53 protein-coding genes (1 of these 53 only partly in view) are annotated in these 57,671 nt (G+C 60.6%); 17 read left to right on the forward strand and 36 right to left on the reverse strand.

Translation table 11 applies throughout. The features are described 5' to 3' along the window. The 22 genes from Q7W83_RS02925 to cbiE form a co-directional block, all read right to left on the reverse strand. On the reverse strand, positions 1–257 hold a 257-nt coding region (locus Q7W83_RS02925), incomplete at its 3' end, for an urease subunit beta (protein ID WP_473655648.1). Further along, complete coding sequence (locus Q7W83_RS02930) at positions 257–790, reverse strand: GNAT family N-acetyltransferase (RefSeq protein WP_150639633.1); 534 nt, start codon at positions 788–790, stop codon at positions 257–259. The genes Q7W83_RS02930 and Q7W83_RS02925, both read right to left, overlap by 1 nt. Before the next feature lie 6 nt (positions 791–796). Beyond that, on the reverse strand, positions 797–1,330 hold the full coding sequence (locus Q7W83_RS02935; RefSeq protein WP_150639632.1) for a GNAT family N-acetyltransferase: 534 nt from the start codon (positions 1,328–1,330) through the stop codon (positions 797–799). Positions 1,331–1,339: 9 nt separating this feature from the next. Beyond that, a complete protein-coding gene (gene ureA / locus Q7W83_RS02940; RefSeq protein ID WP_007907366.1) occupies positions 1,340–1,642 on the reverse strand; it encodes an urease subunit gamma in 303 nt (100 codons plus the stop codon). A gap of 161 nt (positions 1,643–1,803) precedes the next feature. Beyond that, entirely contained in the window at positions 1,804–2,643 is an 840-nt protein-coding gene (locus Q7W83_RS02945) for an urease accessory protein UreD (RefSeq protein WP_150633391.1), read from the reverse strand. A gap of 30 nt (positions 2,644–2,673) precedes the next feature. Next, complete coding sequence (gene urtE, locus Q7W83_RS02950) at positions 2,674–3,372, reverse strand: urea ABC transporter ATP-binding subunit UrtE (RefSeq protein ID WP_008031204.1); 699 nt, start codon at positions 3,370–3,372, stop codon at positions 2,674–2,676. 139 nt (positions 3,373–3,511) lie between these two features. Further along, entirely contained in the window at positions 3,512–4,381 is an 870-nt protein-coding gene (urtD, locus tag Q7W83_RS02955) for an urea ABC transporter ATP-binding protein UrtD (RefSeq protein ID WP_150654549.1), read from the reverse strand. Continuing rightward, complete coding sequence (gene urtC, locus Q7W83_RS02960; protein ID WP_150633389.1) at positions 4,378–5,457, reverse strand: urea ABC transporter permease subunit UrtC; 1,080 nt, start codon at positions 5,455–5,457, stop codon at positions 4,378–4,380. Before urtC ends, urtD begins: the two co-directional genes overlap by 4 nt. Beyond that, positions 5,457–6,959, reverse strand: coding sequence for an urea ABC transporter permease subunit UrtB (gene urtB / locus Q7W83_RS02965; protein ID WP_150633388.1), 1,503 nt, complete (start codon positions 6,957–6,959; stop codon positions 5,457–5,459). The genes urtC and urtB overlap by 1 nt, the downstream gene beginning before the upstream one ends. A 159-nt stretch (positions 6,960–7,118) precedes the next feature. Beyond that, positions 7,119–8,384: an urea ABC transporter substrate-binding protein gene (urtA, locus tag Q7W83_RS02970; RefSeq protein ID WP_150633387.1), complete on the reverse strand. Its 1,266-nt coding sequence runs from the start codon at positions 8,382–8,384 to the stop codon at positions 7,119–7,121. Positions 8,385–8,709: 325 nt separating this feature from the next. Beyond that, positions 8,710–9,720: a FecCD family ABC transporter permease gene (locus tag Q7W83_RS02975; RefSeq protein WP_150633386.1), complete on the reverse strand. Its 1,011-nt coding sequence runs from the start codon at positions 9,718–9,720 to the stop codon at positions 8,710–8,712. Continuing rightward, complete coding sequence (locus tag Q7W83_RS02980; RefSeq protein ID WP_150633385.1) at positions 9,717–10,664, reverse strand: ABC transporter substrate-binding protein; 948 nt, start codon at positions 10,662–10,664, stop codon at positions 9,717–9,719. Before Q7W83_RS02980 ends, Q7W83_RS02975 begins: the two co-directional genes overlap by 4 nt. Then, on the reverse strand, positions 10,661–11,449 hold the full coding sequence (locus Q7W83_RS02985; RefSeq protein WP_150654551.1) for an ABC transporter ATP-binding protein: 789 nt from the start codon (positions 11,447–11,449) through the stop codon (positions 10,661–10,663). The genes Q7W83_RS02980 and Q7W83_RS02985 overlap by 4 nt, the downstream gene beginning before the upstream one ends. A gap of 121 nt (positions 11,450–11,570) precedes the next feature. After that, on the reverse strand, positions 11,571–13,691 hold the full coding sequence (locus Q7W83_RS02990) for a TonB-dependent receptor (protein ID WP_473655649.1): 2,121 nt from the start codon (positions 13,689–13,691) through the stop codon (positions 11,571–11,573). Between the two features lie 147 nt (positions 13,692–13,838). Further along, the gene (locus Q7W83_RS02995) at positions 13,839–15,218 is read right to left on the reverse strand and encodes a PepSY-associated TM helix domain-containing protein (RefSeq protein ID WP_150633382.1); all 1,380 of its coding nucleotides are present in this window, start codon (positions 15,216–15,218) and stop codon (positions 13,839–13,841) included. A gap of 127 nt (positions 15,219–15,345) precedes the next feature. Then, positions 15,346–17,463, reverse strand: a complete 2,118-nt coding sequence (locus tag Q7W83_RS03000; protein ID WP_473655650.1) for a TonB-dependent copper receptor — start codon at positions 17,461–17,463, stop codon at positions 15,346–15,348. Positions 17,464–17,650: 187 nt separating this feature from the next. Continuing rightward, positions 17,651–18,100, reverse strand: coding sequence for a DUF2946 domain-containing protein (locus Q7W83_RS03005; RefSeq protein ID WP_150633380.1), 450 nt, complete (start codon positions 18,098–18,100; stop codon positions 17,651–17,653). Positions 18,101–18,121: 21 nt separating this feature from the next. Next, entirely contained in the window at positions 18,122–18,601 is a 480-nt protein-coding gene (locus tag Q7W83_RS03010; RefSeq protein ID WP_150633379.1) for a copper chaperone PCu(A)C, read from the reverse strand. A gap of 48 nt (positions 18,602–18,649) precedes the next feature. Next, a complete protein-coding gene (locus tag Q7W83_RS03015; RefSeq protein WP_150633378.1) occupies positions 18,650–19,048 on the reverse strand; it encodes a DUF2946 domain-containing protein in 399 nt (132 codons plus the stop codon). Between the two features lie 161 nt (positions 19,049–19,209). Next, complete coding sequence (locus tag Q7W83_RS03020) at positions 19,210–19,929, reverse strand: cobalt-precorrin-6A reductase (RefSeq protein WP_150654554.1); 720 nt, start codon at positions 19,927–19,929, stop codon at positions 19,210–19,212. Beyond that, the gene (locus Q7W83_RS03025) at positions 19,926–21,023 is read right to left on the reverse strand and encodes a cobalt-precorrin-5B (C(1))-methyltransferase (protein WP_150633376.1); all 1,098 of its coding nucleotides are present in this window, start codon (positions 21,021–21,023) and stop codon (positions 19,926–19,928) included. Before Q7W83_RS03025 ends, Q7W83_RS03020 begins: the two co-directional genes overlap by 4 nt. Further along, positions 21,016–22,227 (reverse strand): precorrin-6y C5,15-methyltransferase (decarboxylating) subunit CbiE, encoded by a 1,212-nt coding sequence (gene cbiE / locus Q7W83_RS03030; protein ID WP_473655651.1) that lies wholly within the window; start codon positions 22,225–22,227, stop codon positions 21,016–21,018. Before cbiE ends, Q7W83_RS03025 begins: the two co-directional genes overlap by 8 nt. Positions 22,228–22,395: 168 nt before the next feature. Here cbiE and Q7W83_RS03035 point away from each other — a divergent pair, with 168 nt between their 5' ends. From Q7W83_RS03035 to Q7W83_RS03060, 6 genes are all read left to right on the forward strand, one after another. Continuing rightward, entirely contained in the window at positions 22,396–23,148 is a 753-nt protein-coding gene (locus Q7W83_RS03035; RefSeq protein ID WP_150639623.1) for a hypothetical protein, read from the forward strand. A 144-nt stretch (positions 23,149–23,292) separates the two neighbouring features. Next, positions 23,293–24,600, forward strand: coding sequence for a precorrin-3B synthase (gene cobG / locus Q7W83_RS03040; RefSeq protein ID WP_150639622.1), 1,308 nt, complete (start codon positions 23,293–23,295; stop codon positions 24,598–24,600). Further along, positions 24,593–25,219, forward strand: a complete 627-nt coding sequence (locus Q7W83_RS03045) for a precorrin-8X methylmutase (protein WP_017336331.1) — start codon at positions 24,593–24,595, stop codon at positions 25,217–25,219. The genes cobG and Q7W83_RS03045 overlap by 8 nt, the downstream gene beginning before the upstream one ends. Then, positions 25,219–25,950, forward strand: a complete 732-nt coding sequence (locus tag Q7W83_RS03050; protein WP_017336332.1) for a precorrin-2 C(20)-methyltransferase — start codon at positions 25,219–25,221, stop codon at positions 25,948–25,950. Before Q7W83_RS03045 ends, Q7W83_RS03050 begins: the two co-directional genes overlap by 1 nt. Next, positions 25,950–27,653 (forward strand): precorrin-3B C(17)-methyltransferase, encoded by a 1,704-nt coding sequence (cobJ, locus tag Q7W83_RS03055; RefSeq protein WP_473655652.1) that lies wholly within the window; start codon positions 25,950–25,952, stop codon positions 27,651–27,653. The genes Q7W83_RS03050 and cobJ overlap by 1 nt, the downstream gene beginning before the upstream one ends. 416 nt (positions 27,654–28,069) lie before the next feature. Then, complete coding sequence (locus tag Q7W83_RS03060; protein ID WP_150639620.1) at positions 28,070–28,864, forward strand: hypothetical protein; 795 nt, start codon at positions 28,070–28,072, stop codon at positions 28,862–28,864. A 51-nt stretch (positions 28,865–28,915) separates the two neighbouring features. Here Q7W83_RS03060 and Q7W83_RS03065 read toward each other — a convergent pair whose 3' ends face one another. From Q7W83_RS03065 to gcbA, 14 genes are all read right to left on the reverse strand, one after another. Then, complete coding sequence (locus Q7W83_RS03065; protein ID WP_007937197.1) at positions 28,916–29,512, reverse strand: MarC family protein; 597 nt, start codon at positions 29,510–29,512, stop codon at positions 28,916–28,918. 64 nt (positions 29,513–29,576) lie between these two features. Then, the gene (locus Q7W83_RS03070; RefSeq protein ID WP_150633370.1) at positions 29,577–32,354 is read right to left on the reverse strand and encodes a hybrid sensor histidine kinase/response regulator; all 2,778 of its coding nucleotides are present in this window, start codon (positions 32,352–32,354) and stop codon (positions 29,577–29,579) included. 99 nt (positions 32,355–32,453) lie between these two features. After that, positions 32,454–33,749, reverse strand: a complete 1,296-nt coding sequence (purD, locus tag Q7W83_RS03075) for a phosphoribosylamine--glycine ligase (RefSeq protein ID WP_150633369.1) — start codon at positions 33,747–33,749, stop codon at positions 32,454–32,456. Between the two features lie 154 nt (positions 33,750–33,903). Further along, positions 33,904–35,511 carry a bifunctional phosphoribosylaminoimidazolecarboxamide formyltransferase/IMP cyclohydrolase gene (purH, locus tag Q7W83_RS03080; RefSeq protein ID WP_150633368.1) on the reverse strand — a complete coding sequence of 536 codons (1,608 nt, stop codon included), beginning with the start codon at positions 35,509–35,511 and terminating at the stop codon, positions 33,904–33,906. An 81-nt stretch (positions 35,512–35,592) separates the two neighbouring features. Then, positions 35,593–35,913 (reverse strand): DNA-binding transcriptional regulator Fis, encoded by a 321-nt coding sequence (gene fis, locus Q7W83_RS03085; protein ID WP_007907419.1) that lies wholly within the window; start codon positions 35,911–35,913, stop codon positions 35,593–35,595. Continuing rightward, positions 35,910–36,920 carry a tRNA dihydrouridine synthase DusB gene (gene dusB, locus Q7W83_RS03090; protein WP_150633367.1) on the reverse strand — a complete coding sequence of 337 codons (1,011 nt, stop codon included), beginning with the start codon at positions 36,918–36,920 and terminating at the stop codon, positions 35,910–35,912. Before dusB ends, fis begins: the two co-directional genes overlap by 4 nt. A 185-nt stretch (positions 36,921–37,105) precedes the next feature. Continuing rightward, on the reverse strand, positions 37,106–38,365 hold the full coding sequence (locus tag Q7W83_RS03095) for a DUF3426 domain-containing protein (protein ID WP_150654560.1): 1,260 nt from the start codon (positions 38,363–38,365) through the stop codon (positions 37,106–37,108). 30 nt (positions 38,366–38,395) lie between these two features. Next, positions 38,396–39,274, reverse strand: coding sequence for a 50S ribosomal protein L11 methyltransferase (gene prmA / locus Q7W83_RS03100; RefSeq protein ID WP_473655653.1), 879 nt, complete (start codon positions 39,272–39,274; stop codon positions 38,396–38,398). A gap of 271 nt (positions 39,275–39,545) precedes the next feature. Further along, positions 39,546–40,904: an acetyl-CoA carboxylase biotin carboxylase subunit gene (accC, locus tag Q7W83_RS03105; protein WP_008153754.1), complete on the reverse strand. Its 1,359-nt coding sequence runs from the start codon at positions 40,902–40,904 to the stop codon at positions 39,546–39,548. A gap of 17 nt (positions 40,905–40,921) precedes the next feature. Next, positions 40,922–41,383: an acetyl-CoA carboxylase biotin carboxyl carrier protein gene (accB, locus tag Q7W83_RS03110; RefSeq protein WP_121733746.1), complete on the reverse strand. Its 462-nt coding sequence runs from the start codon at positions 41,381–41,383 to the stop codon at positions 40,922–40,924. Between the two features lie 24 nt (positions 41,384–41,407). Further along, on the reverse strand, positions 41,408–41,863 hold the full coding sequence (aroQ, locus tag Q7W83_RS03115) for a type II 3-dehydroquinate dehydratase (RefSeq protein WP_007947649.1): 456 nt from the start codon (positions 41,861–41,863) through the stop codon (positions 41,408–41,410). Positions 41,864–41,994: 131 nt separating this feature from the next. Then, the gene (locus Q7W83_RS03120) at positions 41,995–43,734 is read right to left on the reverse strand and encodes a protein-disulfide reductase DsbD (RefSeq protein ID WP_458377964.1); all 1,740 of its coding nucleotides are present in this window, start codon (positions 43,732–43,734) and stop codon (positions 41,995–41,997) included. A gap of 169 nt (positions 43,735–43,903) precedes the next feature. Further along, complete coding sequence (locus Q7W83_RS03125) at positions 43,904–45,850, reverse strand: methyl-accepting chemotaxis protein (protein ID WP_473655654.1); 1,947 nt, start codon at positions 45,848–45,850, stop codon at positions 43,904–43,906. Between the two features lie 52 nt (positions 45,851–45,902). Continuing rightward, positions 45,903–47,573 carry a diguanylate cyclase GcbA gene (gcbA, locus tag Q7W83_RS03130; protein WP_150633362.1) on the reverse strand — a complete coding sequence of 557 codons (1,671 nt, stop codon included), beginning with the start codon at positions 47,571–47,573 and terminating at the stop codon, positions 45,903–45,905. A 326-nt stretch (positions 47,574–47,899) separates the two neighbouring features. Here gcbA and Q7W83_RS03135 point away from each other — a divergent pair, with 326 nt between their 5' ends. The 11 genes from Q7W83_RS03135 to Q7W83_RS03185 form a co-directional block, all read left to right on the forward strand. Further along, a complete protein-coding gene (locus tag Q7W83_RS03135; protein WP_473655655.1) occupies positions 47,900–49,051 on the forward strand; it encodes a DUF2515 family protein in 1,152 nt (383 codons plus the stop codon). Beyond that, positions 49,048–49,731, forward strand: coding sequence for a hypothetical protein (locus Q7W83_RS03140; protein ID WP_473655656.1), 684 nt, complete (start codon positions 49,048–49,050; stop codon positions 49,729–49,731). The genes Q7W83_RS03135 and Q7W83_RS03140 overlap by 4 nt, the downstream gene beginning before the upstream one ends. Before the next feature lie 136 nt (positions 49,732–49,867). After that, positions 49,868–50,545: a hypothetical protein gene (locus Q7W83_RS03145; protein WP_412071779.1), complete on the forward strand. Its 678-nt coding sequence runs from the start codon at positions 49,868–49,870 to the stop codon at positions 50,543–50,545. 15 nt (positions 50,546–50,560) lie between these two features. After that, on the forward strand, positions 50,561–51,067 hold the full coding sequence (locus Q7W83_RS03150; RefSeq protein ID WP_150639614.1) for an Hcp family type VI secretion system effector: 507 nt from the start codon (positions 50,561–50,563) through the stop codon (positions 51,065–51,067). Further along, positions 51,064–51,540: a hypothetical protein gene (locus Q7W83_RS03155; protein WP_150639613.1), complete on the forward strand. Its 477-nt coding sequence runs from the start codon at positions 51,064–51,066 to the stop codon at positions 51,538–51,540. Before Q7W83_RS03150 ends, Q7W83_RS03155 begins: the two co-directional genes overlap by 4 nt. Before the next feature lie 151 nt (positions 51,541–51,691). Then, positions 51,692–52,759, forward strand: coding sequence for a DUF2333 family protein (locus Q7W83_RS03160; protein WP_150634524.1), 1,068 nt, complete (start codon positions 51,692–51,694; stop codon positions 52,757–52,759). A 3-nt stretch (positions 52,760–52,762) separates the two neighbouring features. Further along, entirely contained in the window at positions 52,763–53,320 is a 558-nt protein-coding gene (locus Q7W83_RS03165) for an NUDIX hydrolase (RefSeq protein ID WP_150634525.1), read from the forward strand. Between the two features lie 154 nt (positions 53,321–53,474). Beyond that, positions 53,475–53,870: a translation initiation factor Sui1 gene (locus tag Q7W83_RS03170; RefSeq protein ID WP_473655657.1), complete on the forward strand. Its 396-nt coding sequence runs from the start codon at positions 53,475–53,477 to the stop codon at positions 53,868–53,870. 218 nt (positions 53,871–54,088) lie between these two features. Then, the gene (speA, locus tag Q7W83_RS03175) at positions 54,089–56,002 is read left to right on the forward strand and encodes an arginine decarboxylase (RefSeq protein ID WP_473655658.1); all 1,914 of its coding nucleotides are present in this window, start codon (positions 54,089–54,091) and stop codon (positions 56,000–56,002) included. 233 nt (positions 56,003–56,235) lie between these two features. Continuing rightward, a complete protein-coding gene (locus Q7W83_RS03180; protein ID WP_150639612.1) occupies positions 56,236–57,552 on the forward strand; it encodes a contractile injection system protein, VgrG/Pvc8 family in 1,317 nt (438 codons plus the stop codon). After that, positions 57,549–57,671, forward strand: partial view of a DUF4123 domain-containing protein gene (locus Q7W83_RS03185; RefSeq protein WP_150654565.1) — the 5' end (the start) only. 660 nt of this gene lie beyond the right edge of the window; 123 of the gene's 783 nt are visible here — the first part of the coding sequence; it begins with the start codon at positions 57,549–57,551; its stop codon lies off the right edge, out of view. The genes Q7W83_RS03180 and Q7W83_RS03185 overlap by 4 nt, the downstream gene beginning before the upstream one ends.

Below are 57,671 nucleotides of genomic sequence, written 5' to 3' on the forward strand. Positions count from 1 at the left end.
CCGGCCAGGTCGACCAGCTCGACCTCGCGGCTCTGCCCCGGTTCGAAGCGTACGGCGGTGCCGGCGGGGATGTTCAGGCGCATGCCGCGGCTGGCGGCGCGGTCGAAGGTCAGGGCGTCGTTGGTTTCGAAAAAATGGTAGTGCGAGCCGACCTGGATTGGCCGGTCGCCGCTGTTGGCCACTTTCAGGCTGACGGTGCGGCGGCCGACGTTGAGTTCGATGTCGCCGGGCTGGATCTGGTACTCACCGGGAATCATCAATGGGCTCCTTGGAGAATCTTGTAGTAGAGGGCGGTCGGCTTGTACTGGCCGCTCGGGTCGCAGGCGTAGTCGGGAATTTGTCCCGCACGGGTGTAGCCCAAAGCCTTGTAGAAGTCTTCGGCGGGGGAACCGGCTTCGGTGTCGAGGTAGAGCATGCCGCGCTTGTGCTGGAGCGCGGCCTGTTCCAAAGCGCTCATCAACTGTTGGCCCAACCCACGGCGGCGCGCGTGTTCACGCACCAGCAGTTTCTGTACTTCAGCGCGGTTCAGGCCGTTGGCTTTCTGACACAGGGTCAGTTGCACGCTGGCCTGCACCTGTTCGTCCTTGACCACCACCCACAGCAGCACGTTGCCTTTGTTCAGGTCGTCTTGAACGCCATCGAAATAGGCGCGTGCCTGAGTGGCATCCAGATCGGCCATGAAGCCGACACTGGCGCCATAGCCCACGGCGTCAAGCAGCAGATCAATCAAACCCTGGCGATAGTGCGCAAAGCTTTCAACATTGACGCGTCGCAGCTGGGCGGCGTTCATCGGACATTACTCCTTGCTGGCGGGTGGCGGTTCGGCGCCAGGATTGAGGGTCAGTTGCATGAAGGTCAGGTCCAGCCAGCGGCCGAACTTGGTGCCCACCTGAGGCATTTGCCCGGTGGTCACGAAACCGGCGCGTTCATGCAGGCGGATGGAAGCGGCATTGCCGCTTTCGATGGCAGCGACCATCACATGCTTGTCGCAGCCTTTGGCGCGTTCGATCAGTACGTCCATCAATTGCGGGCCGAGACCATTGCCGCGCTGGTCGCTGCGCACATAGACCGAGTGCTCGACGGTGTGGCGGAAACCATCGAACGGTCGCCAGTCACCAAATGAAGCGTAGCCGAGTACGCTGTTATCGCCGTCAACGATCACCAGAATCGGATAGCCCTGGGCTTGCCGGGCGCTGAACCAGGCCTGACGGTTGCCCAGGTCCACGGCCTGTTCGTTCCAGATCGCCGTGGTGTTGAGCACGGCGTCGTTGTAGATGTCGCGGATCGCCGGCAGATCGGCGTGCACTGCATCGCGGATGTGATAGGTCATGGCGCGGCCTCAGGCGATGGGTTGGTGGACGGTGACCAGTTTGGTGCCGTCGGGGAAGGTGGCTTCGACCTGGATCTCCGGGATCATCTCCGGGATGCCTTCCATCACTTGTTCGCGGCTGAGCAGGGTGGTGCCGAAGTGCATCAGCTCGGCCACGGTCTGACCGTCACGCGCGCCTTCGAGCAGCGCTGCGGAGATGTAGGCCATGGCTTCCGGGTAGTTGAGTTTCACGCCGCGCGCCAAACGCCGCTCGGCGACGAGGCCGGCGGTGAAGATCAGCAGCTTGTCTTTTTCGCGTGGGGTCAGGTCCATCGTTTGGAATCCATCTGGGCAGATAAAAATTATTGGATCTGTGAATACATGACCTGTGGGAGCGAGCCTGCTCGCGATAGCGGCCAATCAGGCGACGTCAATGTTGTGTGTGCCGACGCCATCGCCGGCAAGCCGGTCTCGCTCCCACACAGGATCGCGTTTCAGGTGCTCCATATTCGGGGTGGGACGGCTTCTCGGCCTAACAGCGCCGGCCTGAGCAATCGCCACAAATCAATCAACCAGCCTCGCGCCAACAGCGCCTCACTGGCCAGGCACCGGGCAACGATCAGCCCCGGCAACTGCGTCAAATCTCCACGCACGTCATTGTTCAACGAACGGCATTTCTCCAGCAGTTCACTGTCCACCTCGCCCGTCACCAACAACGTCGCAAATACCGGTTGCCCGTCCAGGCCAATCGGCGAATCGAGCAAACCGTCATTCCCGACAATGCGCTGGCGTTCGTGCCAGAGCAACTGGCCGTCGCGACGGATATCCAGCTGCGCCTGAAAATGCCCGAGGTCAAAACGCTCGCCGCTGGCCGGGCGACCCAGTGCCACGACGTCCCAGTAGAACAGCCGCGCATCACCTTCCAGATCAATGGCGGTGCGCAGTTCAGCTTGCGCGGCGCTGAAGATAATTGTCTCTTGCGGCAACCATTCCAGGGTCGCGCCTGCGGCCACTTTCAGCTCCAGTGTCTGATAAGCCGGACCTGCGGCGCGATACCACTTGGCCGCGCCGGGGCTGGTAATTTGCGCCCACGCATCGCGGCCGACGCTGGCGCTGATGTCGAGCCGATCACCGCCGGCAATCCCGCCGGGCGGGTGGACGATGATGTGCTGGCACACCTCGGGGCCTTCGGCATACAGGTGCTTTTGCACCCGCAACGGTCCCTTGTGCCGGCGCTGAACCGGGCGCGTGGTGTCGCCGAATCGGGCATAGCCCAACTCCAGCTCGGCGTGCCAGCTCGGGGTAAACAGGACAGTGGCAAGAGGTAGGTTCATGGTTTCTAGTTATCGTTAGGACGCTACAGATTAGATCGTTACCAGACCGCGTACACCCTCGGCTTCCATATTTTCGCCGCGGCCCTGCTGCACGATCTCACCGCGGGACATCACCAGGTATTGATCGGCCAGTTCGGCAGCGAAATCGTAGAACTGCTCAACCAGCAGAATCGCCATGTCGCCGCGTGCTGCGAGTTTTTTGATCACCGCGCCGATCTCCTTGATCACTGAAGGCTGGATGCCTTCGGTCGGCTCATCGAGGATCAGCAGCCGAGGACGGCTGGCCAGCGCTCGGCCGATAGCCAACTGCTGCTGTTGGCCACCGGACAGATCACCGCCGCGCCGTTGCTTCATTTGCAGCAGCACCGGGAACAGCTCGTAGATGAACGCCGGGACTTCTTTCGCTTCGCTGCCCGGAAAACGCGACAGGCCCATCAGCAGGTTTTCCTCCACCGTCAGCCGACCGAAAATCTCCCGGCCCTGAGGCACGTAAGCGATCCCGGCGTGCACCCGCTGGTGCGGTTTGAACGTGGTGATCGGTTTGCCTTCCCAGTTCACCGCGCCTTCTTTGGCCGGCAGCAATCCCATCAGGCATTTGAGTAGCGTGGTTTTGCCCACACCGTTGCGCCCGAGCAGGCAGGTGACTTCACCGACCTTCACGTCAAACGTCAGGCCGCGCAGGATGTGGCTACCGCCGTAGTACTGGTGCAGCTTGTCGACTTGTAGCATGTTCAAATTCCTTGTGGTTCACACCGAACCCTGTGGGAGCTGGCTTGCCAGCGATGAGGCCGGCACATCCGAAAATGATGTTGACTGACCCACCGCTATCGCTGGCAGGCCAGCTCCCACAGTGACCGTGTTGGCAGGTTCAGCGACCGAGGTACACCTCGATCACCCGCTCGTTTTCCTGCACCTGCTCCAGCGACCCTTCGGCCAGCACGCTGCCCTGGTGCAACACGGTGACGTGGTCGGCAATCGAGCCGACAAACCCCATGTCGTGTTCCACCACCATCAGCGAATGCTTGCCCGCCAGGCTTTTAAACAGCTCGGCGGTGAATTCGGTTTCAGCATCGGTCATGCCCGCCACGGGTTCGTCGAGCAGCAGCAATTGCGGGTCTTGCATCAACAACATGCCGATTTCCAGAAACTGCTTCTGACCGTGGGACAACAAGCCTGCCGTGCGATTGACCGAGGTGGTCAGGCGAATGGTTTCCAGCACTTCGCTGATGCGATCTTTCTGTTCGCCACTCAGGCGAGCCCGCAGGCTGGCCCACACCGACTTGTCGGTTTTCTGCGCCAGTTCGAGGTTTTCAAACACGCTCAGCGCTTCAAACACGGTCGGCTTCTGGAACTTGCGACCGATGCCGGCCTGGGCAATCTGCACTTCACTCATCTGCGTCAGATCGAGGGTTTCACCGAACCAGGCTTTGCCGTGACTGGGGCGAGTCTTGCCGGTGATCACGTCCATCAGCGTGGTCTTTCCCGCGCCGTTGGGGCCGATGATGCAGCGCAGTTCGCCGACGCCGATGTACAGGTTCAAATCGTTCAGTGCCTTGAAGCCATCGAAGCTGACGCTGATGTCTTCCAGGGTCAGGATGGTGCCGTGGCGAGTATCCAGGCCGGGGCCGACGCGTTGGCCGAGACCGATGGCGTCGCGGCTGCTGCCGGCGTCCTTGTTCGGCTGCGGTGGATAGAAGGCCGGCTCGAGCATGAATTCAGCCGTCGCAGTCACTCTCATTGGTCACCCCTTTTCTTCAGCAGGCCGATCACGCCTTTGGGCAGGTACAAGGTCACGACTATGAACAACGCGCCGAGGAAGAACAGCCAGTATTCCGGGAAGGCCACGGTGAACCAGCTCTTCATGCCGTTGACCACGCCGGCGCCAAGCAGCGGGCCGATCAGCGTGCCGCGACCGCCGAGCGCCACCCAGACGGCGGCTTCGATGGAGTTGGTCGGCGACATTTCACTCGGGTTGATGATGCCGACTTGCGGTACGTACAGCGCACCCGCCAGACCGCACAACACCGCACTCAAGACCCAGACAAACAGCTTGAAACCCCGTGGATCGTAGCCGCAGAACATCAAACGGTTTTCCGCATCGCGCAGGGCAGTCAACACCCGGCCAAACTTGCTCTGCGCCAGGCGCCAGCCGATGAACAGGCTCGCCACCAGCAACAGCACCGTGGCGAAAAACAGCACTGCACGCGTCCCCGGCTCGGTGATGCCAAAGCCAAGAATGGTGCGGAAATTGGTGAAGCCGTTGTTGCCGCCGAACCCGGTTTCGTTGCGGAAGAACAGCAGCATCCCGGCGAAGGTCAGGGCCTGGGTCATGATCGAGAAATACACGCCTTTGATCCGCGAGCGGAAGGCAAAGAACCCGAACACCAGCGCCAGCAGCCCCGGCGCCAATACCACCAGGCACATCGACCAGAGGAAGCTGCTGGTGCCGGTCCAGTACCAGGGCAGTTCGGTCCACGACAGGAAGGTCATGAACGCCGGCAAGGCATCGCCCGAAGCCTGGCGCATCAGGTACATGCCCATCGCATAACCGCCGAGGGCGAAGAACAGACCGTGGCCGAGGGACAACAGGCCGGCGTATCCCCAGACCAGATCGAGGGCGAGGGCGACGATGGCGTAGCAAAGAATCTTGCCCACCAATGTCAGCGTATAAGCCGAGACATGAAACGCGCTGTCCGGCGACAACAGCGACAGCAGCGGCAACGCCAGCAGCAGAACGAGGATCACCGCGCCGACAGCAATCGTGACTTTGGGGCCGGCCTTTTGCGTGGCCGTGAGCATCAGGGGCTGGTTCATCAGTCGATCACCCGTCCTTTCAGTGCGAAGAGCCCTTGCGGACGTTTCTGGATGAACAGAATGATCAGCGCGAGGATCAGGATCTTGCCGAGTACGGCGCCGATCTGCGGTTCGAGAATCTTGTTGGCGATACCCAGGCCGAAGGCGGCGAGCACGCTACCGGCCAGTTGACCAACCCCGCCGAGCACCACCACCAGGAACGAGTCGATGATGTAGCTCTGGCCGAGGTCCGGGCCGACGTTGCCGATCTGGCTCAGCGCCACACCGCCGAGACCGGCGATGCCGGAGCCGAGGCCGAAAGCGAGCATGTCCACGCGCCCGGTCGGCACGCCGCAGCAGGCCGCCATGTTGCGATTCTGAGTGACGGCGCGCACGTTCAAACCGAGGCGCGTCTTGTTCAGCAACAGCCAGGTCAGCACCACCACAAACAAGGCGAAGGCAATGATGACGATGCGGTTGTACGGCAGCACCAGATTCGGCAGCACCTGAATTCCGCCGGACAACCACGCTGGGTTGGCCACTTCAACGTTCTGCGCGCCGAACACCAATCGCACCAGCTGAATCAGCATCAGGCTGATGCCCCACGTCGCGAGCAGGGTTTCCAGCGGGCGGCCGTAGAGGTGACGAATCACCGTGCGCTCCAGCGCCATGCCGATCGCGGCCGTGACGAAAAACGCCACCGGCAACGCGATCAGCGGATAGAACTCGATGGCTTGCGGCGCGAAGCGCTGGAACATCAGTTGCACCACGTACGTCGAGTAGGCGCCGAGCATCAGCATCTCGCCGTGGGCCATGTTGATCACGCCGAGCAGGCCGAAAGTGATCGCCAGACCGAGCGCCGCGAGCAGCAGGATCGAGCCCAGCGACATGCCGCTGAAGGCCTGGCCGAGCATTTCGCCAATCAGCAGTTTGCGTTTGACTTGGGCCAGGCTGGTTTCGGCAGCCGTGCGCACATGGGTGTCGGCTTCGACACCCGGTTCCAGCAGACTCTCCAGACGAGTGCGGGCCAGTGGATCGCCGGTTTCGCCGAGCAGACGCACGGCAGCGAGGCGCACGGCCGGATCGCCGTCCACCAGTTGCAGGTTGGCCAGCGCCAGGCTGAGCGCGGCGTGAACGCTTTCGTCTTGTTCGCCGGCCAGTTGCTGGTCGAGGAATTTCAGCTGCGCAGGCTTGGCGCTTTTCTGCAATTGCTGCGCGGCGCCCAGACGGATTTTGGCGTCGGCGGCGAGCAGTTGATGACTGGCCAGTGCAGTGTCGATCAGACCCCGCAGGCGATTGTTCAGGCGCAAGGTTTTCGGTTGACCGTCGACCGTCAACTCGCCTTGTTGCAGGGCGTTGATCAGCTCGACACGGGCCGGATCGGGCTGCGCGGCCCAGGCTTCCAGAAGCTTGGCTTGCTGCACGGGATTGGCGGCGACGAAGTCTTCGGCGTCGCCTGCGAAAGTGCTCATCGGCAGTAATAGCGCGATGGCAAAGATGAATCGGTAAAAGGCAGTGGGCATATAAAGTCGCCTTGCTCGGACATTGTGGGAGCTGGCTTGCCAGCGATGCAGGCGACTCGGAGTCTCTGATGTACCGAGGCGATGCCATCGCTGGCAAGCCAGCTCCCACAGAATTTGTGTCGGGCACGAACGATGTATTCGGCCCGACATCCAGGTGGCTTAGTTGCTCTTCACCGCATAATCCGGCTTCTTGTCGTTACCCGAGATGAACGGGCTCCACGGCTGGGCGCGGATCGGCCCTTCGGTCTGCCATACCACGTTGAACTGACCGTCCGCCTGGATCTCGCCGATCATCACCGGCTTGTGCAGGTGGTGGTTGGTCTTGTCCATGGTCAGGGTGTACCCGGACGGCGCGGCAAAGGTCTGGCCGGCGAGGGCTTCGCGGACTTTGTCGACGTCGGTGGACTTGGCTTTCTCCGCCGCTTGCGCCCACATGTGAATACCGACGTAGGTGGCTTCCATCGGGTCGTTGGTCACCGCTTTGTCGGCGCCCGGCAGGTTGTGTTTCTTCGCGTAGGCCTTCCAGTCGGCGACGAATTTCTTGTTCGCCGGGTTCTCCACCGACTCAAAGTAGTTCCACGCCGCGAGGTTGCCCACCAGCGGTTTGGTGTCGATGCCGCGCAGTTCTTCTTCTCCGACGGAGAAGGCCACGACGGGCACGTCGGTGGCTTTCAGACCCTGGTTGGCCAGCTCTTTATAGAACGGCACGTTGGAGTCGCCGTTGACGGTGGAAATGACTGCAGTCTTGCCACCGGCCGAGAATTTTTTGATGTTGGCCACGATGGTTTGATAGTCGCTGTGGCCGAACGGGGTGTAGACCTCTTCGATGTCCTTGTCGGCCACGCCTTTGGAGTGCAGGAACGAACGCAGGATTTTGTTGGTGGTGCGCGGGTAAACGTAGTCGGTGCCGAGCAGGAAGTAACGCTTGGCGCTGCCGCCTTCTTCGCTCATCAGGTATTCCACCGCCGGGATCGCCTGCTGGTTCGGCGCCGCACCGGTGTAGAACACGTTCGGCGACATCTCTTCGCCTTCGTATTGCACCGGGTAGAACAGCAGGCCATTGAGCTCTTCGAACACTGGCAGCACCGATTTACGCGACACCGACGTCCAGCAACCGAACACCACGGCGACCTTGTCCTGGGTCAGCAGCTGACGGCCCTTTTCCGCGAACAGCGGCCAGTTCGAGGCCGGGTCGACCACTACCGGTTCGAGCATCTTGCCGTTCACGCCGCCCTTGGCGTTGATCTCGTCGATGGTCATCAACGCCATGTCCTTGAGGGACGTTTCGGAGATCGCCATGGTGCCGGACAACGAATGCAGAATACCGACCTTGATGGTCTCGGCGGCCTGGACGGTCCAGGTCAAGCCCATCGCGGCAATGCTTGCCGTGAGTGTAAAAGCCTTGATCAAACTGCGACGCTTCATTGTGCGATCTCCATGAACTTATGAATTTTCTTGGTTGGCAGATGCGGACTACTGAAGGCTGTTTTGCAAGGGCTGTGCCCAGTCGGAAAAAGGCAGGGAAATGTCGTATTAGAGCGGTCGCGCGGTTGGGGTGGCGCACCATGAAGGATCGCGTCCGGCGCGTTGGTGCGAAGGGGTGCGCCACATTGGGGCGCAGGTCTTGCGGGCAACACAGATCAACGGTGGGAGCGGGCTTGCTCGCGAAGAGGGCGTGTCAGTCGCCATTTATGCTGTCTGACACACCCTCTTCGCGAGCAAGCCCGCTCCCACAGTTTTGATCTGTGTGTCAGCGGCGGCGCATGAGGCCGATGAAGAACAAGCCACCGATGGCAGCGGTGGCGACGCCGATGGGCAGGTCTTCGGGGGCGATGAGCGTGCGAGCGGCAACATCGACCCAAACGAGAAAAATGCTGCCGAGCAATACGCATACCGGCAACAATCGCCGGTGCTCGGCGCCGACCAATCGACGGGCAATGTGCGGCACCATCAGCCCGACAAACCCGATGGACCCGCTGATCGACACCAGCACCCCCGTCATCAGCGACGCAATCAAAAACACTCGCAGGCGTACGCTACGGGCGTTGAGCCCCAGCGTGACGGCCGTCTGTTCGCCGGCCATCAACGCATTCAACGGTCGCGCCATGCCCAGCAACAAAACCAGCCCCAGCAACACGCTCGCCCCCGGTACCGCGAGCAATTCCCAGCGCGCCAGGCCGAGCCCGCCAAGCATCCAGAACATCACCGCAGAGCTGGCGCGGTGATCGCCGAGAAACAGCAGAAGATTGGCGATTGCCATCATCACGAACGACACCGCCACGCCGCACAGCAGCAGCCGGTCACTGTCCAGCCGACCGTTGCGGTTGGCGATCACCAGCACGATCAGCATGCTCAGCAACGCGCCGATAAAGGCAGCGATGGGTAAGGTCAGCAGGCCGACGATTTCACCGACATGCAGCACCACGATCACTGCGCCAAGCGTCGCGCCGGAGGTCACCCCGAGCAAATGCGGATCGGCCAGTGGATTGCGCGTCACCGCTTGCAGCACCGCGCCGATCAACGCCAAGCCAGCGCCCACCAGCGCGCCGAGCAACATGCGCGGCACGCGGATCAACCACACGATGTGTTCCTGCCCGGCCGTCCAGCTCACCTCGCCAAAACCGAACACCTTGTGCAGCAAAATTTGCCAGACCACGTCCACCGGCACCCGCGCCGGGCCGAAGCCCAGCGACACTACGCACGACACCAGCAGCAATGCGCCGAGAGCGATCAGCAACAGAGCGTAGCGACGATTGATCATTCGCCGTGGAGACCTTTGGCCAGAGTTTCAACCGCCAGCACGTTGTCGATGCCTGGCGTGGCCTGCACATAGGGAATGACGATGAAGCGCTGGTTCTTGATTGCGTCAACCGATTGCAGCGCCTTGTTATCGAGCAGAAATTGCACCTTCTGCTCGGCGGTGACTTCACCGTAATCGACGATCACGATCACCTGCGGATTGCGCTCGACCACGTTTTCCCAATTCACCCGGGTCCAGCTCGCCTCGACGTCATCCAGGATGTTGCGCCCACCCGCCGCGTCGATCAGCGCTTGCGGCATGCCCAGGCGACCCGAGGTCATGGCGCGGTCTTCGCCACTGTCATAGAGGAACACTCGTGGTTTGTTGGCCGGCAGATCCTTGCGTACCTCGGCAACCTGCGCCTGCATGTCGGCGATCAGGGCATTGGCGCGATCCTGCACGTCGAAGATTTTGCCGAGGTTACGCAGGTCGTTATAGGTGTCTTCCAGGCTGGCCGGCGGACGCTGCATGACGAAGGCGCAGGACTCGGTCAGCTCGTAGACGTTGATGCCCAGCGGCTGCAACGTTTGCGGGGTGAGATCACCGCCGACGCGCATCCCGTAATCCCAGCCGGCAAAGAAGAAATCGACGTTGGCGTTGAGCAGGGTTTCCACTGAGGGGTATTTGGCCGCCAACTCGGGCAGGCCGTCGAGGAGGCTCTGCATCCGGGGCGTGACCGACTTCCAGCCGCTGACACCGCTGTAGCCGGCCATGCTCGGTTTGAGGCCGAGGGCGAGCATCATCTGCGTCATGTTGATGTCGTGGCTGACCGCGTGTTTGGGCGCCTGCGCGAAGGTCACTTCGCGGTTGCAGCTCTGGATCGTCAGCGGGTACTTCGTCGCTTCGGCAAACGCCTGGGCGCTGCCCAGCATCAGAGCAACGCACAGCAGGGAACGCAAAGTCATGGTTGGGTTATCCAGGTGATTCGTGGGTAGCCGTGCATGGGGTGTTCATCGATCAGCGCTTCGACGCCGAACACATCACGCAGCAGCGGGGCGGTGAGGACTTGTTTCGGTGTGCCGCTGGCGACGATGCGGCCGTGATTGAGCACATACAGCCGGTCACAGAAAGCGGCGGCGAGATTGAGGTCATGGATGCTCGCCAGGGTGCCGATCTGCAGGTGTTTGACCAGCTGCAACAGCTCCAGCTGATAGCGCGGGTCGAGGTGATTGGTCGGCTCGTCGAGGATCAGCAATTGCGGTTGCTGGGCGAGGGCGCGGGCGAGGATCACGCGTTGTTTTTCGCCGCCGGAGAGGGTGGCGAAAGCGTGGTCTTCGAAACCGTTGAGGCCGACGGATTCCAATGCTTGCGTCGCGAGGTTTCGGTCTTCGAGGGTGTCGCTATCAAACAAACCTTTGTGCGGGGTGCGGCCCATGGCGACCACTTCGTCGACGGTCAGGCCGAAGGCGTCGGGGAATTCCTGCAACACTACGGCGATACGTTGCGCGCACCAGCGTGAGGATTGTTTCCAGACATTGTGGTGGTCGAGCCGGACCTCACCGTTTTCCGGTTTGCTGAAGCGGTAGGCACAGCGCAGCAGGCTGGTCTTGCCGCTGCCGTTGGGACCGATCAACCCGACAAACTCACCAGAGGCCACGTGCAACGAGGCATCACGCAGCTTGAACTGGTGATGACAGTGGCCGTGGCCCAAGGGTGTCCAGGCGAGGTTGGTGAGGTTCAGCGAGGTCATGCGTTAACTCTGAAATATTGGGTGATGCTGATGGCCTCATCGCGAGCAGGCTCGCTCCCACATTGGAATGCGATCAAATGTGGGAGCGAGACCAGCTTGCCGGCGATAGGGGCGACACGGTTTAAAACTGGTAATCAGCGGTGACGAAAAACGATCGCGGCTCCCCGAGAATCCACTGCTGGCCCTCATTGTATTGGCTTTGCGCATACTGGCGGTCAAACAGATTGTTTAGTTGCAACCCCAGCGTTGTATTACGCAACGCTTTCCATGACAACGTGGCATCGACCACGGTGTAACCCGGTAGCTCGTTCCGGTTGGCCATGTCGGCATAACGCGCATCGACATAACGCACGCCAGCGCCTGCCTTCAGGTCGTCGCCGAGTGCTTTGCTCAGCCACAGATTCGCCGTGCGCCGAGGCACGTCCACCGGGCGATTGCCGTTGCGCGACACGGGTATGCCACCGACCACTTCTTCGAAATCGTCGTACTTCGCTTTGACGATGGCCGCGTTGGCCTGCAGTTGCCAGGCGTGTGGCAGTTGCAGATCAAGGCTGGCTTCGAGGCCATTGGACGATTGTTGGCCGACCTGTTGTTTGAGCGTCGGGTTGCCCGGATCGTCGGTCAGCAGTTTCTTTTTGACGATGCGATAAGCCGCCAGCGTCCACTCGCCACGCTGATCCCAGAACATCTGCTTCACGCCGATTTCAGTTTGCTTCGCGGTGGCCAGGTCGTATTGCTGCTGGCCCGGGTTCAGGGAAATGAGGCCGCCAACACCGTCGGTGCTGGTGGCGTACTGGCCGTAGAACGAGGTGTCCGGCGTCACGGCAAACACCAGCCCGGCCTTCCAGTTGTTGCCGGTCAGGGTCTTGTCGCTCTGGCTGCCATCGACCTGATTGTCGTAATCAACGTGCACGTAATCGCGGCGCACACCGGTCACCAACGACCAGCGCTCACTCAGCTGCGTGCGGTTTTCAGCGAACGCCGACATTTGTCTGGTGGTGCTCTGGAACTGGTCACGATACGGATCGGCGCTTTCGAATCGACTCGATTGCGGGTGATGCAGGTCGACCGACTGACCGCCCGGCAGCACGTCATTGAACGGCGAGTTGCTGGCGAGCTGGAAGCGGATGCGGTTGTAATCGACACCGGTCACGGTCTGGCTGTCGAGGCCGAACAGCGAGTGTTGGAAGGTGAACGTCTGACGATCGCCGACCTGTTCCTGCTGGTGGCCGATGCCGAAATAGCCGCTGCGGCTGAGCTGCTGTGCGCCACGGTCGAAGTTGTAGTTCTCGGCGTTCTGCCAGCGGCGTTGGGCCTTGAGGTAATACAGCTCGTTGCTCGAACTGACGTTCTCGGAGATCCGCCAGTCGCTGGTCAGGCGCGTCCATTGATCGTTGTAGTGCTGCTTGTCGTTGCTGATGTTGTAGTTCTTGTCGCGCAGACCTTCGTGGAAGCGGCCATTGATCAGCGGCGTGCCAAAGTCGTTCATCGGCTTCTGATCGCCGTAATCGTGGGCGAGAGTGAATGCCAGATCGTCCGTGGCCTGCCAGCGCAGGGCGGCGCTGATGAAGTCGCTGGAGGAATCGCCGCGGTCGACCCAACCGTTGCTGCGCAGGCGATTGAGGTTAAAGCGGTAACTCAGGGTGTCGCTCAGAGAGCCGCCGCTGTCCAGGGCCTGTTGCTGAGTGTCGTAGGAGCCGTAACCGAGACGCACGTGGTTTTCGATCTCGCCTTCGAACGGCTTCTTCGGAATCACATTGACCACCGCGCCCGTCGCGCCTTCGCCGTACAACACCGAGGCCGGGCCGCGCAGCACATCGACACGCTCCACCGACCAGGTATCGACTGGAAAGGTCACAGTGCCCATGCCGGTGTACATCCGGTTGCCGTCATACAACTGCATCACCGAGTTCTGTCCGGTAAAGCCTCGTGCGGTCAACGAGGTTCCGCCATCGCCCGGCGTGCCAGTGCGGCTGATCCCGGTGCTGCGAGACGCCGCGTCCTGCACGCTGCGGTCACCGCGCGCGCGGATCTGTTCGCCGGTCAGGCTTTCCACACTGGCGGGTGTTTGCAGGGCCGTGAGGTTCAGGCGCGAACCGGCGGTGGTTGGGGTGTTGAGGTTGACGGTTTTGTCGTCAACGGCCGGTGCGGTGATGGTGCCGGCGGGCAGCGTCAACGATTGCGCCTGGGCGCTGTTGTTCAGGGCGAGCAGGCAGAGGCCGGACAAGAGGTACTTGTTCATCGGGATGGTGACACTTCTTCAAAAGAAAACCCGCAGCCATGGCTGCGGGTTGGGCGGTGCATTTGCGTTATACAGTAACACTAAAAATGACCGTGCGATAAGCGCCCGAAGTCTACAGATCCCTCTAAAACGCGCATCTCGCCTGCTTCATGATGAAGATGAGACCGATTCAGTTTGTCGGGTGAATCGCGACAACAGCACGCGATCCAACAGCCAGACCACCACCAACGAAGCCCCCACCAGCGGAAACACCACTGCCAGCACCAGCATGATTGCCACGCCGGTTTTCCATTTCGGCAGGTCATGGCGCAGCGGAGGGACACCGAACTTGCCTTGTGGCCGACGTTTCCACCAGATCACCACGCCGCTGACGGCACTGAGCAGAATCATCAGGCAGATCAGCAGCACGATGATCTGGTTGAACACACCGAACATCTTGCCTTCGTGCAACATCACACCGGTTTCCGTGGCGCGGGCCACTGCGCCGTAATGTTCCCAACGCACATCGGCGAGGACGTTGCCGGTGTACTGATCGACATGCAGCGTGGCGTCATTGCGCGGGTCGTCGGCGAACACGGCGATGGTAAACACGCCGGTGGCCGTGGTCGGGAAAGTAATGCTGTAACCCGGTTCAACCTTGCGTTGCACGGCGATGTTCTGCACGTCTTGCAGGCTGATGGTCGGTGCGGCGGGACCGGCTTGCGCGCTGCCGTGGGCCATGTGTTCGGCGTGGTCGCCGGACATCGGCATCGGCGTGTTTTCCATCGCCCACGGCACGGTCTGGCGCGTGGCGGTGTTGAGGCTGCGGGCCTCGACGTCAGACTTGGGCATGTCATTCCACATGGCATCCGGGAACACGTTCCAGACCCCGGCGTATTGCTTGCCCCAGAACCCGGTCCAGGTCATGCCGCTAAGCAGCATCACCAGCAGAAACGCGGCGCCCCAGAACCCGGTGACGGCATGCAGGTCGCGCCACAGCACGCGACCGCGACTGCTCAAACGCGGCCACAAGATGCCGGCGGCCTGGCCTCGCGGCCACCACAGGAACACCCCGGAAACCACCAGCACAATGCCCCAGCCAGCGGCGAGTTCGACCAGTCGATCACCGACCGTGCCGATCATCAATTCACCGTGGATCGCACGGGCAACGGCTTGCAGATTCTTCTTCGCATCTTGCTCGCCGAGGATGTCACCGTGATACGGATCGACAAAAACATTCAACTCATTGCCGCCATTGAGTACGACAAACTGCGCGCTGCGTTCGGCGTTGATCGGTGGCAGGTACTGCTTGATCGTTGCTTGTGGATACGCGTCTTTCACCCGCTTGAGCAGGTCGTCGGCCGGGACGCTGTGATGACCGGCCGGGACGTTCATCAGGCTGCCGTACATCAACGGATCGAGTTGCGGCTTGAACAGGTAAATGACGCCGGTCACCGCCAGCATCACCATGAATGGCGCGACGAACAGACCGGCATAGAAATGCCAGCGCCAGGCCAGGTTGTAGAAATTCGGTTTGGGCTGTTTCATCGGTTGCGCTCCGCTTGGCTTGGTTCTTTTGTTGTTGTCTGGTGACTGCTGCGCAGTCATTCGCGAGCAGGCTCGCTCCCACAGGTTCAACACTTTCCATGTGGGAGCGGGCTTGCCCGCAATGCTCTTAGAAACTCATGTCCACCTTGGTCCAGAGCGTGCGCCCCGGTTCTTTGATGGCCTGCGGGTCATTGGCCGGGTAACCAAAACCGGCGTTGCCGGCCAGGTTCAAATGCTCGGCGTAAGCCTTGCCGAACAGGTTGTCGACGCCGCTGCTGACCTTCCAGTTCTGGTTGATCCGATAGGCACCGTTGAGCGAGAACACACCGAATCCCGAGGACTTGTCGAAGTCCTTGCCGACCACGTTGCCCTTGTTCTGATCAATGCGGTTTTGCGCGGCGACCACCCGCCACAAGGCACCGGCGCTCCAGTTGTCTTCGCTGTAGGTCAGGCCAAATCGCGCGTCCAGCGGCGGCATTTGCGGCAATGCCTTGCCGTCGCTGCTGTTCTTGCCCCAGGCGTAGGCCAGGGTTGCGTCGGCCTTCCAGTTCGACGTCAGCTTGTAAGCCGCCCCGAGTTCACCGCCCATGATCCGCGCGTCGATGTTCTCGGCTTGCGAGGTCGTGCCCATCATTCCCGGCGTGTAGTTGAACAGGATGTAATCACGCACCTGTCCGACGTAACCCGAGGCCCAGGCTTCGAGGTCTTCGGTCTTGTATTGCAGGCCGAAGTCGAGCTGGGTGGTTTTTTCGGGCTTGATCGAATCGAAGGCGTTCACCGAGCCGGCGGGGCCGGAGTTAGGCGAAAACAGCTCCCAGTAATCCGGGAAACGCTGGGTGTGACCGAGACCGGCGTACAGCGTGGTCGGGCTGTCGGCGAGGTCGTGTTCGTAGCGGACGAAGCCGCTGGGCAAGGTGTCGGCGCGGGTGTCGTCGGCGGTCGGGTTGCGCCGGGTCATCATCCCCGAGCCAGTGGTCTGGCGAAAATCCTTGGCCGAAGCGCGGTCCAGTCGCGCGCCGGTGATCAAGCGATCACGGTCGGCGGCGTACCAGGTCAGTTCGCTGAACACGCCGTAGTTGTGGAAATCAGCGTCCTTGTCGCGCGGCAGATCCTTGTAGGTGTCGATGCCCATGGCGCTGCGCTTGCGGTGTTCGTTGGTCTGCGCGTCGATGCCGCTGATCAATTGCACATCGGCCCAGCGCCAGGTGGCTTTGATCCGTGCGCCGAGGGTTCGGCGATCGACACTGGAGGCCATCGGGCCGGCCATCATCCCGGTGCCGGACGGCGTGCGCAGGGTGTAGTTGTCCATCACGTGGTCGGCGTAGTTGTAGTAGATCTGTGCTTCGACCTTGTCCAGTACGTCGCCAATGTTGGACTTCTCGAAGCGCAGGCCGAGGCTTTCGCGCTTGAATTGCGAGCCGTCCATGCCGCGTCCGGCGTAACGGGCTTCGCCATCGCCCTTGCCGGCGGTCAGCTCCAGCAGGGTATCGGCGTCCGGGGTCCAGCCGACGGCTACGTCGCCGTTCCACTTGTCATAGCGTGATGCCACGGTGTCGTTGTTACCGTCGCGGTAGTCGTCGGAATGCGCGGTGTTGCCGATCACTCGAACGTAACCCAACGGGCCGCCGGCTGCAGCGTCCACCACTTTGTCGAAGCGGCCGTTGGAACCGGCCAATATGCTGGCATTCACTCGGGTACCGAGTTCGCCGAAGCTTTCCGGTTCACGGTCGAACAGGATGGTCCCGGCCGAAGCGCCCGGCCCCCACAGCACGGTTTGCGGGCCTTTGATGACGGTGAGTTTGTCGTAGGTTTCCGGCGAGATGTAGGAGGTTGGCGCGTCCATCCGGCCGGGGCAGGCGCCGAGCATCTGGCCACCGTTGGTGAGGATGTTCAGCCGCGAGCCGAACATGCCGCGCAGCACCGGATCACCGTTGGTGCCGCCGTTGCGTACCAGGGCGAAGCCGGGGATGGTCTTCAAGTAGTCACCACCGTCGCTGGCCGGCACCGGTTGGCGCGGGTCCTTTGGGTTGGTGACGATGGTCAGCGGCGAACTCGGCGCGATGGCGGTGATTACCGTCGGGCTCAGTTCTTCGTTGTGGCCGGCGTGATCATCGGCCAGCACCATCGGTGTCAGCAGGACGCCGCAAAGTACGGCGGTCGCGTGCCTGAAACGAACGCGCGTTTCGTTCAGGGCAAAAGAAGCTTGGGCGGCGCTCAAGCGTGTGTCAGCAGAAAACCTGGACATGACAATTTCCATCGAACAGTCGTAAACGACACGGCCGGCAGCCTGCGTAATCCCTGTGGAAGCGAGCCTGCTCGCGATGGGGGTGGGTCAGCCAACATCAATGTTGAATGACCCAGCGCTTTCGCGAGCAAGCCCGCTCCCACAGGTTGCTTGGCTGTCTTCTAACCGTGTGAGATTGGGGGGGTGTTTACGCGACGATGGGCGGTGCGCGAGTGCGGGCGCCGGGGAAGAAAGTTTGTCGGGCGTGGCCCAGGCGGGTGGAGGGCGTGCTGAAGGTGCTGGTTTTGGGTGCGTCGAAGGCAACGAAAGACTGGCCGCCCGTCAACGCCGGGCAGTTGAACAGCAGGCTGCAATAGCCGCATTTTTCCCAGATGGCGTGATGGGAGGTTTTGGGCGGGCAGTGCTCGGCGGCGGGCGCTGCGTCGTGCTCGCCGTGCGCCATCGCTGACATGTCCATGCTCATGTCCATCGACATGTTCATGGACATTGAAGAGGCGCGCTGATCCATCGGCATCGACTGAGAAATCAGCGGGCCGATGAAGATCATCAACATGGCGAACAGGCTGATCCAGCTGCCGCGGGTCAGGCTCAAGGGCTGACGACGGGGAGCGGATGACCTGGCGCTAAGCGGGCGCATGGGCGTATTCAGTTTTGGCGATTACGGGGTGTGCGCGTGCACTTGCGCGCCGTCCGGCGCTTTTTTCTGCACCGTGACCTCGACGGTCACATCACCGGATTTCTCGAAATGCATCGTCAGCGGGAACCGCTTGCCGTCGCTCAGCAGGCTGCGGTCTTTCAGTTCCAGCAGCATCACGTGATACGCCATCGGGGCAAACGTGACGCCGCCGCCAGCCGGGATTTCAACGGTCGGCACCTGCTGCATTTTCATCAGATCGTTCTGCATCACGTGTTCGTGCAACTGGGCGACGCCTGCGATCGGCGAGTCGACGCTGAGCAGTTTGTCTGCGGTCTTACCGTGGTTTTGAATCACAAAGTAGGCAGCAACGGTCGGCGCATTCGGTGGCAATTCCTGCGACCACGGGTGCGCGATTTCCAATTCTCCAGCCTTGTATTCATGGGCATTGGCAAAGCAGGCAGGCAGCAGCAGCGCAGCCAGAACGATGAGTTTGTTCAACATGGCAGTTCTCCAGAACGATTCAAAACGCAGGTCAATTGCGAGAAGGAATCACACCAGAGGGGATGCGCGGGGGTTGAGATTCGGCCATTGCTGGCGCGGAGTGGGGGTGTCGGGAGTGGCGGCGGGCAGGTTTCGATGGGACTCGAAACGCGCGAAATACAACTGCGGCACATGCCCGGGCAACGCCATCAGTGGCGCAGATCCGGAGCAGCACCAGCAATGCTGCATGCTGGAATGATCGTCGTTCTGCGGGGTTTTCTGTTCAAGCGTCCCCAGAGAAATCGCCACCATCTTCGTGCCGGTGGACGAACAGAAACTGCCCCACAACACCTGTTCGGCCGGCGATTTCGCCGTCTGCGCCATCGCTCCGGTCATCGGCATGGCGAGCATGTTGAACAGCACTGCGAAGCAGGCTATCCAGGCAATTGCGAGCCGTTGTCGGGACATGGGACAGATCCGGTTGGGTGGGAGATCAAGCGCGGCTATTTAGCCTGATCAGTGCCGATAAGTAAAAACGTGGCCTGCGGTTTGGTGTCGCAGCGTATTTCAAATGAGTGTAGCGGCTCCGATTCAAAATGCCGGGAGGCGTTGTGGCTCGCCACAAATACTTAGGCGTCCGTCAGTGCGGCCAGGACTTCACTCACCGACCCGAACTCCCGATCCACCCTCGCCAACATCGGCCGCTTCAACACCAGCACCGGCATCCCCCGTTCCCGCGCCACGTCCAGTTTCGGCTCGGTGGCGGTGCTGCCGCTGTTCTTGCTGATCAGCACATCAATCTGCCGCCGTTCAAACAGCTCACGTTCATCGTCGATCAGAAACGGCCCGCGGGCGCCGATCACTTCGCAGCGCTCGTTGCCGGGATAAACATCCAGTGCGCGCAACGTCCAGAATTGCTCCGGCGGGATTTCATGCAGGTGTTGCAAGGGTTCTCGGCCGAGGGTGAACAGCGGTCGGCGGAACGGTTTGAGGGCTTCGATCAACTCGGCCCAGTCGCTGACTTCGCGCCAGTCATCTCCGGCTTGCGGTTGCCAGGCCGGACGCCTGAGTGCCCAGCAGGGAATGCCGGCCCGTCGCGCGGCAGTCGCGGCGTTCTGGCTGATTTGTGCCGCGTACGGATGCGTCGCGTCCAGCAGCAGGTCAATCCCTTCGTCGCGGATGAACTGCGCCAGCCCCTCAGCACCGCCATAGCCGCCGACGCGCACCTGGCAATTCAGATCAGTCGGCACTCGACCGACGCCGGCCAGGCTATAGATGTGCTCCGGTCCAAGCGTACGGGCGATCGCCAGTGCTTCCGTCACGCCACCGAGCAGCAAGATGCGTTTCATTGAAAAACTCCCGCATGGCCGACGATCCCGCCCTGGCGATCGATGGCAAACACTTCAACCTGTACCTGCGCCGGCACCACGCTGCGCGCAAACGCCAGCGCGTGTCCGCACACCGCATCGCCAAGCGCAATGCCGGCCGCGCTGGCCATCGCCAACGCTTGCTGACTGGTGTTGGCGTCGCGGATCGCTTGCTGCAACGCTTGATCCGCGCCGACCGCCGCCGCCCATTCGGCCAGTTGCGGCAGGTCGATGCTCGAATGCCGACTGTGCAGATCCATGTGCCCGGCCGCCAGTTTGCTGATCTTGCCGAAACCGCCACAAATGCTGAGTTTATCCACAGGCACTTTGCGCACGTGCTTGAGCACGGCGCCGACGAAATCGCCCATTTCGATCAGGGCGATTTCAGGCAAGTCGTAGACGCGGCGCATGGTGTCTTCGCTGGCGTTGCCGGTGCATGCGGCGATGTGCAGGTAACCGTTGGTTTTCGCCACGTCGATGCCCTGATGGATCGAGGCAATGTAAGCCGCGCAGGAAAACGGCCGGACGATACCGCTGGTGCCCAGGATCGACAATCCACCGAGAATGCCCAGCCGCGGGTTCATGGTTTTCAAGGCCAGCGCCTCACCGCCCTCGACGTTCACCGTGACCTCGAAGCCACCGTGATAGCCGTATTCCTCTGCGAGCAGGGTCAAATGGTCGGTGATCATTTTGCGCGGGACCGGGTTGATCGCCGGTTCGCCGACACCCAACACCAACCCTGGTCGGGTGACCGTTCCCACCCCCCGACCGGCACTGAAACGAATGCCCGGTTCGGCGTTCAATCGCACTTGGGAAAACAGCAGTGCGCCGTGGGTCACGTCCGGATCGTCGCCGGCATCCTTGATCGTGCCGGCTTCGGCGCCGTCATCCAGGAGTCGACAGAACTCCAGACGCATCTGCACCTTCTTGCCTTTGGGCAGGACGATGTCCACCGCGTCCGCGCGCTCGCCGCCGAGCAGCAAGCGAGCGGCTGCCAGGCTGGTGGCGGTGGCGCAACTGCCGGTGGTCAGGCCGCTGCGCAGCGGTGCGGGTTGTTCGGCGGTTTCGTCACGCATCGAAAGGTTTGACCACGTCCAGCAGGGTAATCGGCAAGGCCTGGCGCCAGGTATCAAAGTCGCCCAGCGGTTGCGCCTGGGCAATATGAATACGCGTTAGCTCGCCGCCGTGTTGCTCGCGCCAGGCCATCAGGGTCATTTCACTTTGCAGCGTGACCGCGTTGGCAATCAGTCGGCCACCGGGTTTGAGCCGGGCCCAGCAGGTGTCCAGTACGCCTTCGCGGGTGACGCCTCCACCGATGAAAATCGCGTCCGGGCGTTCCAGTCCGGCGAGCGCTTGCGGTGCACCGCCGCGAACCAGTTGCAGGCCGGGTACGCCGAGCGCGTCGCGGTTGTGCTCGATCAACAGTTGCCGACCTTCATCGGCCTCGATCGCCAGCGCCCGACAACTTGGATGGGCGCGCATCCACTCGATGCCGATCGAGCCGCTGCCGGCGCCGACGTCCCATAACAGTTCACCGGGAACCGGGGCCAGGCGCGCAAGAGTGATTGCGCGCACATCACGCTTGGTCAATTGACCGTCGTGCCTGAAGGCTGAATCCGGCAGACCGGCCAGTCGCGAAAGGCGTGGCGTATCGGGTTCAGCGATGCACTCGATGGCGATCAGATTGAGGTCGGCGATCGCCGGGTCGACCCAGTCGTTGGCGACAGCGTCGATGCGTCGCTCGGCCTCGCCGCCCACATGTTCCAGCACGCTCAGGCGGCTCGCGCCGAATCCACGCTCGCGCAACAGCGCCGCTATTGCGGAGGGACTCTGCCCATCGTTGCTGAGCACCAGCAAGCGAACACCGCTGAACAACTGTGCGTTAAGCGCCGTGACCGGGCGCGCGACCACCGACAGCGTGACCACCTCCTGCAACGGCCAGCCCATTCGCGCAGCGGCCAGCGAGCAGGAAGAGGGCGCCGGCAGAATCAGCATTTCATCGCTGGGCAGTTGTCGGGCGAGGGTGGCGCCGACACCGAAGAACATCGGATCACCGCTGGCCAGCACGCACACCGGCTCACCCCGCAAGGCCAACACCGGGTCGACGGAGAATGGACTCGGCCACAGTTGGCGTTCGCCGCGAATGCACGGCGGCAGCAGGTCCAGTTGCCGCTGACTGCCGAAGATCTTCGACGCAGCCAGCAACGCATGCCGGGCATTCCTGCCCAGACCTTTGAAGCCATCCTCACCAATGCCTGTCACGGTCAGCCAGCGTGCCATGTGTAATCTCTATTGATCTGCATAAAGCGGCACATGATACGCGTCGGCAGTGAATGCGAGTAATAGAATGTTTTAAGTTGGTTTGCTTAGTCTGTGGTTGGCGACAGGGAAGTTATATAGCCTGAATCTTCTTTGGCGACTCTTATAATGCTTAAAAAGGAATTGACTATGGTTATTGATAACGCAGCGAACCTGGAGTTGACGGCTTATTGTGCTGCTTTTGACCGGGACTTCGCGCCACGGCAAACAACGTTCTCTCGGCGTTATGCCTCGCCGGATCGGCAAGGCGCCGCCGGGTCGCTATTGGGTGGCAACCTGGTCAGCACGGCCAGGGGCGTGTCGCGCCAGGACCGGCGCGACGTCAACTCCAGCGTGCGCTATGCGCAGTGGTATGCGAGTCAGGAACGCAATCGCGAAACAGATCCTCAAGGCTGGTTTTCCCTGTTTGCCGTGGTGTTATGGGATCTGGGCTGGGAAATTGACGAGCGCCGGGTTGTCGAGAACAGTTACAGTAACTTCGCAGGCAAAGTCAGTCAGGTTTATTTGAACAGCATTGCCGCTGTTAATAGCCAGATGGCGATAGTTACAAAAGACATGTTTGAATCCCTATTGGCTAATTCGTCGGCGCTTTGGTCATTGGCCACCGAAAGTCGGCGCGGCCGGGAGTTTTCCATTGCGCCCGCTGAATACGACAAGCAAGGGAAGTTGTCACTGGACCTGAATGATTATTCGCTTCGAGCGCTGGCACAGCGGGAAGATTTTCTGTTTTGGGACTGGAAGGAAGGCAACGTGACGCTCACGCATCGAGCCGCTCCTTTCACCCTGAACAGAGCCCGCTTCGAAGAAATCCGCCCGCGGTTGAGCGACCGTCTCGACCGAATCGCGGACGCCATATTCGAGTTTTATTCAGAGCGGCTGTGAGGGGGCCGTCTGACGGATTCAAGGTCGGAGCATTTGCGACACGCGGTCTTATGATGCCGCGCGGCAAAGCAGGCATAATACCGCTCGCCTCCGACGGGGGGCGCTCCCACTACAGATCCGGTCATCCCTTTGAACGAACTCCCTATGTCCCGCGCTTTACGCCCCTCGGCCTGTCCGGGGCTGCTGCGTATCGTCCAGGCCAGAGATGGCGGTATCTGCCGGATAAAACTCGCCGGCGGCACCCTCAGTTCCGAGCAGGCCAACGCCATTGCCGAGGGCGCGCAGCGTTATGCCGGCTCGGTGATCGAGGCCACTAACCGGGCCAACCTGCAGATTCGTGGCATCAAACATGAGCAGGCCGCGTTGATCGAAAGTCTGCTCGCCGCGGGCCTTGGCCCTTCGCATGCGGCGGGCGACGATGTGCGTAATCTGATGGTGAGCCCGAGCGCAGGCATCGACCGGCAGATGCTGTTCGACACGCGAGAATTGGCCGGACAGATTCTCGCCACCCTGCAAGGGCAAGAGCGCTTTCACACTCTCAGCGCCAAATTCGCCGTGCAACTGGATGGCGGCGAACGTCTGGCGATGCTCGAACACCCCCATGATCTGTGGTTGTCCGCAGTCGAGCGAGAGGGCGAGCGCTGGCTGGCATTCGGTCTGGCGGGATGTCCCATCGATCAACCGGCCGGTCGTGTCCCACTGGAAGACGGCCACGCGCTGGTGGTCGCCGTGCTTGAGCTTTTCCTGGAGCTGGCGGGGCCTGAACACACGCGAATGCGTCATTTGCTGGTCGACGTCCCTCCTGCCGAATTTTTCGTTCGCCTCGCTGAGCGGCTACCTTTCGAACCCGTTAGCGCCTGGCAACGTTCAGTCAATGACGAGGTTCTACACATTGGCGCCCATCCGCAGGCGCAAGCCGGGTATGTCTATGTCGGCGCCGTACCGCCGCTGGGACGTCTCGATAGCGCCATGCTTCGGGGCGCCGCTCGTCTGGCGCAGGAATACGGCGATGCAACGCTGCGGTTCACGCCATGGCAAAGCCTGTTGTTGCCGAACATCCGCCGCGACAACGCCGATGAAGTCATCCGTCGCCTGCACGAGTTGGGCCTGATAGGCGACGCCGATCAGCCCTTGTCGCGATTGATCGCCTGCACCGGTTCCACTGGTTGCGGCAAAGGCCTGGCCGACACCAAGGGCGACGCCCTGCAACTGGCCGCGCTACTGCAGCGTCATGGCCGGGTGCTGAATGTGCATCTGAGCGGTTGCCCGCGTTCCTGTGCCGCTGCGCATGTCACACCGGTCACTTTATTGGCCGTCACCCCCGGTCATTACGACCTTTATTTTCGCGAAGCAGGGCAGCCGGGTTTCGGCGCCCTGCACGCACGCAACCTTACTATTGAAGCGGTCGCAGCCTTGCTCGACGACCGCTCACGGAGCCCCCTTGATGCTTGATTACATCCGCGACGGTCAGGAGATCTATCGCAACTCCTTCGCGATCATTCGTGCCGAAGCCAACCTCGAGCGAATCCCGGCCGATCTGGAAAAACTCGCGGTGCGGGTAATACACGCCTGCGGCATGGTCGATGCGATTGATGGCCTGCAGTTTTCCGACGGCGCGGGTAAAGCCGGGCGCGATGCGTTGGCCGCCGGTGCGCCGATCCTGTGTGATGCGCGGATGGTGTCCGAAGGCGTGACCCGCACACGCTTGCCGGCAAACAACGAAGTGATCTGCACCCTGCGCGATGAAAGCGTTCCGGAGCTGGCCCGTGAATTGGGCAACACCCGGTCCGCCGCCGCGCTGGAACTGTGGCGCCCGCACCTGGAGGGCAGCGTAGTGGTGATCGGCAACGCGCCGACCGCACTGTTCTATTTATTGGAAATGCTCGACGCCGGCGCGCCGAAACCGGCGCTGATTCTCGGCTTCCCGGTGGGCTTTGTCGGCGCCGCCGAATCCAAGGCAGCGCTCGCGGCTGACAGCCGTGGCGTGCCGTTTGTCATCATGCAAGGCCGGCTGGGCGGTAGCGCCATGGCCGCCGCCGCCGTCAATGCCCTCGCCACGGAGATCGAATGATGCAGCAACCTGGACGTTTGATCGGCCTCGGCGTCGGACCTGGTGATCCGGAGCTGATTACCGTCAAGGCCCTGCGCCTGCTGCGCGAATCGCCGGTGGTGGCGTACTTCGTCGCCAAGGGCAAAAAGGGCAACGCCTTCGGCATCATCGAAGCGCATTTGCAGGACGCACAAACCCTGCTGCCGCTGGTGTATCCGGTGACCACCGAAGCCTTGCCGGCACCGCTGTCCTATGAACAAGTGATCAGCGATTTCTACGATGCGGCCGGCGAAGAACTAGCAGCTCATCTTGATGCCGGACGTGACGTTGCAGTGATCTGCGAAGGTGATCCGTTCTTCTACGGCTCCTACATGTACCTGCACGATCGCCTGGCGGAACGTTATGAGGCCGAAGTCGTGCCGGGTGTCTGTTCGATGCTCGGCGGTGCTTCGGTACTTGGCGCGCCGTTGGTTTATCGCAATCAGAGCTTGTCGGTGTTGTCCGGCGTATTGCCTCATGACGATCTCAAGCGCCGGTTAGCCGATGCCGACGCGGCGGTGATCATGAAGCTGGGGCGTAACTTCCCCAAAGTCCGTCAGGTGCTGGAAGAACTCGGGTTGGCCGAACGTGCGCTGTACGTCGAACGCGCGACCATGGCCAATCAGAAGATCGTGCCGCTGGATCAGGTCGAGCCGATGTCCTCGCCGTACTTCTCGCTGATCATCGTTCCGGGTGAAAGGTGGCAAGGCTGATGACTCGTCCAGTTCCGGCGATTGTCATTCTTGGCAATGGCAGCCTCGCGACCGCGCGCACAATTCAGCAGGTGTACCCGGGCGCCTTGATCCACGGTCTGGCCGAACGGGTCGAGGGCGCGGACCATGTCTATCACGAGTTCGGCGCCACCTTGCGCGAGCTCTATCAACAGAACACACCGATCATTGCCCTGTGCGCCGCTGGCATCGTGATTCGCACCCTGGCGCCGTTGCTCCTGGAAAAAGGCGCCGAGCCGCCGGTGCTGGCCGTTGCTGAAGACGGCAGCGCGGTGGTGCCGCTGCTGGGTGGCCTGGGCGGCGTGAACGTCATGGCGCGAGAAATGGCGGCTGCGCTGGACGTGGCGGCGGCGATCACCACCAGCGGTGAATTGCGCTTCGGCACCTGCCTTCTCAACCCACCCAGCGGTTATGCCCTGGGCGATCTGGAACTGGGCAAGCGCTTCGTTTCCGATTTGCTGGCCGGTGAAACGGTGCGAATCGAAGGCTCGGCCCCTTGGTTGGCGCAGGCGCAGTTGCCCGAAGACCCACAGGCGCGGCTGGCCGTTCACGTCGGTCATGCCGAGCGTACGCCAGCGGCCAACGAGCTGTTGATCTATCCGCGAAACGTATTGGTGGCCGTCAGCAACGGCGTGGCCGATCTGCCAAGTGCGGTTCGCAAGGCGTTGCATCAGGCAAAAATCGCCGTGCAATCGGTGGCTTGTCTGCTGGCCGCCGATAGCGAGATGTCAAGTGCGGCGCTGCGTGAAGCGGCGCTTGAGCTGGGTGTGCCGCTGCGGTTTGGCAACGATGTCGGCGCAGTCAGTGAGCTGGCGCGCAACGCCCTCGGTCAGTCTGTGAAGATCTCCAGCGATGACAGCCTTGCAATCGCGGTGGCCGAACAACCTCTGGACCCATTGTCGATCGGCCGTCCTCGCGGTCGCCTGGCGGTGATCGGTCTTGGTCCTGGTGCTGCCGAACTGATGGTGCCGGCGGTCAAGGCCGAACTGGCGCGCGCCAACGATGTGCTCGGTTACGAAACCTATGTGCGCATGGCCGGCCCGTTCCGTGCTGATCAAATCATGCATTGCACCGACAACCGCGACGAGATGCAGCGCGCGCGTCACGCGTTCGAACTGGCGGCGCAAGGGCGTTCGGTGGTGGTGGTTTCTTCCGGTGATCCGGGAGTGTTCGCCATGGCGGCTGCGGTGCTGGAAGCACTTCACGAGTCCAGCGATGCTGCGTGGCACAACGTCGATCTGGAGATTCTGCCGGGGGTTTCTGCGTCTCTGGCGACCGCTGCTCAGGCGGGTGCGCCGCTGGGGCATGACTTCTGTGTGCTGTCGCTGTCGGACAACCTCAAGCCTTGGGAGATCATTGAGAAGCGTCTGGACCTTGCATCACAGGCTGACCTCGCCCTGGCGTTCTACAACCCGATTTCACGGTCCCGGCCGTGGCAATTGGGCCGGGCACTGGAGATCGTCGCGCGATATCGCACACCGCAGACGCCGGTGGTTTTGGGTCGAGATATCGGTCGCCCAGGACAAACGCTGCGAGTGACGACACTCGGCCAGTTGACTCCGGATCAGGTGGATATGCGCACCATGGTCCTGGTGGGTTCGTCTACGACCTGCGTGTTTTCGCGTGTGGGTGGCGGTGACTGGGTGTATACGCCGCGTTGGTACGCAGAGAAGCCTGCCACCTGACGCGTTGCGCTTCGCTCAAAAAAGCCACGGCCGAGTTGTTACTCGATTTGCCGTGGCTTTTTCTTTGCCGTGCCGTAAAAAACATTCGCTAGAGGATGTAGGTTAATTCCTGCATGAGCGGGGAGAATTTACTTTCGAGCGCTCTTGGTGAGTCGGACTGTTTACCTGTTCGTGTAAGTTAAATTTTGATTTTTATTTTATTCGTGCAGGAGTGTGCGGGTCTGTTGGGTTTTTCTGTTTTCTTTAAGTGTTATTGTTTTGTTGTAATTGATAGTGGGTTGTTACATATAAATTATTATCTGGGTTTTGTTGCCTTTTATAAGATCTGGCACTGTTGAATGTATTCGGTGAGTACGATAGTTTTTTGACAGGGCCAGTTCGGCTTTTCTATATATTTGAATTTAAGGTTTAACGAAATGAATAAAATGAATGAAGCAGAGGCCAGTCTTTATTTTGATCAATGTCTTGAGCAGTGTCGGGCCAAGCTTAAATATACCGGCCCGAAGATCCAGGCGCGCTCTGCAGTAAAGTTGCCGTTTGATCGGGATGAAATGAATGCCGCGATCATGGGCAGCGGTGTGGTTGGCTTCCTGGACGGGATGTCGAGGCGTAACAAACGCATCGTAAAAAATACGTACGCGTATGCCGATATCGCTTCAAAAGTGCTGTTTCCTGCTAAAGACGAGAAACTTGCCCGATACGAGTGTTTCAAAAAGCTGATGTTTGCCACGGGCTGGACCGAATATCACAGTGCCTTTACCCAATACAAGTCCACCTCCGCCAAGTTGACGCTGGATAATGTAGCGCTGGATATTGTTCATTCTGTGGCCGGTGGCCTGGCGGGTACTGCCGCGAATGCGTTGAAAGCTGTCGCCGACAAGACCATGGATGCGCTAAAAAAACAACCTGAGGCGGTCAAGCTTTTTGAGCGTCATGCTACTGAGGCCAGTGGTGGCAACTTTGGCGTGTCCGTTTGCAAGCAAGACGAAGAAGCTGAAGTAACAATGGCCGTGGCGACGGTCCGTTACGACTCATTGGACAATAATGCAAAAGTTCTTTTTGTGGAGTGGGATAGTTCTGAGCTTCCGATCTTTCAAGGTAAGGCGCACTTTACCATTCACGAGGAAGACTTGAGGAAAGAGGCTGAGTGCATCAAGTACCTTGATGAACTCAGAGAGGCCGTTTTCATGGAGTTTGCGCCGGTGAAATGACGCCCGGCCGCCAGAGGCAATCAGCCTCTGGCTTTCTGTTGCGGGTTGGCACTAAGGCACCAGGTACCCTTTGACGCCAGTGAAGATGATTTGTGCTGCCAGTGCACACACAAACAACCCCATCAACCGGCTGACAATCTGCAAGCCCTGGTCGCCGAGGATTCTCTCGATGCGGTTCGACAGGTAAAGCACCACACCGACGGTGAAGCTGGCCAGGGCAATGCTGAGGATGGCGGTGAGTTTGTCATCCCAGTGGGGCTGGCTCACGCCCATCACCAGCAAGGCGCCGATGGTGCCGGGGCCGACGGTCAGCGGAATGGTCAGCGGGACGATGGTGACGTCCTGCTGCACGTTATCGGTCTGGACCGCCGATTTGCCCTGGGCCATGCCCAGCGCCGAGATGAACAGTACGCTGCCGGCACCGATGCGGAACGCGTCCACGGTGATGCCGAAAACACTGAAAATGACCCGTCCGAACAAGTACAGCAAGACACTGGAAACCAGGGTGGCCGTCGCCACTTTCCAGGCCAGTCGTCGTTGCTCCTTGCGCGAATAACCGCGGGTCAGGCTGATGAAGCAGGACAACACGAAGAACGGGCTATAGAGCACCAGCATCTTCAGGTAAACGCTGAACAACACGTGGAGCATGGTGCAGGCTCACTGGCGAGAGAAGTCGTGGGGGAGTCTATCAGGCGTTGCGGGGTCTGTCGGCTCAGGACGGTTGCGTTGCCGTCCGTTGTTGCTGATCGCGCTGGGCAACCCAATGTTCGATCAGCTCGCGCAACTGCGACAGTTCAACCGGTTTGGCCATGTGGCCGTCCATTCCGGCCTGACGTGCACGCTCTTTGTGCTCGGCGAGGATGTGTGCGGTCAACGCCACCACCGGGGTGCGAACCCGTTGGTTGCTGACTTCCCAGGCACGTAATTGCTGGGTGGCCGAGAAACCGTCCAGGATCGGCATTTCGCAATCCATCAACACCAGGTCGTAACGTTGGGCTTTCATGGCCTGCAGGGCTTCTTCGCCATTGCTGGCGGTGTCCGGTTGCAGGTTGAGTTTGCCCAGCATGCCGCGTATCACCTTGGTCGAGATACTGTTGTCTTCGGCCACCAGGATGCGGAAGTCGTTGGGAACCTTGATCGGCAGGGTCGTGCCGGTGGGTGGGAACTGCGAGACCGCGAGGCCCTTGTTGCGCTGATTCAGCTCATCCGCCAATGTGGTCTTCAGGGTGTAGCCGGCTACCGGTTTGGCGAGGATGCGTTTGATGCCGGAGTTGCGCGCGATGATCTTGCTCGGCGCATTGCTGATGCCCGTGAGCATGATCAGCAGGATGTCGTGGTTCAGGCTCGGGTCTTCCTTGATCTTGGCCGCCAGTTGCATGCCGGTCATGCCGGGCATGTTCTGGTCCAGCAGGACCACGTCGAAGTAGTCGCGCAGGTGAGCCTTGGTACGCAGCAGCGCCAAGGCTTCCTTGCCGGACGGGACCGCGCTGACATTCAGGCCCCAGGCGCTGCACTGTTGCACCAGTACCTTGCGGCAGGTGTCGTTGTCGTCCACCACCAACACCCTTGCGCCTTGCAGCGGGCCATCGAGGTCGGAGGTCGGGTGTTCAAGGCGGTCGGGGTCCAGCGGCAAGGTCAGCCATAAGGTGCTGCCCTGGTTGGTGCCACTCTTGATGCCGAACTCCCCTTGCATCAGACGAATCAACTGACGGGCAATCACCAGTCCCAGGTTGCCGCCCAGGCGGGTGGCCGAGAGGAAGTTCTTGCTGTGCAGTTCGGCGTGCATCAGCGCGTCACGTTCTTCGGCGTCCATCGGCTCGCCGCTGTCCTGTACGGCAATGCGTAAACGCGGTTTGGCCGTGCGCTCGTCGAGGGCGACAACGATCAGGATCTCGCCTTCGTCGGTTTTCTTCAGGGCGTTTTCCAACAGGCTCAGCAGGGTCTGACGCAGGCGCGTCGGGTCACCGCTGATGACCCGCGGCACTTGCGGCTGGATAAAGCTGATCAGCTCGACGTTCTGCTGTTCGGCCTTGGCGCGGAAGATGCTCAGGCAGTCTTCGATCAGCGCATTGAGATCGAACTGCACATCGTCCAGCTCGATCTGCCCGGACTCGAGCTTGGAGATGTCGAGAATCTCGTTGATCAGGGTCAGCAGTTCATTGCCGGCGCTGTGAATGGTTTGTACATAATCGCGTTGTTTGACCGAAAGTGGCGTGCCCAGCAACAGTTCGGTCATGCCCAGTACACCATTCATCGGGGTACGGATTTCATGACTGATCTTCGCCAGGAACTCGGCCTTGGCATTGATCTCGGCATTGCTGGCGGCCAGATCGCGGCTGACGCTGAACCGGTCTTCGGTGATGCTGCGTTGGCGTTCGCTCAGGGCAATGCTCATCAGCAGGCCGCTGATGCAAATGAACACCAGCAGGGCAACGATCAGGCCTTGCGGTTCTACCAGCGTGAGGCCGAGCAGCGCCGGCAGGATAATCAGCGTGCCGACGTTGAACACCACCATGGCGGCGACGAACAGCCGGGCCGGGCGATAGCCTTTTTGCCAATGCCAGGCGCTGACGAACAACATCGTCAGGCCTGCGAGGGCGACCAGTGCGTAGGTGATGATGTTCAGCGGCAACGTGTTGACGAACAGCAGCAGCAGGCCACAAGCCACAATGAACAGGATGTCGCCCAGCAGCAGCTTGTTCAGCGGGTGCGGGCCGAGCGGGGCGAAGAATCGGTAGGCGAACATCAGCCCGCACGGCGCGGTCAGCAACAGGGCAAGGTAAGCGCCGGGCGTTTGCAGCGCATGCCAGTCCGGCAACCATGGGCCCGCGAGGTTCAGCAGCAGCGCCAGGCTGATCATCAACAACGCTTCACAACCCGCCAGCCACAGGCTGCTGCGCGACCGGGTGTAGGCGTAACGGATCAGGTTGTGCAGGATCAGCATCCCGATGCAGCCGAACAGCAGACCGTAGATCAGCGTCTGGCTCTGATTGGCCGCGGTCATGATTGCCGATTGCAGGGTGATGTAAGGCCGCATCTGGTGTTCGGACACCAGGCGCAGGTAAACGTCGAGGGGTTTGTCGCTTTGCGGCAACGGCAACATGAAGTCGCTGTTGGGTAGCGGCCGTTCTGCCTGAGGCTGTTCGGTGCCGGTGTTCAATTGCTCGATCAGCTTGTCGCCGTCCAGCACATAAAGATTGAGGTGCGACAGGTCAGGAGCGAACACCCGCAGCAATTGCTCATGCTTGCCGGGCGCCAGCCTGAAGCGCAGCCATAACGCACCACCGGGTTCGGCTGCGGTGAGGCGTTCGAGTTCGATGGGGCTGAATTGATTGGTGAAACGAGCGGAACGGATGTCGCTGAGCTGCAGGTCGCCCTGTTCGTCGAGCAATAGCGCCCAGCCACTGCCTTGCGCGGCCTGGGCCGGGAGCATGCAGAGCAGCGTCAGCAGCGTGACTGTGAAACCTATGGCAATCCTGAGCCAGCGCACGGCGAAATCCCTTCGTAGGTTGATGCCAGAATATAACTATGCGCGGCGCTGGAATAGTCCGGCAAGGGCCTGAATCCCAAGCCCTGCCGAATGGATCGTTTATTCCTGACTTTCGCCACGCTCACGGGCAATGGCGCGGTAGCCAATGTCCTTGCGATAGAAGCAGCCTTCCCAGTCAATCTTCGCGGCCAGCTTGTAAGCCTGCTGCTGAGCAGCATCGACGCTGGCACCCATGGCGGTGGCGCAAAGCACCCGTCCACCGGCCGTCACCACTTGACCGTCCTTGAGCGCCGTACCGGCGTGGAAGACTTTGCCTTCCAGCGCGGCGGCTGCATCCAGACCGTTGATGGCGACGCCTTTAGCGTAGTCGCCAGGATAGCCGCCTGCCGCCAAAACAATACCGACGCTCGGACGTGGATCCCATTGGGCTTCGACCTTGTCCAGCGCTTGCGCCAGGGCCGCCTCGACCAGCAATACCAGGCTCGACTGCAAGCGCAGCATAACCGGTTGGGTCTCAGGGTCGCCGAAACGGCAGTTGAATTCGATGACTTTTGGGTTACCAGCCTTGTCGATCATCAGGCCGGCATACAGGAAACCCGTGTAAACATTGCCTTCCTCGGCCATGCCGCGCACGGTTGGCCAGATCACGAGGTCCATGACGCGCTTGTGCACTTCGCTGGTGACGACCGGGGCAGGGGAGTAAGCACCCATGCCGCCGGTGTTCGGCCCTGTGTCGCCGTCGCCGACACGTTTGTGGTCCTGGCTGGTGGCCATCGGCAGTACGTTCTTGCCGTCGACCATGACGATGAAGCTGGCTTCTTCGCCGTCGAGGAATTCTTCGATGACCACGCGCGAACCGGCGTCGCCAAACGCGTTACCCGCGAGCATGTCGCGTACGGCGTCTTCGGCTTCGGCCAACGTCATGGCAACGATCACGCCTTTACCGGCAGCCAGGCCATCGGCCTTGATCACGATCGGCGCGCCTTTTTCACGCAGATAAGCCAGCGCTGGCTCGATCTCGGTGAAGTTCTGGTAGTCGGCGGTCGGGATCTTGTGGCGTGCCAGGAAATCCTTGGTGAAGGCTTTCGAACCTTCCAGTTGAGCGGCGCCAGCGGTCGGACCGAAGCAGTCCAGGCCACGGGAGCGGAACAGATCGACGACGCCGGCAACCAGCGGCACTTCCGGGCCGACGATGGTCAGGGAGACGTTCTTCTCGGCGAAGTCGGCGAGTTGTTCCAGTGCGAGCACATCGATCGCGACGTTTTCGCACTTGGCTTCAATGGCCGTGCCGGCATTGCCCGGAGCCACGAAAACTGTCTGCACGCGCGGATCCTGAGCCACTTTCCAGGCCAGGGCGTGTTCACGGCCACCGCTGCCAATGATCAAAACATTCATTTCAAAAAACCTCGGATGACGCTAATTCTGTTGAGCGCCGCAGGGACGCTTTTCTGTGGGAACTGGCCTGCCGGCGATGCAAACAACTCGGTTTATCAGCTAAACGGAGGGGATGCTATCGCTGGCAGGCCAGCTCCCACAGTTGATCGTCGTATCAGTGACGGAAGTGGCGCATGCCAGTGAATACCATGGCGATGCCAGCTTCATCAGCGGCTGCAATCACTTCTGCATCACGCATCGAGCCGCCTGGCTGGATCACCGCAGTGATGCCGACCTTGGCCGCATTGTCCAGACCGTCGCGGAACGGGAAGAATGCATCGGAAGCCATGACCGAGCCGGCGACCTGCAAACCGGCGTGCTCTGCCTTGATCGCAGCAATGCGCGCGGAGTTCACACGGCTCATCTGGCCCGCGCCGACACCAATGGTCTGACGGTTCTTGGCGTAGACAATGGCGTTGGACTTGACGTACTTGGCGACTTTCCAGGCGAAGATCAGGTCGTGGATTTCCTGTTCGGTCGGAGCGCGCTTGGTCACGACTTTCAGGTCATCGGCACCGATCATGCCGATGTCGCGGCTCTGCACCAGCAGGCCACCGTTGACGCGTTTGTAGTCCCACGCAGCGGCGCGGTCAGCCGACCACTCGCCGCAGGCCAGCAGACGCACGTTGGCTTTTGCCGCGACGATGGCGCGGGCTTCTTCGCTGACGCTTGGGGCAATGATCACTTCGACGAACTGACGCTCGACGATGGCCTTGGCGGTCTCGGCATCCAGTTCGCGGTTGAAGGCGATGATGCCGCCGAAGGCGGATTCGGTGTCGGTGGCGTAGGCCAGTTCGTAAGCCTGACGAATGCCGCCTTCGGCGTCCGGGCTGACGGCAACGCCGCACGGGTTGGCGTGCTTGACGATCACGCAGGCCGGTTTGACGAAGCTCTTCACGCATTCCAGCGCGGCGTCGGTATCGGCCACGTTGTTGTACGACAGCTCTTTGCCTTGCAGTTGGGTCGCGGTGGCGATGCCGACTTCGGCAGGCTTGGCTTCAACGTAGAACGCCGCGCTCTGGTGCGGGTTCTCGCCGTAGCGCATTTCCTGAGCCTTGATGAACTGGCTGTTGAAGGTGCGCGGGAACTCGCTGCGACCTTCGGTGCTGAGGGTGTCAGCGGCCTGGTTCACGGTGCCCATGTAGTTGGCGATCATGCCGTCGTAGGCGGCGGTGTGTTCGAAGGCCTTGAGCATCAGGTCGAAACGCTGAGCGTAGGTCAGGCCGCCGGCCTTCAGGCTTTCCAGCACGTTGGCGTAGTCGCTGGCATTCACCACGATGGCCACGTCTTTATGGTTTTTTGCTGCGGAACGGACCATGGTCGGGCCGCCGATGTCGATGTTCTCGATGGCGGTCGGCAGGTCGCAGCCTGGCTTGTTGATGGTGGCTTCGAACGGGTACAGGTTGACCGCCACCAGATCGATCGGCTTGATGCCGTGCTCGTTCATGATCGCGTCGTCGATACCGCGACGACCGAGGATCCCGCCGTGGATTTTCGGGTGCAGGGTTTTCACCCGACCGTCCATCATTTCTGCGAAACCGGTGTAATCCGCGACTTCCACTGCGGCAACGCCGTTGTCACGCAGCAGCTTGAACGTTCCGCCGGTGGAGAGGATCTCGACGCCGAGGGCTTCAAGCTCTTTGGCGAATTCGAGGATCCCGGTCTTGTCGGAAACGCTGATCAAGGCGCGGCGGATCGGCAGGCGGGTAGTCTGGTCGGTCATTTCAATTTCCATCAAAAGCAAAGGAGTCAGCAAAAAAGGCGACCGTTTTTACGCGGGCGCCTTTCTGGTTTGATTGAATGCTTACAGCAAATCGTACTGCTTGAGTTTTTTGCGCAGGGTGCCTCGGTTCAGTCCGAGCAGCTCGCTGGCCTTGGTCTGGTTGCCCTTGACGTAGTTCATCACGCACTCGAGTAGAGGCGCCTCGACTTCGGAGAGCACCAGGTTGTACACATCCGTGACGGCAGCGCCCTCAAGGTGGGCGAAATAATTGTGCAGCGCCTTCTCGACACTCCCGCGAAGGGTCTGACCTTCTTCGCTCGGCGTGTTGAGGTGCTGTTTCAAATTCACGTTGTCGCTCACGGGTGTTGTTCCACTCACTAAAGTCTCGGTCATCATCGTCATGCGGCCACCTCTTCTCCGTCCCCTGTCAGGCTCTTGTAACGTTCGGCGAAGAAGCCCTGAACGTTGGCGCATTGTGCTTCCGTATCTTCCAAACGATTGAAGTGGGCGCGAAACTCCCTGGCGCCCGGCAAGGTTGCGAGATACCAGCCCACATGCTTCCGAGCGATCCGGACACCCATGACATCGCCATAGAAGACGTGCAGTGCGGCCAGATGCTCTAGCAGAATGCGTTCCACCTCGATCAATTCCAGCGCCGGAAGTTTTTCGCCGGTACGCAGAAAATGATCGATCTCACGAAAAATCCATGGCCGCCCCTGGGCGGCCCGTCCAACCAACAGTCCATCGGCACCGGTCGCATCGAGCACGTAACGGGCCTTCTCCGGCGAATCGATGTCGCCGTTGGCGAAGACCGGCATCGACACCGCCTGCTTGATCGCGGCGATGGTGTCGTACTCGGCTTCACCGGTGTACAGATCGGCACGGGTGCGGCCATGAACCGCCAACGCCGTAATGCCTGCCTGCTCGGCGATCTTCGCCACCGTCAGACCGTTTTTGTTGTCCCGGTCCCAGCCGGTACGGATCTTCAAGGTAACCGGCACATCAACTGCCGCCACCACGGCTTGCAGGATCTCGGTCACCAGTGCTTCATCTTTCAACAGTGCAGAACCGGCAGCCTTGTTGCAGACCTTCTTCGCCGGACAGCCCATGTTGATATCAATAATCTGTGCGCCCAGTTCGACGTTGGCCCGGGCCGCATCCGCCAGCATCTGTGCATCGCCACCGGCGATCTGCACCGAGCGTGGCTCGGGATCACCTTCGTGGATCATGCGCATGCGCGATTTGCGGGTGTTCCACAAGCTCATGTCGCTGGTGACCATTTCCGAGACTACAAGTCCTGCGCCCAGTCGCTTGCACAGCTGACGAAAAGGTTGGTCGGTGACACCCGCCATGGGGGCGAGAATCAAGCCGTTGTGCAATGTGTATGGACCGATGCGTACCGCCGACATAGGGCTTTCCAGTTGTGGGGCCGGATCATGAGAGTTCGAAAAAGGGTTGGCATGATACCCGCTCTCGATGACTGGATAAAGGCTGAATTGAACAAAATCTGAACAGTTATTCTGTTATCGCCAGCAGTTTGGTATGAGCGGTCTCTGTCAGAAATGTGCCGTCAAACCCGTAGCACTGAACCGTTTCACTCGGGTGAATGAAAGCTCAGGCTGTAGTTCACGGCTTTGGCGCCTGGGTCGAGGATATCCAGGGCGATGTGGATCGGTGTTTGTGGTGGCATTTCGGCCATGCCTTCAAGATCGCCGTTGAGGTACTCGCCGGGTTTGAATCGACGGCTGGCGATCAGGTGACCGTTGAGGTCGGCAAAACGCAGCTCCAGCAGCGGGAACGGCTGGGAGAACGGCGCGCGGTTGTAGATGATCGCGTCGACCACCAATGCGCCATTGAATTCCGGATGGCTGCGCACCACCAGGTTGCTGCTCTTGATTTTCGCGATGTCGACTTTCGACGGCACGGTGCAGCCGATTTGCGGGCAAAACTGCTGAAACCACGGACGGTACTGATCCTGGCGCGCCAGCTCATCAAAATGGTAGGCGATGTACTGGCCCGCGAGCGCACCAGCGCCGAGCAAGATCAGCAGCAACCAGAAAAACCGACGGCCCCAGGGGGAGCGGCGTTTTTGCCAATCGAGTTGCAGCGGGTCGTCGGTCAGGTCTTGCAGCACTTCGGCGCGCATCGCTGGTTCGCTGCGTTCGCGGCGTTTGCGCAGTGGCTCGATCGACGGCAGGTCGTCTTCGATGTCGTCGCTGGCGTCGGTCGCGGACAGGCGTTCGTGATGAAGCGGGGCGTCGAGCGGATCGTTCAGGCGCAGTTGCGGCGGCAGCGTCTCGTCGTCCAGTTCTACCGGCTCCAGGGACAGCGAGGGCTCGGTGCGCGCGGGTCTGCTCGGCTCGATCGCCGGCTCCGGCGTCAGGGTGACTTCGGTCGCTTCCGCCGCTTCTGCCGCTTCCGCGCGATCGGCGGCCGATTCGCTGAACAGGCTGTCGGACCATGGCGCTTCGTCGTGCTCGGCGCTGTCCCTGCGGGCGCTCAGGCTGTCTTCGCGGTGGCGACCGAACTCGGTGGTCGGCTGGATTTCCCGCTGTTCCAGGCGAGCGAGTTCTTCATCCAGGTCCAGGCTGTCCAGGTCCAGCTCAGCGGCAGTCCACTGCTTCTGGCTGATGGCCCTTGGTTCTGGCTCGGCTGGCTCGGCGGTCTCGACGATGGCCGGAGCCACCGGGAGGATCGCTTCCTTGCCCGCCTGCTCAAGCAGTTGCTTGGCGGCGTTGAACACCTGCAGGCACGAGCCGCAACGAACCACTCCACGGGCCACACTCAATTGAGCATGGCTGACGCGGAAGCTGGTTTGGCAATGCGGGCACTGGGTGACGAAGCTGTCGGTCATGCGGCGATCCGGATTATGCAGGCGTCCATTCTAGCGCCGACGGCCAGTGATGCGCACCCAGCCATCGCGATTGGCGATCGGGTCCAGATCGAAGTCCTGCGCGTAGGCGGCGGCCACTTCATCACCTTGTTCGGCGAGGATGCCCGACAGCGCCAGACGACCGCCCGGTTTGACCAGGCTGGACAGTTGGGGGGCCAGGGAGACCAGCGGGCCGGCGAGGATGTTGGCCACCAGCACATCGGCCTGAACCTGCGGCAGGTCTTCCGGCAGATACAGCGGGAAGAGCGCTTCGGCGATGTTGTTGCGACCGGCGTTATCGCGTGAGGCTTCCAGCGCCTGCACGTCGATGTCAGTGCCGACGGCTTCCTTGGCGCCCAGCAACAGGGCGGCAATCGCCAGGATCCCCGAACCGCAACCGAAATCCAGCACGTTGCAGTCTTTGAGGTCCTGACCGTCGAGCCATTCCAGGCACAGCGCGGTGGTCGGGTGCGTGCCGGTGCCGAATGCGAGGCCAGGGTCCAGCAGAATGTTCACGGCGTCGGGTTCGGGAGCCGCGTGCCAGCTCGGCACGATCCACAGGCGCTGGCCGAAGCGCATTGGCTGGAAATCGTCCATCCAGGTGCGTTCCCAATCCTGGTCTTCGATGACTTCGCTGTGATGCTCGGGCAGCGGGCTGCCGGTCAGCAACTCAAGGTGCGCCAGCACGGTGGAGGCTTCGGTGCCACCTTCGAACAGGGCCAGCAGATGAGTGTGCGACCACAGCGGGGTGGTGTTGAGTTCCGGCTCGAAGATCGGCTGATCTTCGGCGTCCATGAAAGTCACCGATACGGCGCCCACTTCAAGGAACGCGTCTTCGTAGGTTTCGGCTTGTTCTGGGCTGATGGCGAGACGGACTTGCAGCCAAGGCATGGCGGGCACCTTTGAAAAATATTGATTGCAGCCTAGCGGGCTGCGAGAAGCGCGCAAGTTTACGCGAGCGCGGAGGTTTTGTGGGAGTCCACTGTACCTGTGGGGGCGAGCTTGCTCGCGAAAGCGGACGGTCTGTCACATTGATGTTGGATGTGTCGACGCCTTCGCGGGCAAGCTCGCTGCCACAGGGACTGTGCAGGGGGGCAGGTTTGATGAGATGTCCAGAAACAACAAAGCCGCCCGAAGGCGGCTTTGTTGATCGGGCTAAAGCTTAATGCTTTTCGCCAGCCAGCTTGTGTTCCAGGTAGTGGATGTTGATCCCACCTTTGCAGAAGCCTTCGTCGCGGACCAGATCGCGGTGCAGCGGGATGTTGGTCTTGATCCCGTCGACAACGATTTCGTCCAGCGCATTGCGCATGCGCGCCAGTGCTTCGTCACGGGTTGCGCCGTAGGTGATCAGCTTGCCGATCAACGAATCGTAGTTCGGCGGAACGGCATAACCGCTGTACAGGTGCGAATCGACGCGAACGCCGTTGCCGCCTGGAGCGTGGAAATGCTTGACCGTGCCTGGGCTTGGCATGAAGGTTTTCGGGTCTTCGGCGTTGATCCGGCATTCCAGCGCGTGACCGCGGATGACGACGTCTTCCTGGGTGTACGACAGCTTGTTGCCAGCGGCGATGCTGAGCATCTCCTTGACGATGTCGATGCCGGTGACCATTTCCGAAACCGGGTGCTCAACCTGAACGCGGGTGTTCATTTCGATGAAATAGAACGCGCCGTTCTCGTACAGGAACTCGAAAGTGCCCGCGCCGCGGTAGTTGATGTCGATGCACGCTTTAACGCAGCGTGCGAGGACTTCAGCCCGTGCTTTCTCGTCGATGCCCGGTGCCGGCGCTTCTTCGAGAACCTTCTGGTGACGACGTTGCAGCGAGCAATCGCGGTCGCCCAGATGGATGGCGTGGCCCTGGCCGTCGGAAAGCACCTGAACTTCCACGTGGCGTGGGTTGGTCAGGAATTTTTCCAGGTAGACCATCGGGTTGCCGAACGCCGCGCCTGCTTCGGTGCGGGTCAGTTTGGCGAAGGAGATCAGGTCTTCTTCTTTATGCACAACGCGCATGCCGCGACCACCACCGCCGCCAGCGGCTTTGATGATCACCGGGTAACCGACTTCGCGACCGATGCGCAGAGCGGTTTCTTCGTCTTCCGGCAGCGGGCCGTCAGAACCCGGAACGGTTGGAACGCCGGCAGCGATCATCGCGTGCTTGGCCGAAACCTTGTCGCCCATCAGGCGAATGGTGTCGGCTTTCGGGCCAATGAAGGCGAAGCCGGAGTTCTCGACCTGTTCAGCGAAATCAGCGTTTTCCGCAAGGAAACCGTAGCCTGGGTGAATGGCGGTAGCGCCGGTCACTTCAGCCGCGGCAATGATTGCCGGGATGTGCAGGTAAGAATGGGCGGCCGAGGCCGGACCAATGCAGACGGATTCGTCTGCCAGGCCCAGGTGCATCAGCTCTTTGTCAGCCTTGGAGTAAACGGCGACGGTCTTGATGCCCATCTCTTTGCAGGCACGCAGAATCCGCAGTGCGATCTCACCGCGGTTGGCGATCAGAACTTTTTCCAACTTCGCAGTCATCAAAGTTTCTCCGCGGTTCAAACGATGGTGAACAGCGGTTGGTCGTACTCAACCGGCTGGCCGTCTTCGACGAGGATGGATTCGATCACACCGCTGGTTTCAGCTTCGATGTGGTTCATCATCTTCATGGCTTCGACGATGCACAGGGTGTCGCCTTTCTTCACGGTCTGGCCGACTTCAACGAAGGACGGCGAGCTTGGCGAAGATTTGCGATAGAAGGTGCCGACCATTGGCGAACGGGCAACGGTGCCGTTCAGGACTGGCGCGGCCGGAGCAGCAGGAGCGGCAGCTGCAACCGGGGCAGCAGCGGCAGGCGCTGGAGCCGGAGCGTGCATTGGCGCCGGAGCGTAGTACTGCTGAGCAGGAGTCTTGCTATGGCGGCTGATGCGAACGGACTCTTCGCCTTCCTTGATCTCGAGCTCGTCGATGCCGGACTCTTCCAGCAGTTCGATCAGTTTCTTAACTTTACGGATATCCATGAATCATCAACTCCCAAGGGTCGGTCAGGGGCGTATAGCTTGTTGTTCAAGCTGCTCTAGTGCAGCCTCCAGGGCCAGTCGATAACCGCTGGCGCCAAGGCCGCAGATCACTCCCACCGCTACGTCGGAGAAGTAAGAGTGATGGCGGAAAGGTTCGCGTTTGTGCACGTTAGACAAATGCACTTCGATGAATGGGATGCTCACCGCCAGCAGCGCGTCACGTAATGCGACACTTGTGTGCGTAAAAGCTGCTGGATTGATCAAAATGAAGTCCACACCTTCGCCGCGGGCAGCGTGGATGCGGTCGATCAATTCGTACTCGGCGTTGCTTTGCAGGTGCAGCAAATGATGGCCGGCTTCGCGGGCGCGGCGTTCCAGGTCCTGGTTGATCTGTGCCAGTGTCGTAGCGCCATAGGTGCCCGGTTCACGGGTGCCGAGCAAGTTCAGGTTGGGGCCGTGCAGAACCAATAGGGTCGCCATCTGCTGTTCCTTGTTATCCATGTGCATTTGTCAGAACCCGGCGACTATGCCGCAAAGCCTTTGTGACTGTCCAGTTCTATGCAATAGCCAGCACGATGGCCGATGTTTGCGCGAAATATGTGACCGGGTGATTAAATCCGGTCATTTGCTTTGGCGACACGTTCGGCGAAGTCCGTGGCGTTGATCTCGCCGATCACTCGCACCTCGGTGCGTTCGACACCGTCCTTGCCGAAAAACATCAGCGCCGGTGGGCCGAACAGTTTGTAGCGGTCGAGCAGCGCACGTTGCTCGGCGTTGCTCGCAGTGATGTCGAAACGGATCAGCCGATAGCCTTTGAGGCGTTCGACGACCTTCGCGTCGTTGAGCACTTCGTGTTCGATGACTTTGCAGCTGATGCACCAGTCGGCGTACCAGTCGAGCAGCAGTGGTGTGCCGGAGGATTTGGCCTCACTGAGCACGCGATCCAGTTCGGCCGGGGTGGTCAGGGTTTGCCAGTCGCTGCTGCCTTGCCGCTGCTCATTGCTGCTGACGAGGCGCGGCTGGCCGATTGGGTTGAGCGGATCGGTCTGGCCACTGAAGGCGCCGTACCAACAGGCCAGCGCATAAAACAGCAGGAACATCCCGAGCAACTGACCTACGCGTTTTCGCGGAGGTTTGTAGACGAACTCCAGCGCGCCCATGAACAAGCCGACGCCACCGGCGAGTAAACCGATCAGCAGCAAGGTGATCTGCCCCGGCAACACCCGACTGAGAAGACCAATCGCCAGACCCAGCAACAACACGCCAATCGCGTTTTTCACATAGACCAGCCACGGTCCGCTTTTCGGCAGCCAGGCGGCGCCGCCGGTGGCGACCAGCAACAGCGGGGCGCCCATGCCGAGGCCGAGCATGAACAGTTTCAAGCCGCCGCCCAACGCATCGCCACTGGCGCTGATGTACAGCAACGCGCCGGCCAGCGGTGCCGAGACGCAGGGCGACACCAGCAGGCTGGAAACCACGCCCAGCACCGCCGCCCCCCACAACGAGCCGCCTTCGGTGCGCCCGGCAATTCGGTCCAGTCGACTGCTGATCGCCTGCGGCAACTTGAGTTCGAAGACGCCGAACATCGCCAGGGCAAACACGGCAAAAAACATCGCGAACGGCACCAGCACCCACGCCGATTGCAGCCGCGCCTGAAGATTGAGCTGCGCGCCGAACATCCCCATCAGCGCACCGAGCAAAGCGAAGCAGGCGGCCATCGGCAGCACGTACGCGAGCGACAGATTGAAGCCGCGCAAGCCACCCACCTGACCGCGCAACACCACGCCGGACAGGATCGGCAGCATCGGCAGCACGCAAGGGGTGAAGGTCAGGCCAAGGCCCGCAAGAAAGAACAATGCCAGCGCTCGCCAGCTCCAACTCGTGGTGCCGCCGCCGCTGCCCTCGATCGTCAGGCGTTCAGTCTCGGGTGGATAGCACAGGCCTTTGTCGGCGCAACCTTGATAGGTCACAGCGAGCGTGAAGGCGCGTTGATCGCTGCGCGGCAGTTCTACATCGAGAATCCCGTGGTAAACCTCGACGTCGCCGAAGTACTCATCGTGCTTCTGCTCGCCCTTGGGCAGTTGCGCCGGGCCGACGACGACCTCGGCGGGATCGGCACGAAACTGAAAGCGATGGCGGTAGAGGTAGTAACCCTCGGTGGCGACGAAACGCAGCTTGATCGATTGTGGCGTGCTTTCTACCAGGCTCAGTTGAAAGGCTTCGCGCACTGGCAGGAAATCCGCGCTGTTGTTGATCGAGCCCAGGGTGGAACTGGGCCGACTCTCCAGCAAACCGGCGGCGGTGGCCGGCAGGGCGAGCACTAAAAGCAACAGGCAAAGCAAACGGCGCATGACGATCTCGCGTATCGGAGTTGGGGGCATGATAGCGGACAGTTGCGGGGTGTGCAGGCGGGGAGTTTTGTGGTGCTTGTTCTGGTGCCATCGCCGGCACGCCAGCGCCTACAGGTACGTTGGTGTCCTTGTAGGCGCTGGCTTGCCGGATCGCAGCGATGGCGGTCGATCAGACGCGGAAAGCCTGGACGGCTGTATGCAACCGCCCACCCAACACCAACAAATGCTCGCCTTGCTCGCGGCCTTCACCGATACGCAGCAAGTTATCCCCGCCCAATTGGTGGATCCGCTCACTGTGGTCGCGGATTTCGCTGACGGCGCCGCTCTGCTGAGCCGTGACATCGGCGATGCGCACGGCGGTGTCGGAAATGGTCTGAATTGCCCCGACGATTTTATCCAGCGCCCCGTCGGCCGCCTGGGCTTGATTGGCCGTGGCTTCAGCATGCTCGACCTGCGCGCGCATGCCCTCCACCGATTGTTGCGCCGCCGTTTGTAACCCGGCGATCAAGACCTGAATTTCGGACGTGGCGCCCGCGGTGCGTTGCGCCAGTGAGCGAACCTCTTCAGCCACGACGGCAAAACCGCGACCCATTTCCCCGGCACGGGCCGCTTCAATGGCGGCGTTGAGGGCCAGCAGGTTGGTCTGGTCGGCAATTGAGCGAATCACCGTCAGCACGCCGCCGATGGTGGCCGATTCCGAGGCCAGGTGTTCGATCATCTGAGCATTGCCTTGCACTTCATCGACCAATGCGTGCAGCCCGGTGAGGCTCAAACCGATGACTTTTTGTCCGTGTTCCACCGCCAATCCAGCATGACGGCTGGCGTCGGCAGCCTGACTGGCATCGCCGGCGACTTGTTGAATGGTCGCTTCCAGTTCGCCGAGGGAGTCGCGGATCAACGCCGTATCACCCGCCTGATGCTCGGCGCCGCTGTGCAAATCATTGCTCAACTCGGCCAGGGTGCGGCTGCTGGCGGCGACCTGCTCGGCGTTGAGGCGGATGGTCCCCACCAGATCGACGAGGTAGGCGCGCAGCCGATTGAGCGAGGCTTGGATGTCATGCAATTCGCGATTGGTCTTGCCCAATTCGATGTCGCGGCTGAAGTCGCCTTCGGCCCAGGTCGAGAGCGCTGGCGCAAGATTGGTCAGCGTCCGGGCCAGGCGCCGTTGCAGGGTGTCGATGAGCAAGGCGATCAGCAGAATCAGGCCGATCATCACCCCTTGCATCAGTCGTACTTCGCTCTGGATCTGCCCGTGCAGGGCACGGACCGCCGGTTCCAGCCCGGCGATGGACTGTTGCACGGCAGCGATCTTCTGGTGAGTCGCGGCACTGAGGTCGGCGCGTTTCTGGATCTGCTCGCGGGTGCGCGCTAGCTCGGCGGGATAGCGTGTCAGCAGGCTGTTGAGCTCGCGTTTGAGGCCGACGCCGGCATCTTCCGCAACGGTTTTTTCGGTGTTCTCCAGGCCCATCAGCGCCGCGAAATCATCCGTGTCCGATTCACTTTTACTGGCAACGCCGAGCAGCGGCAGGGCATTCAGGCGTTCTGCTTGAGCGCGGATACTGGTGACTTCGCGTTCAACATCTGCCGCCAGTTCGCTGCGGCCGCTGCTGACCAGTTTGTCCCGCGCCAGAGAGAGTTTGCCCAGGTGTTGAGAGGCCGCGAGCAGTGGCGTCAGATAGCTTGCATCAGCGCTGGCGTATTGACTCAGTTGGTCGAGGCTGGCGCCGAGTTCGCGTTCGGCTTGCAGCAGCAGCGCCTGAGGATCGCCCGCGAGTTTGCCGGCGGCCAGCAGGTCGGTTTTGCTGAATTCATCCAGGTTCGACAGGCTCGGTCGCAAGCTGTCGGCCAACGTCGGGGGTAACTCGGCGAGTTCCTTTTGCAAGCCGTCGATGGCCTGACTGGCGCTGCTCAGGCGCAGGGCATCGCCGCTGGCGAGGTAATCCTCGATATTACGCGCCACTTCATTCTGAAATTGTTGGGACAACCCGAGGTAGCGCTCCATCAACAAATAGGGGCGTTCCAGGGCTTTTTGCGACCACCACAGCGTAGCGCCGAGGGCCACGCACACGGCGACTAAAAGGAGGGTGTTGAGATTGGTCAGCAGCTTCAGGCGCATCGCGGGACTACCAACGGCGAAATGGTAAGTGCCTGAAGTTATTGCGTTTCTGTTACAGGGTTATGACTGAATGGGTCGATTCTGATGAAAAGGTGGCACTTTGCTTTGATGTCCGTGCGGCTTGTACGCGGTTGCGCCCGGCATGCTTGGCGCGGTACAGCGCCTCGTCCGCCTGGCTGGCCATCATCAGGCCGTCGGAGTCTTCGCACAGTTCGACCACCCCGGCGCTGAAGGTGCACCAGAGGTCCTGGGGCTGAGCGGGGTAGTGGATTTCGGCGAAGCGCTGACGGATTTCGTCGAGGACTTTGCAGGCTGCTTCGATATCGGTGTCCGGCATGACGATGGCGAATTCTTCACCACCGTAGCGGCCGATAAAATCGGTTTTGCGCAAACGCTGCTTGAGGAACAGCGCCAGGCTCTTGATCACACGGTCGCCCATGGGGTGGCCGTGGCTGTCGTTGACCCGTTTGAAGTGGTCGATGTCGAGCATCGCAAAGCTCAGCGGCTTGCTCTCGCGACGGGCGCGGAAGGTGCAGTCTTCAAGCAATTGCAGGATGTGCGTGTGGTTGTAGAGCCCGGTGAGGCTGTCGCGGACCATCCGTGCTTTCAGATTGCGCGCCCGCGCCGCGCGGTTGCGCACGGTGGTGATCAGGTGCCGGGGCTTGATCGGTTTGGTCAGGAAGTCGTCGCCGCCCTCGCTCATGGCGTCGAGTTGCTTGTCCAGATCATCTTCGGCCGACAGGTAAATGATCGGCACGCTGACATAGCGGTCGTTGTGGCGGATCACTTTCGCCAGTTCAGTGCCGGTGCAGGCCGGCATATACATGTCGAGAATGATCAGGTCGGGCTGGAAGTCCGCCAGTTCGGCCATGGCCTGGATCGGCTCGATCAAGGTCCGCGTAACGATCCCGGCGCTGTTGAGCAGGCGCTCGGTGTGCAGCGCCTGAGCGCGGGAGTCGTCGATGATCAGTACTTTATAAGGTTCGTACTGCGCGACGCAGGTCAGGACTTCGATCTTCTCCAGCAGGCTCGAGGCTTCAAGCGTGCCGGTGAGAAATTCCTGGCCGCCGGCGCGCACGGCGGCGAGGCGGGTCGGGGTGTCGGTTTCGAGCAGGCTGAAAAACAGCAACGGCAACGGCTCATCCAGACCGACCTGGGCTTCGGCGGCCAGTTTCAGGCCGATGCCGGGGCCGCTGAAGTCCACGTCCATGACGATCGCGGCGGGCAAACGCTCGACCATCGAGGAGCGAAACGCTGCCACGCTGTCGAGGGACTGGGCGCTGAGCCCGAAAAATTCCAGTTGTTTGGCCAGGCGCTCGGCACGGTCGTGATCCTGCAGCATCACGTAGATCGGTTTGCGCAGCGGTGGCAAAAAGGTTTGTTCGAGCTGATCGCCATGGCGCAGCCCGGTGCGCGACAGGCGCTGCATCAAGCGATTGAGGTCAGTGATCAGGCCGCTGCTGAGGCGTCCGCGATTGGCGTCGACAGCCTCCAGCGACTGGCCGATGTGGCGCGCCAGTTGCGAGTGTTCCGGTTGTTCGAAACGCTCGGCGAAACGCAGCAGGCGCAGGTTCGCTTCGCTCAACTCCGATAAGTCGGTGGTGGACCACTCACTGCGTTGCAGGCGCTGCCAGATCTCAAGAATTTGACGTGCCTGATGAATTACCCGCTGGGCAAAGTGGTGCTTGAGGCGCTCACGGCTGGGGTCTTCTGGCTCGGTCATATCCTGACTACTAGTTAGGGTTCATGCTGAGATCGACTGGTGGCTCTATGCTAGCACCTCTTTTCAGTCGCATGAGTGTCGTATGTCAATAATCTGCAAAGCGACATCATTCAGTTTCTGACTGGCAGGTCTGAAAATGCCTCCAGGTTATTTGGAAAGGCCCGTGGGTTGGGTGTCTCAGGGCAATTTTTTTGTTTTTGTGCGAAGCGTCCGTCAGCTCCGCGAGTGTTATTTGTCGGGGGATTCTGGTTTTTAGCGTGCTGGATTCGAGCCGGTTTTTTGGCTGGTAGGGTGTCAGGGAAACCCTTAGATGCCAGCCGCGAATCATGACCCAGTGTTTCAAAGACCACCCCAGCGATCAGCAGCGCCTCAACCACAACAGCACCCCCGTGGCTGAATGTGAATGCAGAGAGGAGCTGCTTTACGGCACCAAGACGCTCATTACCGAAGTGCCAATCCTTACGTGCGCCTGCCTATGGCGACACTACCAGCGCGAGGCGGAAGAGATTGTTGCACCCGGTGGTGTACTGATTGCCGACCCGGTAGAGCGCAACCGCGTGATCAACGCTGCCTACGCTCGCCTGTGGCTGCACGATTCAAGGTTTCAGTGGGCCGGGCTGGCGGCCTTCGCCTCCAAGCAGGTCGGATGCGGGTTGCTGCATGCGGCGGACAGTATTGAACATATTCGAGATGAATATGAGTCGCGACAGCGTGTGCGCGATAGCCGCCGCGAGTTCGGGCTGTTGACGCCAGACAAGATGTCCGAGCAGGCGGATGAGCTGCGTGAATATAAAGAAGCGGATGCACGTAATCCGGTGCCCTCTGTGGATTTTCGTGCAACGGGGGACGACTTGTCGTTGGTGCAACAGCAGTTCCGGCATGTGCACGACATGATGGCACTGGGGAATACCACGCTGTTTCTGGATGTTTTTCCGTTGCATGAGTTTTATGCGAAGCGCGGGTTCAGAGAGTTGAAAAAGTGTCTGGAAGCCCGGGCGGGAATATTTGGGCATCCGAAGTTTCCGGTGATGTGGCCGGCGGGGAAGGAGAAGCTGGAATTCGGGCTGGATTACCCCGAGATTTTGCTGGGTTTTGAGGCGATAGAGGACGGAGATATTGCCGGGAGCGTTGAGCATCTAGCTTGGCATGAGCAACAGAATATTCTCCAGCCAACTATTTACAAGGATCGGCAGTTGGTCAGCTTACTGCGTGCCAACCACGCATCCTATGTCACGGGGTTTCCTTCAGGCGCTGCCAAAGCGATTGAGTTGACCCTTACCAGCCAATGCGAGCGCGTCGAGGATGAGCGCACCATTGGTTTCAGCAATAACCCGCTGGCGGACTTGTCGGATATCCAGCAGCGAATGCCTTTCGTACTTCGCGCTGCAGCACGCTTTGATCAGATGCTTAACGACACGAACCGAAGTGTGCTTGAGCAGTCGATCATCGAGATTGCGTCTGGGCAGGTAATCCCATGAGTCTGCGGCCAGGTATCGACCGCTGGCGGCTTGGGGCGGGTTTGCTGTTTCTGGCTGTTCTGCTATGGATGGCTACAAATCAGTTAGTTGAGTCTCTATCGCAAGAGCCGGTCATCGCATTGGAAATGGGCGGTACCTACGAAACCTTACGCAAACATTCTTCAGTTCCCTTCAGCCCTATGGTCCCCGGGCACGTCTGGATGGGCCTTCCCAAGACGGATGCGCGTCTTCGATTAATCGATCCGCAGTACGAATTCCTCACACCGAGAGCGCGCTTTTTCACTGTTGTATTTGACGACAATATCGTTAGCAGCATCCGCATGTCTCCGCAGATAGAGCCACTACTAATCGATGATGCCCTCAAGGTAGTTCTCGACCTGCAAGACCAATGGCGTGAAAAAGGCTGGGTGGCAAAGGGGCTACGAAACAATCCCACGATCGCCGATACCCCTGAATGGCGTGAATGGCTTCGCAAAGGAATTCTTGCCGGACGGTCCTATTGGCTGGCGGGGGATAAGTACCAGGCCATGCTGATATTGGGACGTTTCGAGGATTATCGAAACCCCACCGAGGAGCGCTACCTCATCACCCTTGCACTCGCCAAGCCCTGGACGCCCTTCGACGAAATCGAAGACATGTACGACGAGCCCAGTCACTTCCCCGCCCCACAACCCAAATAAAAAGGAGCGCTTTTATGCAAGTTGCTTCCGGGGTTCGGGCAGCGGCACGCTGTAATCAGATGCTTAACGACACGAGCCGAAGTGTGCTTGAACAGTCGATCAACGAAATCGCATCGACTGGTAGCAGGTATTGAGTATGCGACCACATTTGTTCGGCTGGCGCTGCGGCGCCTATCTTCTTGTCCTGGCTGGCCTGACGTGGGTCGTCATACACCGCCTGACGCAACCTCTCTGGGATGAACCCGAAATCGTCGTGGAAATGGGGGGGACGTATGAAAACCTGCGCAGAAACTCTTCAGCTCCCTTTAGTCCGGAGATCCGTGACCGCATCTGGTTCGGCATTCCCATGACCGACGCACGATTGCGATTTGTTGATCCACAGTTCGGGTTCACCACGCCGGCGGCGCGCTTCTTCACTGTCAATTTTGACGACTATGTCATTTCCGGTATCCGCATGTCCCCGCAGGTCGAACCGCTGCTAATCGATGATGCCCTCAAGGTAGTTCTCGATCTGCAAGACCAATGGCGTGAAAAAGGTTGGGTGGCAAAGGGGCTACGAAACAACCCCACGATCGCCGATACCCCTGAGTGGCGGGCCTACTTGAGTAAAGGAATTCTCTCTGGGCGATCCTATTGGCAGGCGGGCGACAAGTATCAGGCCATGCTGATATTGGGACGTTTCGAGGATTATCGAAACCCCACCGAGGAGCGCTACCTCATCACCCTTGCACTCGCCAAACCCTGGACGCCCTTCGACGAAATCGAAGACATGCGCGTCGAGCCCAGTCACTTCCCCGCCCCGCAACCCAAATAAAAAAGGAGCCCCACCATGCCAACCCCCGCCTTCATGACCCTTCGTGGCGAGCGACAAGGCCTGATCAGCGCTGGTGCTTTTACCGAGGCTTCAGTCGGCAACGTTTACCAGGTGGGCCGTGAAGACCGGATCATGATTCAAGCCCTGAGCCATGGCATTTTCGTGCCGAATGGGTCGGGGAGCGGGCGTCGGATGCACAAGCCCTTGATCATCACCAAGACCATCGACAAAGCGACACCGCTGATCAACAACGCTTTATGTTCGGGAGAGTTGCTCAAAGAGTGCCGCGTCGAGTGGTATCGCACCTCGGCTCAGGGCTCCCAAGAGCATTTCTACACAATGGAGCTGGAAGACGCGCTGATCATCGGCGCTGAAGTGCTGATGCCCCATTGCCAGGATCCCGGCACCGCGCACCTGACTCAACTGGAGAAAGTCCACTTCAGTTACCGGCGAATTAATTGGCGGCATGAAGTCAGCCGCACCATGGGTTCTGATGAGTGGAAAACCGAGGAGCAGGGATGAGGCTGGTCAACGAGTTCGATCTGTCCGAACGGGAGCGCCAACATGCCTGGCCCCGTGAGCAAGCGCTGGAGCTTGTGCGCCAGGCGCTGCTGGATCGGCAGCCCATCGATGGCATGAACGAGTTGCGTCGGGGGCTGCTGATCGATATCGACAGCGAGGTGCTTGACCTGATCGAGCGGGGAGAATGGCGATTGGTCAGGCCTGAAGCCGACTACGCTGACTGGAAAATGCCCAATCGGGCCTTTGATCCAAGGGTGATGGAGCTGATGCAAAACCCGCCCGTCCAGCCTTCGAGGTCACCAAAAATCTTTCTCCTCGTAGACAGCGTAACCGGTGAGCCGCTGCCGCAGCGTCACTACATCGCGAGGGTGGATGGAGGCACGGCGCCGCGCAGAACCGACGGCGCGGGCATCGCTCATTTGTTTGTATCGCCCGGGGTGCAGCAGATATCGATGGCGATCATCGGCGTTTAACCCGGGCGGCGCTTGAGTTCAGGGGCGCACGGTTGTCACAGCTACCGACGCAAATTTATCCGGATAACCCGACGACGGGTGCCGGGCAAAGGCACGTTGTTGTATGGTTGTGGTCGAACCGATGAACTCAAGTGATTGAAAGGATATCGCCATGCTGGACTGGAAGAACCGCGCGGGCAGCGCGCCTGAACGTGCCGCCGAACCGAAATCGGCCACCCGCAGTTACCTCGGCGGCCTCTTGTTCAGCCGGGCGCTGGCCACACTGATTGGTCTTTATCTGCTGGTCGCGATTGCGCTGGGTTGGTATTGGAGCCAGGAACCGGCGCTGTTCCCGGTCCAACAGAACGCCCAACTGGCGGCTGAAAAAGAAGGCAAGCAGATGGTCATCGGCTACACCACGGTCGAAACCCTCAAGACCGTTGCCGATACCTTGCTGACCAAACCGGGCGGCTACATCTCCAACGACCGTTTCCCGCCGGGTCTGTGGATGGACAACACGCCGAGCTGGGAATACGGGGTGCTGGTCCAGGTCCGCGACTTGACGCGGGCGTTGCGTAAAGACTTCGCCCGCTCGCAATCGCAATCGGCCGAAGACTCCGATCTGGCCAAGGCCGAGCCGCGTTTCAACTTCGACAATAAAAGCTGGGTGCTGCCCTCCAGCGAGTCCGAGTATCAGGAAGGCATCAGTTCCCTGAGCCGCTATCAGGCGCGCCTGTCCGATCCTTCGCAGAAAAACGCGCTGTTCTACGCTCGCGCCGACAACCTGAACAACTGGCTGGGCGATGTCGGCACCCGTTTGGGTTCGCTGTCGCAACGCCTGTCGGCCAGCGTTGGTCGGGTCAAGCTCAACACCGCGCTGAAGACTGAAGTGGTGGCGCCGGGTCAGGTGCCACAGGTTGACGAGGAGATCGTCGAAACCCCGTGGATGCAGATCGACAACGTGTTCTATGAAGCTCGCGGTCAGGCCTGGGCCTTGTCCCACTTGCTGCGCGCCATCGAAGTCGACTTCGCCGATGTGCTGGCGAAGAAGAACGCGACCGTCAGCGTGCGCCAGATCATTCGTGAACTGGAAGCGTCGCAGGAGCCGGTCTGGAGCCCGATGATTCTCAACGGTAGCGGCTTCGGCGTACTGGCCAACCACTCGCTGGTCATGGCCAATTACATTTCCCGGGCCAACGCTGCAGTGATCGATTTGCGTCAACTGCTCAATCAGGGTTGAGTCATGGTCGATAACGCCAAAGAGGCCGCCCACCGTGCGGCCTCGGATGCCGAACAGATCGCCTGGGTCGACGAGCGGGACAACCTGCTCGGCGCACTGGTTCGCTCGGACCTGCGCGAGCGCGGGCTGATCGGGCGCGGCACCTACATCATGCTGTTCAATTCGGCTGGTGAACTCTGCGTTCACCGGCGCACCCTGAGCAAAGCGATTTATCCCGGTTATTGGGACGTGGCAGCGGGGGGCATGGTGCTCGCCAGCGAAACCTACGCCGAGTCGGCCGCCCGCGAGCTCGAAGAAGAGCTGGGCGTGGGCGGGGTGGAACTCACGGCCCATGATCACTTTTTCTTCGAAGACACCGGCAATCGTTTGTGGTGTTCGGCATTTTCGGCGGTGTGGGACGGGCCGTTGATCCTGCAACCGGAAGAGGTGCTCGAGGCGCGCTTTTTGCCAATCGATCAAGTGCTTCGGGAAATCGACGAAAAGCCTTACTGCCCGGACTCTCTGGCCGCGTTGAAGCGCTATCTCCGGGCTCGTGGCGACGACGTCGCAAAAGAGGCATAAATTGGCGCCGATTGGCTCTTAGCAAGTCGGCTTTTTGCCGTTACACTGCGCGACCTTTTCAAGCTGAACCGGCAATTCCTGGTTCAGTAGCGCTGCCCCTGCCTGAGTGGGGCTTCGCGGTCGATGGCACTTGCCCAAGTGCCGCGACCAGTCTTTGTCCTCCCAAGAGGATTGCCGGTGGCCCAAAAAAGCCGCATCCTTCGCCGCCCTTGGTGGCCTGGTATTTTCCACCGACGCAGGTCGTCATTGCCCGGATTGCAGTAAACCGGTGGACGCCTGTATCTGCAAACAGACCGTTATCCCGGCCGGCGACGGCATCGCTCGCGTGCGTCGCGAAAGCAAGGGCCGTGGCGGCAAGACGGTGACCACCATCACCGGCGTGCCGTTGGCAGAAGACGCGCTCAAGGACCTGGCCACCACGTTGAAGAAACGCTGTGGTACCGGTGGGGCGTTGAAAGACGGAATCATTGAGATCCAGGGCGATCATGTTGAGCTGCTGTTGGGCGAGCTGATCAAACTCGGTTTCAAGGCAAAGAAGTCCGGCGGCTAGCAGCCTCTGTGAAAACCACCCTCGGCTTGACCTGGTCCTGATTTGCTTGTGGTCCGGTGTCGCCTACATGGTTTTCACAGAGCCTGTTCTGACCGGTTTCTAAACTCACTGCGGTCAGCGAGGTCTATCCCCTCGTTGACGAACCGTCATTTTCATCCTTTAGACTGCGCCGGCCTGAACCCAGGCGACGCTCTATGACTTCTTTATAGGGGACTTCAATGTCCGTACGACGCACACGCAAAGACGATGGCAGCCAATGGACAGTTGCGGACAGCCGCAGTGTTTACGGGATTCGCCATTGGGGGGCCGGGTATTTCGCGATCAATGACGCCGGTCGCGTCGAAGTTCGTCCGAACGGTCCGACCAGTTCGCCTATCGACCTCTTCGAGCAAGTCGACCAGCTGCGCCAGAGCGGCCTGTCCTTGCCATTGCTGGTCCGTTTCCCGGACATCCTGCAAGACCGCGTGCGTCAGCTGACCGGCGCCTTCGATTCGAATATCGAGCGTCTGGAGTACCAGAGCAAGTACACCGCGCTGTACCCGATCAAGGTGAACCAGCAAGAAGCGGTGATCGAAAACATCATCGCCACGCAGGATGTTTCCATCGGTCTGGAAGCCGGCTCCAAGCCGGAGCTGCTGGCCGTGCTGGCACTGGCGCCGAAGGGCGGCACCATCGTCTGCAACGGTTACAAGGACCGCGAGTTCATCCGTCTGGCGCTGATGGGCCAGAAGCTCGGTCACAACGTGTTCATCGTGATCGAGAAAGAGTCCGAAGTCGGCCTCGTGATCGAAGAAGCCGCCTCGCTGAAGGTCAAGCCGCAGGTCGGTCTGCGCGTGCGTCTGTCGTCGCTGGCATCGTCCAAATGGGCGGACACCGGCGGTGAAAAATCCAAATTCGGTCTGTCGGCGGCGCAACTGCTGTCGGTGGTCGAGCGTTTCCGCGCGGCAGGTCTGGACCAGGGCATTCGCCTGCTGCACTTCCACATGGGTTCGCAGATCGCCAACCTGGCGGACTACCAGCACGGCTTCAAGGAAGCGATCCGCTACTACGGCGAGTTGCGCAACCTTGGCCTGCCGGTTGACCACATCGACGTCGGTGGCGGTCTGGGCGTCGACTACGACGGCACGCATTCGCGCAACGCCAGCTCGATCAACTACGACATGGACGATTACGCCGGTGTCGTGGTCGGGATGCTCAAGGAATTCTGCGACGCGCAGAGCCTGCCGCACCCGAACATCTTCTCCGAAAGCGGCCGTTCCCTGACCGCGCACCACGCCATGCTGGTGGTGCACGTCACCGACGTCGAGAAACACAACGACGACGTGCCGCAGATCGAAAACAAGGAAGCGCTGCCGGAAACCGTGCAGTGGCTGGTTGACCTGCTCGGCCCGACCGACATCGAAATGGTCACCGAAACCTACTGGCGCGCCACCCACTACATGAGCGACGTGGCGACCCAGTATGCCGACGGCAAGCTGACCCTGGCTGAAAAAGCCCTGGCCGAGCAATGCTACTTCGCCGTGTGCCGTCGCCTGCACAACTCGTTGAAGGCGCGTCAGCGTTCCCACCGTCAGGTGCTCGACGAACTCAACGACAAGCTGGCCGACAAGTACATCTGCAACTTCTCGGTGTTCCAGAGCCTGCCGGACACCTGGGCCATCGGCCAGGTCCTGCCGATCCTGCCGCTGCACCGTCTCGACGAAGAGCCGCTGCGCCGCGCGGTGCTGCAAGACCTGACCTGCGACTCCGACGGCAAGATCAAGCAATACGTCGACGAGCAGAGCATCGAGACCAGCCTGCCAGTGCACGCACTGAACGAGGGCGAAGACTACCTGCTGGGGATCTTCCTGGTCGGCGCCTATCAGGAAATTCTGGGCGACATGCACAACCTGTTCGGTGACACCGACTCGGTGAACATCTACCAGAATGCCGACGGCAGCGTGTACCACGCGGGTATCGAAACCCACGACACCATCGAAGACATGCTGCGTTACGTGCATTTGTCGCCGGAAGAGCTGATGACCCACTACCGCGACAAGTGTGCCAGTGCGCGCATCACCGCCGCCGAACGCACGCAGTTCCTCGACGCCTTGCGCCTGGGCCTGACCCGTTCGTCTTACCTGTCTTCTTGAGGTAAGGAACCATTCTCGCCGGGTTGTCTGAAAATGTTCCGCAAGCTGCGGAAATTTCAGATGACCTGGTGCGGCGGTTCTCTATTTTCCAGCGAAACGTCCCACACTCCCGGCTATCAAAGCCATTTGGTCTTCTTTTCGCGTAGGCCATTTCCTAAGTTGTACTTCGGCACTCTACTCGGCCATGTCTCTCGGCGAGAATCCCCGACCGCCCCTCCTGTAGAGAATCGCCGATGTTCGATCCAGTCAACGAGCCTTCATTTCGTCTGGACGTAGCCGGTCTGCCCGACCCTTTCGAAGTCCTGGCCTTTACCGGTAGAGAAGCGATCAGCGAGCCCTTTGTGTTCGATGTGGATCTGCTGATCGATGACCCGACGCTCGACCTTGCCAGCTTGCTGTACCGTCCGGCCGTTTTGCATTTCGGGCCAGAGGGCAGCGCTTTCCACGGCCAACTGCATGAACTGGTCCAGCGTGACCATGGTCCGAGCGTCAGGCTTTGCCACGTGCGACTGGGGCCGAAGCTGGCGTGCCTGTCCCAGCGTTTCAGCCAGCGAATTTTCAGCGCGCTGTCGGTGCCCGAGATCCTCAGCCAGGTGCTTAAGGAGCACGGCATTGCCGGCAAGGACCGACGCTTCGAATTGCTTGGCGATTACCCGCCCCGTGATTTCTGCACGCAATATCGGGAATCGGATCTGCAGTTTCTCCAGCGCCTGTGCGCCGAGGAACGCCTTCACTACCATTTCGAGCATCAGCCCGATGGGCACTGTGTGGTTTTTTGCGACGGTCACGGGCATTTTCGCCTCGGCGAAAACGTGGTGTTCGCGGTCGATCAAGTCGCCCCTGCGGTGCGTCAGTTTCAGCGTGAGGCCGGTCAACGCACGGTGCACAGCGCCGAAGGTTGCACCGACCTGCCGACGCTGCGCAGCGGTCAGTTGATGCCGTTGTCTGGCCATCCGGTCGGCGAGTGGAATCAGCTGTGGTTGCTGACCCATGTCGAACATCAGGGTAGCCAGGATCAAGTGGCTCCCTACAGCAATCAGATTCGTGCGATTCATGCCGAGGCCTCCTTCGTCCCGGCCCCTTGCGCGGTGAAACCGCAGATGCACAGCCTGCAGCGAGCCTGGGTGGTCGATGTCGATGAACCTCGGCCCGATCCCTCCCGACCGGTGGCCGTGCAGTTCGACTGGCTCTATCAGGGCGAAGGTGCGACGCCCAGTCATTGCTGGCTGCCGGTGGCGGCTGAACTGGCAGGGCCGACCGCCTCGCCGCTGAGCGAAGGGACCGAGGTGGTGGTGACCTTCATCGAGGGCGATCCGGATCAGCCGCTGATTTGCGGGTTTCTTCACACGCCGTTGGCAGTCGAAGCGGTCGAGGAGCCCAGCCCGCCTGGGGCCGGCTCAACCCATGAAGGTTTGCTGGAACTCCTGCGCTCGGGCGAGCCCTTGGTGCTGTTGTGTCTTTTGCCCGGCGGCGGCAGCTTCAGTCACTGCTCGCAGGCGCATTGCACCTGTCGGGCGGCGACGCTGTTCGGCCAGAGTGGTGCTGCATGATTGGCGCAACCCCGCAATGGCTGTTGCTGGACGTCCCGAGTGCACCTCAAGCGAGCGCAACACTGCGACAGGCGTTCTCGCAGGCTCAGTGGTTCTGGTTGTTCGAGGGCACCGAACTG

Source organism: Pseudomonas sp. 300 (assembly GCF_055803035.1).

Coding starts and splice junctions, on each gene's coding strand:
- Q7W83_RS02930 (WP_150639633.1), bottom strand. CDS start 790: ATGAACGCCGCCCAGCTGCGACGCGTCAATGTTGAAAGCTTTGCGCAC.
- Q7W83_RS02935 (WP_150639632.1), bottom strand. CDS start 1,330: ATGACCTATCACATCCGCGATGCAGTGCACGCCGATCTGCCGGCGATC.
- ureA (WP_007907366.1), bottom strand. CDS start 1,642: ATGGACCTGACCCCACGCGAAAAAGACAAGCTGCTGATCTTCACCGCC.
- Q7W83_RS02945 (WP_150633391.1), bottom strand. CDS start 2,643: ATGAACCTACCTCTTGCCACTGTCCTGTTTACCCCGAGCTGGCACGCC.
- urtE (WP_008031204.1), bottom strand. CDS start 3,372: ATGCTACAAGTCGACAAGCTGCACCAGTACTACGGCGGTAGCCACATC.
- urtD (WP_150654549.1), bottom strand. CDS start 4,381: ATGAGAGTGACTGCGACGGCTGAATTCATGCTCGAGCCGGCCTTCTAT.
- urtC (WP_150633389.1), bottom strand. CDS start 5,457: ATGAACCAGCCCCTGATGCTCACGGCCACGCAAAAGGCCGGCCCCAAA.
- urtB (WP_150633388.1), bottom strand. CDS start 6,959: ATGCCCACTGCCTTTTACCGATTCATCTTTGCCATCGCGCTATTACTG.
- urtA (WP_150633387.1), bottom strand. CDS start 8,384: ATGAAGCGTCGCAGTTTGATCAAGGCTTTTACACTCACGGCAAGCATT.
- Q7W83_RS02975 (WP_150633386.1), bottom strand. CDS start 9,720: ATGATCAATCGTCGCTACGCTCTGTTGCTGATCGCTCTCGGCGCATTG.
- Q7W83_RS02980 (WP_150633385.1), bottom strand. CDS start 10,664: ATGACTTTGCGTTCCCTGCTGTGCGTTGCTCTGATGCTGGGCAGCGCC.
- Q7W83_RS02985 (WP_150654551.1), bottom strand. CDS start 11,449: ATGACCTCGCTGAACCTCACCAACCTCGCCTGGACACCCTTGGGCCAC.
- Q7W83_RS02990 (WP_473655649.1), bottom strand. CDS start 13,691: ATGAACAAGTACCTCTTGTCCGGCCTCTGCCTGCTCGCCCTGAACAAC.
- Q7W83_RS02995 (WP_150633382.1), bottom strand. CDS start 15,218: ATGAAACAGCCCAAACCGAATTTCTACAACCTGGCCTGGCGCTGGCAT.
- Q7W83_RS03000 (WP_473655650.1), bottom strand. CDS start 17,463: ATGTCCAGGTTTTCTGCTGACACACGCTTGAGCGCCGCCCAAGCTTCT.
- Q7W83_RS03005 (WP_150633380.1), bottom strand. CDS start 18,100: ATGCGCCCGCTTAGCGCCAGGTCATCCGCTCCCCGTCGTCAGCCCTTG.
- Q7W83_RS03010 (WP_150633379.1), bottom strand. CDS start 18,601: ATGTTGAACAAACTCATCGTTCTGGCTGCGCTGCTGCTGCCTGCCTGC.
- Q7W83_RS03015 (WP_150633378.1), bottom strand. CDS start 19,048: ATGTCCCGACAACGGCTCGCAATTGCCTGGATAGCCTGCTTCGCAGTG.
- Q7W83_RS03020 (WP_150654554.1), bottom strand. CDS start 19,929: ATGAAACGCATCTTGCTGCTCGGTGGCGTGACGGAAGCACTGGCGATC.
- Q7W83_RS03025 (WP_150633376.1), bottom strand. CDS start 21,023: ATGCGTGACGAAACCGCCGAACAACCCGCACCGCTGCGCAGCGGCCTG.
- cbiE (WP_473655651.1), bottom strand. CDS start 22,227: ATGGCACGCTGGCTGACCGTGACAGGCATTGGTGAGGATGGCTTCAAA.
- Q7W83_RS03035 (WP_150639623.1), top strand. CDS start 22,396: ATGGTTATTGATAACGCAGCGAACCTGGAGTTGACGGCTTATTGTGCT.
- cobG (WP_150639622.1), top strand. CDS start 23,293: ATGTCCCGCGCTTTACGCCCCTCGGCCTGTCCGGGGCTGCTGCGTATC.
- Q7W83_RS03045 (WP_017336331.1), top strand. CDS start 24,593: ATGCTTGATTACATCCGCGACGGTCAGGAGATCTATCGCAACTCCTTC.
- Q7W83_RS03050 (WP_017336332.1), top strand. CDS start 25,219: ATGCAGCAACCTGGACGTTTGATCGGCCTCGGCGTCGGACCTGGTGAT.
- cobJ (WP_473655652.1), top strand. CDS start 25,950: ATGACTCGTCCAGTTCCGGCGATTGTCATTCTTGGCAATGGCAGCCTC.
- Q7W83_RS03060 (WP_150639620.1), top strand. CDS start 28,070: ATGAATAAAATGAATGAAGCAGAGGCCAGTCTTTATTTTGATCAATGT.
- Q7W83_RS03065 (WP_007937197.1), bottom strand. CDS start 29,512: ATGCTCCACGTGTTGTTCAGCGTTTACCTGAAGATGCTGGTGCTCTAT.
- purD (WP_150633369.1), bottom strand. CDS start 33,749: ATGAATGTTTTGATCATTGGCAGCGGTGGCCGTGAACACGCCCTGGCC.
- purH (WP_150633368.1), bottom strand. CDS start 35,511: ATGACCGACCAGACTACCCGCCTGCCGATCCGCCGCGCCTTGATCAGC.
- fis (WP_007907419.1), bottom strand. CDS start 35,913: ATGACGATGATGACCGAGACTTTAGTGAGTGGAACAACACCCGTGAGC.
- dusB (WP_150633367.1), bottom strand. CDS start 36,920: ATGTCGGCGGTACGCATCGGTCCATACACATTGCACAACGGCTTGATT.
- Q7W83_RS03095 (WP_150654560.1), bottom strand. CDS start 38,365: ATGACCGACAGCTTCGTCACCCAGTGCCCGCATTGCCAAACCAGCTTC.
- prmA (WP_473655653.1), bottom strand. CDS start 39,274: ATGCCTTGGCTGCAAGTCCGTCTCGCCATCAGCCCAGAACAAGCCGAA.
- accC (WP_008153754.1), bottom strand. CDS start 40,904: ATGACTGCGAAGTTGGAAAAAGTTCTGATCGCCAACCGCGGTGAGATC.
- accB (WP_121733746.1), bottom strand. CDS start 41,383: ATGGATATCCGTAAAGTTAAGAAACTGATCGAACTGCTGGAAGAGTCC.
- aroQ (WP_007947649.1), bottom strand. CDS start 41,863: ATGGCGACCCTATTGGTTCTGCACGGCCCCAACCTGAACTTGCTCGGC.
- Q7W83_RS03120 (WP_458377964.1), bottom strand. CDS start 43,734: ATGCGCCGTTTGCTTTGCCTGTTGCTTTTAGTGCTCGCCCTGCCGGCC.
- Q7W83_RS03125 (WP_473655654.1), bottom strand. CDS start 45,850: ATGCGCCTGAAGCTGCTGACCAATCTCAACACCCTCCTTTTAGTCGCC.
- gcbA (WP_150633362.1), bottom strand. CDS start 47,573: ATGACCGAGCCAGAAGACCCCAGCCGTGAGCGCCTCAAGCACCACTTT.
- Q7W83_RS03135 (WP_473655655.1), top strand. CDS start 47,900: ATGACCCAGTGTTTCAAAGACCACCCCAGCGATCAGCAGCGCCTCAAC.
- Q7W83_RS03140 (WP_473655656.1), top strand. CDS start 49,048: ATGAGTCTGCGGCCAGGTATCGACCGCTGGCGGCTTGGGGCGGGTTTG.
- Q7W83_RS03145 (WP_412071779.1), top strand. CDS start 49,868: ATGCGACCACATTTGTTCGGCTGGCGCTGCGGCGCCTATCTTCTTGTC.
- Q7W83_RS03150 (WP_150639614.1), top strand. CDS start 50,561: ATGCCAACCCCCGCCTTCATGACCCTTCGTGGCGAGCGACAAGGCCTG.
- Q7W83_RS03155 (WP_150639613.1), top strand. CDS start 51,064: ATGAGGCTGGTCAACGAGTTCGATCTGTCCGAACGGGAGCGCCAACAT.
- Q7W83_RS03160 (WP_150634524.1), top strand. CDS start 51,692: ATGCTGGACTGGAAGAACCGCGCGGGCAGCGCGCCTGAACGTGCCGCC.
- Q7W83_RS03165 (WP_150634525.1), top strand. CDS start 52,763: ATGGTCGATAACGCCAAAGAGGCCGCCCACCGTGCGGCCTCGGATGCC.
- speA (WP_473655658.1), top strand. CDS start 54,089: ATGTCCGTACGACGCACACGCAAAGACGATGGCAGCCAATGGACAGTT.
- Q7W83_RS03180 (WP_150639612.1), top strand. CDS start 56,236: ATGTTCGATCCAGTCAACGAGCCTTCATTTCGTCTGGACGTAGCCGGT.